The 57671-nt window shown below is 64.8% G+C and carries 48 protein-coding genes (1 of these 48 running past the window's edge); 38 read left to right on the forward strand and 10 right to left on the reverse strand.

Annotated features, from left to right (window positions below; all coding sequences use genetic code 11):
- Positions 1-18 precede the first annotated feature (18 nt).
- Entirely contained in the window at positions 19-345 is a 327-nt protein-coding gene (locus VGL01_RS13445; protein ID WP_173254990.1) for a DUF1840 domain-containing protein, read from the reverse strand.
- 273 nt (positions 346-618) lie between these two features.
- Between VGL01_RS13445 and argS the strand changes: the two genes are divergently transcribed.
- From argS to VGL01_RS13470, 5 genes are all read left to right on the forward strand, one after another.
- A complete protein-coding gene (gene argS / locus VGL01_RS13450) occupies positions 619-2397 on the forward strand; it encodes an arginine--tRNA ligase (protein ID WP_331570051.1) in 1779 nt (592 codons plus the stop codon).
- Between the two features lie 100 nt (positions 2398-2497).
- Complete coding sequence (locus VGL01_RS13455; protein ID WP_331570053.1) at positions 2498-3292, forward strand: SPOR domain-containing protein; 795 nt, start codon at positions 2498-2500, stop codon at positions 3290-3292.
- 24 nt (positions 3293-3316) lie between these two features.
- The gene (locus VGL01_RS13460; RefSeq protein WP_331570055.1) at positions 3317-3958 is read left to right on the forward strand and encodes a thiol:disulfide interchange protein DsbA/DsbL; all 642 of its coding nucleotides are present in this window, start codon (positions 3317-3319) and stop codon (positions 3956-3958) included.
- Positions 3959-3965: 7 nt separating this feature from the next.
- Complete coding sequence (locus VGL01_RS13465; protein WP_331570057.1) at positions 3966-4748, forward strand: SDR family oxidoreductase; 783 nt, start codon at positions 3966-3968, stop codon at positions 4746-4748.
- Positions 4749-4997: 249 nt separating this feature from the next.
- Positions 4998-6581: an ABC transporter substrate-binding protein gene (locus VGL01_RS13470; protein WP_331570059.1), complete on the forward strand. Its 1584-nt coding sequence runs from the start codon at positions 4998-5000 to the stop codon at positions 6579-6581.
- A gap of 75 nt (positions 6582-6656) precedes the next feature.
- On the opposite strand, the gene VGL01_RS13475 is transcribed toward VGL01_RS13470, so the two are convergent.
- Positions 6657-8231, reverse strand: a complete 1575-nt coding sequence (locus VGL01_RS13475) for a tetratricopeptide repeat-containing glycosyltransferase family protein (RefSeq protein ID WP_331570061.1) — start codon at positions 8229-8231, stop codon at positions 6657-6659.
- A 208-nt stretch (positions 8232-8439) separates the two neighbouring features.
- Between VGL01_RS13475 and VGL01_RS13480 the strand changes: the two genes are divergently transcribed.
- From VGL01_RS13480 to trpS, 4 genes are all read left to right on the forward strand, one after another.
- Complete coding sequence (locus tag VGL01_RS13480; RefSeq protein WP_331570063.1) at positions 8440-8793, forward strand: YciI family protein; 354 nt, start codon at positions 8440-8442, stop codon at positions 8791-8793.
- A gap of 105 nt (positions 8794-8898) precedes the next feature.
- A complete protein-coding gene (locus VGL01_RS13485; RefSeq protein ID WP_331570065.1) occupies positions 8899-9330 on the forward strand; it encodes a YciI family protein in 432 nt (143 codons plus the stop codon).
- Positions 9331-9345: 15 nt separating this feature from the next.
- A complete protein-coding gene (locus VGL01_RS13490; RefSeq protein ID WP_331570209.1) occupies positions 9346-10641 on the forward strand; it encodes an RNA polymerase sigma factor in 1296 nt (431 codons plus the stop codon).
- Between the two features lie 129 nt (positions 10642-10770).
- Complete coding sequence (gene trpS / locus VGL01_RS13495; protein WP_331570067.1) at positions 10771-11772, forward strand: tryptophan--tRNA ligase; 1002 nt, start codon at positions 10771-10773, stop codon at positions 11770-11772.
- Here the strand turns inward: trpS and VGL01_RS13500 are convergent.
- Complete coding sequence (locus VGL01_RS13500; protein ID WP_331570069.1) at positions 11760-12839, reverse strand: MBL fold metallo-hydrolase; 1080 nt, start codon at positions 12837-12839, stop codon at positions 11760-11762. The genes trpS and VGL01_RS13500 overlap by 13 nt on opposite strands.
- Positions 12840-13002: 163 nt before the next feature.
- On the opposite strand from VGL01_RS13500, the gene VGL01_RS13505 reads away from it, so the two are divergent.
- From VGL01_RS13505 to VGL01_RS13580, 16 genes are all read left to right on the forward strand, one after another.
- Entirely contained in the window at positions 13003-13419 is a 417-nt protein-coding gene (locus VGL01_RS13505) for a MerR family transcriptional regulator (protein WP_173254966.1), read from the forward strand.
- The gene (gene aceK / locus VGL01_RS13510) at positions 13416-15251 is read left to right on the forward strand and encodes a bifunctional isocitrate dehydrogenase kinase/phosphatase (RefSeq protein WP_331570071.1); all 1836 of its coding nucleotides are present in this window, start codon (positions 13416-13418) and stop codon (positions 15249-15251) included. Before VGL01_RS13505 ends, aceK begins: the two co-directional genes overlap by 4 nt.
- A 98-nt stretch (positions 15252-15349) precedes the next feature.
- Complete coding sequence (can, locus tag VGL01_RS13515) at positions 15350-16120, forward strand: carbonate dehydratase (RefSeq protein ID WP_331570073.1); 771 nt, start codon at positions 15350-15352, stop codon at positions 16118-16120.
- Positions 16113-17318 carry an acetyl-CoA C-acetyltransferase gene (locus tag VGL01_RS13520; RefSeq protein ID WP_331570075.1) on the forward strand — a complete coding sequence of 402 codons (1206 nt, stop codon included), beginning with the start codon at positions 16113-16115 and terminating at the stop codon, positions 17316-17318. Before can ends, VGL01_RS13520 begins: the two co-directional genes overlap by 8 nt.
- A gap of 78 nt (positions 17319-17396) precedes the next feature.
- Positions 17397-18077, forward strand: a complete 681-nt coding sequence (locus tag VGL01_RS13525) for an SDR family oxidoreductase (protein WP_331570077.1) — start codon at positions 17397-17399, stop codon at positions 18075-18077.
- Positions 18078-18158: 81 nt separating this feature from the next.
- A complete protein-coding gene (locus VGL01_RS13530) occupies positions 18159-19289 on the forward strand; it encodes an acyl-CoA dehydrogenase family protein (protein WP_331570079.1) in 1131 nt (376 codons plus the stop codon).
- 63 nt (positions 19290-19352) lie between these two features.
- Positions 19353-19802 carry a YchJ family protein gene (locus tag VGL01_RS13535; RefSeq protein ID WP_331570081.1) on the forward strand — a complete coding sequence of 150 codons (450 nt, stop codon included), beginning with the start codon at positions 19353-19355 and terminating at the stop codon, positions 19800-19802.
- Between the two features lie 120 nt (positions 19803-19922).
- Positions 19923-21017 (forward strand): patatin-like phospholipase family protein, encoded by a 1095-nt coding sequence (locus VGL01_RS13540; protein ID WP_331570083.1) that lies wholly within the window; start codon positions 19923-19925, stop codon positions 21015-21017.
- 512 nt (positions 21018-21529) lie between these two features.
- The gene (locus VGL01_RS13545) at positions 21530-22843 is read left to right on the forward strand and encodes a dienelactone hydrolase family protein (protein ID WP_331570085.1); all 1314 of its coding nucleotides are present in this window, start codon (positions 21530-21532) and stop codon (positions 22841-22843) included.
- Between the two features lie 369 nt (positions 22844-23212).
- Positions 23213-24595 (forward strand): adenosylmethionine--8-amino-7-oxononanoate transaminase, encoded by a 1383-nt coding sequence (bioA, locus tag VGL01_RS13550; RefSeq protein ID WP_331570087.1) that lies wholly within the window; start codon positions 23213-23215, stop codon positions 24593-24595.
- Complete coding sequence (gene bioF / locus VGL01_RS13555; protein ID WP_331570211.1) at positions 24595-25782, forward strand: 8-amino-7-oxononanoate synthase; 1188 nt, start codon at positions 24595-24597, stop codon at positions 25780-25782. Before bioA ends, bioF begins: the two co-directional genes overlap by 1 nt.
- Positions 25779-26546 carry a dethiobiotin synthase gene (gene bioD, locus VGL01_RS13560; protein ID WP_331570089.1) on the forward strand — a complete coding sequence of 256 codons (768 nt, stop codon included), beginning with the start codon at positions 25779-25781 and terminating at the stop codon, positions 26544-26546. The genes bioF and bioD overlap by 4 nt, the downstream gene beginning before the upstream one ends.
- A 4-nt stretch (positions 26547-26550) precedes the next feature.
- The gene (bioB, locus tag VGL01_RS13565; RefSeq protein WP_331570091.1) at positions 26551-27582 is read left to right on the forward strand and encodes a biotin synthase BioB; all 1032 of its coding nucleotides are present in this window, start codon (positions 26551-26553) and stop codon (positions 27580-27582) included.
- A gap of 200 nt (positions 27583-27782) precedes the next feature.
- Entirely contained in the window at positions 27783-28763 is a 981-nt protein-coding gene (locus VGL01_RS13570; protein ID WP_331570093.1) for a glyoxylate/hydroxypyruvate reductase A, read from the forward strand.
- Positions 28764-28821: 58 nt separating this feature from the next.
- Positions 28822-29745, forward strand: coding sequence for a hydroxymethylglutaryl-CoA lyase (locus tag VGL01_RS13575; protein ID WP_331570095.1), 924 nt, complete (start codon positions 28822-28824; stop codon positions 29743-29745).
- A gap of 46 nt (positions 29746-29791) precedes the next feature.
- Entirely contained in the window at positions 29792-30334 is a 543-nt protein-coding gene (locus VGL01_RS13580; protein ID WP_414720248.1) for a YbaK/EbsC family protein, read from the forward strand.
- A 248-nt stretch (positions 30335-30582) separates the two neighbouring features.
- On the opposite strand, the gene VGL01_RS13585 is transcribed toward VGL01_RS13580, so the two are convergent.
- On the reverse strand, positions 30583-31530 hold the full coding sequence (locus tag VGL01_RS13585; RefSeq protein ID WP_331570097.1) for a DMT family transporter: 948 nt from the start codon (positions 31528-31530) through the stop codon (positions 30583-30585).
- A gap of 127 nt (positions 31531-31657) precedes the next feature.
- Between VGL01_RS13585 and VGL01_RS13590 the strand changes: the two genes are divergently transcribed.
- Positions 31658-32179 (forward strand): Lrp/AsnC family transcriptional regulator, encoded by a 522-nt coding sequence (locus VGL01_RS13590; protein ID WP_331570099.1) that lies wholly within the window; start codon positions 31658-31660, stop codon positions 32177-32179.
- A gap of 78 nt (positions 32180-32257) precedes the next feature.
- On the opposite strand, the gene VGL01_RS13595 is transcribed toward VGL01_RS13590, so the two are convergent.
- Positions 32258-33169 (reverse strand): alpha/beta hydrolase, encoded by a 912-nt coding sequence (locus VGL01_RS13595; protein WP_331570101.1) that lies wholly within the window; start codon positions 33167-33169, stop codon positions 32258-32260.
- A gap of 193 nt (positions 33170-33362) precedes the next feature.
- On the opposite strand from VGL01_RS13595, the gene VGL01_RS13600 reads away from it, so the two are divergent.
- A complete protein-coding gene (locus VGL01_RS13600; RefSeq protein WP_331570103.1) occupies positions 33363-34322 on the forward strand; it encodes a nitronate monooxygenase family protein in 960 nt (319 codons plus the stop codon).
- 210 nt (positions 34323-34532) lie between these two features.
- Positions 34533-36143, forward strand: coding sequence for a transcriptional regulator (locus tag VGL01_RS13605; RefSeq protein ID WP_331570105.1), 1611 nt, complete (start codon positions 34533-34535; stop codon positions 36141-36143).
- A 115-nt stretch (positions 36144-36258) separates the two neighbouring features.
- Here the strand turns inward: VGL01_RS13605 and icmF are convergent, their stop codons facing one another.
- The 3 genes from icmF to VGL01_RS13620 all read right to left on the reverse strand — a co-directional run bounded on the left by icmF (position 36259) and on the right by VGL01_RS13620 (position 41690).
- Complete coding sequence (gene icmF, locus VGL01_RS13610; RefSeq protein ID WP_331570107.1) at positions 36259-39621, reverse strand: fused isobutyryl-CoA mutase/GTPase IcmF; 3363 nt, start codon at positions 39619-39621, stop codon at positions 36259-36261.
- Between the two features lie 112 nt (positions 39622-39733).
- Complete coding sequence (locus tag VGL01_RS13615) at positions 39734-40837, reverse strand: porin (RefSeq protein WP_331570109.1); 1104 nt, start codon at positions 40835-40837, stop codon at positions 39734-39736.
- Between the two features lie 370 nt (positions 40838-41207).
- Complete coding sequence (locus VGL01_RS13620; protein ID WP_331570111.1) at positions 41208-41690, reverse strand: hypothetical protein; 483 nt, start codon at positions 41688-41690, stop codon at positions 41208-41210.
- Positions 41691-41985: 295 nt separating this feature from the next.
- Between VGL01_RS13620 and VGL01_RS13625 the strand changes: the two genes are divergently transcribed.
- The 10 genes from VGL01_RS13625 to VGL01_RS13670 all read left to right on the forward strand — a co-directional run bounded on the left by VGL01_RS13625 (position 41986) and on the right by VGL01_RS13670 (position 55763).
- Positions 41986-42987 (forward strand): bile acid:sodium symporter family protein, encoded by a 1002-nt coding sequence (locus tag VGL01_RS13625; RefSeq protein ID WP_331570113.1) that lies wholly within the window; start codon positions 41986-41988, stop codon positions 42985-42987.
- 380 nt (positions 42988-43367) lie between these two features.
- Positions 43368-44642 carry a GGDEF domain-containing protein gene (locus VGL01_RS13630; RefSeq protein ID WP_331570115.1) on the forward strand — a complete coding sequence of 425 codons (1275 nt, stop codon included), beginning with the start codon at positions 43368-43370 and terminating at the stop codon, positions 44640-44642.
- A 195-nt stretch (positions 44643-44837) separates the two neighbouring features.
- Positions 44838-46706, forward strand: a complete 1869-nt coding sequence (locus tag VGL01_RS13635; RefSeq protein WP_331570117.1) for a phosphodiesterase — start codon at positions 44838-44840, stop codon at positions 46704-46706.
- A 191-nt stretch (positions 46707-46897) separates the two neighbouring features.
- On the forward strand, positions 46898-47944 hold the full coding sequence (locus VGL01_RS13640) for a LacI family DNA-binding transcriptional regulator (RefSeq protein ID WP_331570119.1): 1047 nt from the start codon (positions 46898-46900) through the stop codon (positions 47942-47944).
- On the forward strand, positions 47941-49248 hold the full coding sequence (locus VGL01_RS13645; protein WP_414720249.1) for an AGE family epimerase/isomerase: 1308 nt from the start codon (positions 47941-47943) through the stop codon (positions 49246-49248). Before VGL01_RS13640 ends, VGL01_RS13645 begins: the two co-directional genes overlap by 4 nt.
- Positions 49245-50165, forward strand: a complete 921-nt coding sequence (locus tag VGL01_RS13650) for a carbohydrate kinase (RefSeq protein WP_331570121.1) — start codon at positions 49245-49247, stop codon at positions 50163-50165. Before VGL01_RS13645 ends, VGL01_RS13650 begins: the two co-directional genes overlap by 4 nt.
- Positions 50166-50255: 90 nt before the next feature.
- On the forward strand, positions 50256-50477 hold the full coding sequence (locus VGL01_RS13655; RefSeq protein WP_331570123.1) for a hypothetical protein: 222 nt from the start codon (positions 50256-50258) through the stop codon (positions 50475-50477).
- 151 nt (positions 50478-50628) lie between these two features.
- Positions 50629-50874 (forward strand): DUF6566 family protein, encoded by a 246-nt coding sequence (locus tag VGL01_RS13660; protein ID WP_331570125.1) that lies wholly within the window; start codon positions 50629-50631, stop codon positions 50872-50874.
- 191 nt (positions 50875-51065) lie between these two features.
- Entirely contained in the window at positions 51066-51950 is an 885-nt protein-coding gene (locus tag VGL01_RS13665) for an ion channel (protein ID WP_331570127.1), read from the forward strand.
- Positions 51951-52133: 183 nt separating this feature from the next.
- Entirely contained in the window at positions 52134-55763 is a 3630-nt protein-coding gene (locus VGL01_RS13670; RefSeq protein ID WP_331570129.1) for an indolepyruvate ferredoxin oxidoreductase family protein, read from the forward strand.
- 10 nt (positions 55764-55773) lie between these two features.
- Here the strand turns inward: VGL01_RS13670 and VGL01_RS13675 are convergent, their stop codons facing one another.
- Positions 55774-57057, reverse strand: a complete 1284-nt coding sequence (locus VGL01_RS13675; RefSeq protein WP_331570131.1) for an EAL domain-containing protein — start codon at positions 57055-57057, stop codon at positions 55774-55776.
- Positions 57058-57273: 216 nt separating this feature from the next.
- Positions 57274-57671, reverse strand: partial view of a solute carrier family 23 protein gene (locus VGL01_RS13680; protein WP_331570133.1) — the final stretch only. It continues 910 nt past the right edge of the window; only the last 398 of its 1308 coding nucleotides appear in the window; the start codon falls outside the window, past its right edge; the stop codon is at positions 57274-57276.

Below are 57671 nucleotides of genomic sequence, written 5' to 3' on the forward strand. Positions count from 1 at the left end.
TACGCCCAATAAACGCGGTCAGACGCCCCAAAGCACGTCCGTGTTCTCCTTTTTTGCCGCGCGCAGCATATCGAGAAACGGATAGGCGCGCTGAGCGAGCCCGATCGGCAGCTCGTGCGGCTCGTGGCCTTCCTCGCCCTCGTGAAAATGGCCTTCGTGCTCGGCGGTTTCCTTCTTGTCGACGACGATCGCGGCCTCGAGCCGCGCGATGGCCGCATCGAGCTCATCATGGGTTATGACGCCGCGCTCGCCCAGTTTCTTGCCGACTATGCCGACGAGGTACTGGGCCAGATTTTCCAGCATGACGACGTCCGGCGCCGAGCGGCATTTGAAGGTGATCAACATGAGCATTCCTTACGTTTTTCTGTCGAATCTAAACGCCCCGGCGCACTCCGACTGGCGGCCCCGCGCGAGGGCTTCTGATTCGAGATATTAGCACCTGCTAAAATCCGGCTAGACCGAAAAACGCATCGTCGCATGGTATGGTGCGTCGCACCGTCATTCGACGTCCAGGGCTCGCGCCGGCTGCCTTCGGCGCGCCGCCCGCTCGCAAGCGAGCGCCTGCCTCCTGCCGGTCCGCACGCGCGGGACCGCCTCACTCGATTCGCACGAAACAGCATGCTGCCTGATCAGAAAGAAACGCTTGAATCCCTGCTCGCCGCGAGCATTCGCCAAGTCACCACCGAGCCGGACGGCGCCGCCGCGCCCGCGCTGCCCGCGATCGTGCTCGAGCGGCCCAAGGTGGCCGCGCACGGCGACATCGCCTGCAATGCCGCGATGCAGCTCGCCAAGCCGCTCAAGACGAATCCGCGCGAGCTCGCGCAACGCATCGTCGACGCGCTGATGGCCACGCCCGGCGCGCGCGATCTGATCGAAAGCGCGGAAATCGCGGGCCCGGGCTTCATCAACCTGCGCCTTGCGAGTGCCGCCAAACAGGCTGCGGTAGCGGCCGTGCTGAGCGCCGGCGAGGCATTCGGGCGCGCCAGGCGCGCGACGGGTCAGCGCGTGCTCGTCGAGTTCGTCTCGGCCAATCCGACCGGGCCGCTGCATGTCGGCCACGGACGGCAGGCCGCGCTCGGCGACGCGCTGGCCAATCTGCTCGCAAGCCAGGGCTTCGATGTGCATCGCGAGTTCTACTACAACGATGCAGGCGTGCAGATCCGCAATCTCGCCATCTCGACGCAAGCGCGCGCACGCGGGCTCAAGCCCGGCGATACGGGCTGGCCCGAATCGGCGTACAACGGCGAGTACATTGCCGACATCGCGCGCGATTATCTGAACGGCGAGACGGTAGCGGCCAAGGACGGAGAGCCCGTGAAGGGCGCGGGCGACCCCGAGGATCTCGACGCGATCCGCCGGTTTGCCGTCGCCTATCTGCGTCACGAACAGGACATGGACCTGCAGGCATTCGGCGTGAAGTTCGATCAGTACTATCTCGAGTCGTCGCTCTATACGCACGGGCGCGTCGACGAGACGGTGCGAGCGCTGATCGCGGCCGGCAAGACGTTCGAGCAGGAAGGCGCGCTCTGGCTGCGCACGACCGAGTATGGCGACGACAAGGATCGCGTCATGCGCAAATCCGACGGCAGCTATACCTACTTCGTGCCCGATGTCGCCTATCACGTGACGAAATGGGAGCGCGGCTTCGCCAAGGTCATCAACGTCCAGGGCTCGGACCATCACGGCACGATCGCACGCGTACGCGCGGGGCTGCAGGCCTTGAACGTGGGCATCCCGCAGGGCTACCCCGACTATGTGCTGCACAAGATGGTGACCGTCATGCGCGACGGCCAGGAGGTCAAGATCTCCAAACGCGCGGGCAGCTATGTCACCGTGCGCGATTTGATCGAATGGTCGGGCGGCGCGGCCCCGGGCTCGGAAGCGGCGCCCGATCTGCTCGACGAAGCGACGATCCGGCGCGGGCGCGACGCGGTGCGCTTTTTCCTGATCTCGCGCAAGGCCGATACCGAATTCGTCTTCGACGTCGACCTCGCGCTCAAGCAAAACGACGAAAACCCCGTCTATTACGTGCAATATGCGCACGCGCGGATTTCGTCGGTACTGGCCGAGTGGAAGGCGCGCTTCAACGGCGACGAAGCCGCGCTCGGCACCTGCGACGTTACGCCGCTCACGAGCGCGCGCGCGATGGCGCTGCTCGCGAAACTCGCCGAATACCCGGACATGCTCGCGCATGCGGCCACCGAACTGGCCCCGCACGCCATTGCCTTCTATCTGCGCGAACTCGCAGGCGAATTCCACTCGTTCTACAATGCCGAGCGCGTCCTCGTCGACGAACGCGCGGAGCGCGAAGCGCGCATCGCGCTCATCGCCGCGACGCGGCAGGTTCTCGCCAACGGTCTTGCCCTCATCGGCGTGTCGGCGCCGGCCAAAATGTAACGCCGAGGCGGCATGCGGCTCATCGCTATAATCGGGGGCCGCTCGCCGCGCGCTTTCAGTCGACGGGTTTTCCGGGTTTCTTTCGCAGGTGATTCAGACAATGGCCAAACCGAGCCGCACTTCGCCACGCAGCGCATCCAAGCAGTCCAGGCAAACGGGGAGCACGTTCCTCGGCATCGTGCTGGGACTCATCGTCGGACTCGCGATCGCTGTCGTGGTGGCGCTTTACATCACGCGCGCCCCCACGCCATTCGTCGATAAGGTCGCGCCGCCCGCCGCCTCGGGCGCAGGCGCCGATCAACAATACGATCCGAACCGCGCGCTGCAAGGCAAGTCGCCCGGCCAGCCCGTGCCGCAAGCAGCCCAGAATCCGCCGCCCAACACGGCGCCCGGCCAGTCCACGGCCCCAGCCGGCAAGCCAAACGCGCCGGGCCTGCTCGAAGAGCCGCAGATCGTCGAAGTCCCCCCCGCCGGGTCGGCAACCAACGCGACACCGGCGCAGCCCCCGCAGGCCGAGCAAAACGGCGGCGCGGCCGCTCCGGCGAAAAAGCCGCCGCAAACGGCCAACGCACCGGCGGGCGGCAGCGTGCCGGCACCGCCGCACGCGAACAACGCGTCGGTACCCGCCGCGGCAAGCGCCGCGAACGCACAGGCCAATACGGGATACTTCCTGCAAGTGGGCTCGTACCGTACCGCGGCCGATGCCGAGCAGCAGCGCGCGCGCCTGGCCTTCCAGGGCTTCGAATCGAAAGTGACGCAACGCGACGCGAGCGGTACGACCTACTACCGCGTGCGTATCGGACCGTTCTCGAAATTCGAGGACATGAACGCGACGCGCCAACGACTCTCGGAAGCCGGCGTCGATACGGCCGTCATTCGCTTCACGAAACAGTAAATAATCAGGATCAACGCGACCGCCATGAAAAAACTGATTCGTTCCTTCCTGTTCGCATTCGGCCTCGCCGTCGTCGGCGTCACGCAAGCCGCGCCCGCGGCGCTCGTCGCCGGCAAGGACTACACCGTCATGAAGACGCCTCAGCCGGCGGACGTGCCCGCCGGCAAGGTGGAAGTCGTCGAATTCTTCTGGTACGGCTGCCCGCATTGCAACGAGTTCGAGCCATATCTCGAATCGTGGATCAAGAAGCAGGGGCCGGACGTCGTCTTCAAACGGGTGCCGGTCGCTTTCCGTCCCGAGTTCGTCCCGCATACGAAGCTCTATTACGCGCTGAAGACGCTCGGCGTCGAAGAGAAGCTCACGCCGCTGGTCTTCAACGAAATCCATCAGAAGAAGGACTACCTGCTCACGCCTGAAGCGCAGGCGGATTTCCTCGCGAAGCAAGGCATCGACAAGCAGAAGTTCCTGAGCGCCTACAACTCGTTCTCGACTACGAGCGAAACCAACCGCGCAGCCCAGATGGTCAAGGACTACGATATCGACGGCGTGCCGACGCTCGTCGTTCAAGGCAAGTACGTGACCGGTCCCGCGCAGACGAACAGCCTGCCCGGGACGCTGACCGTGCTCGATGCGCTCGTCGCGCAGGTCCGCGCCAAGAAGATGTAAGCCGGCTGTGCGCCGACGGGACGTACCGCTCAAGGTATTCATCACGGGTGCATCGAGCGGCATCGGGCTCGCGCTCGCCACCGAATATGCGCGCCGCGGGGCCGTGCTCGGCCTCGTCGCGCGGCGCACCGAAGTACTCGATGCATTCGCCCGCCGCTTTCCCGCTACGGCTGTCGCCGCTTACCGCGCCGATGTGCGCGACGCGCACGCGCTCGCCGAAGCAGCCGAGCAGTTCATGGCGGCCCACGGGCTGCCCGATATCGTCATCGCCAACGCGGGCGTGAGCAAGGGCGTCGCAACGGGGCACGGCGATCTCGCCGCGTTTCGCGAAGTGATGGATGTCAATTGCTACGGCATGGCGGCCACGTTCGAGCCGTTTGCGGTCCGAATGAGCGAGGCGCGCCGCGGCACGCTCGTCGGCATCGCCAGTGTGGCCGGCGTACGCGGACTGCCGGGCTCCGGCGCCTATAGCGCATCGAAGGCTGCGGCCCTCACCTACCTCGAATCGCTGCGCGTCGAAATGCGTCCTTATGGGGTTGCCGTCGTGACCATCGCGCCCGGCTATGTCCGTACCGCCATGACCGCGCACAACCCCTATCCGATGCCCTTTCTCATGGACGCCGATCGCTTCGCCGCAAAGGCGGCCCGCGCGATCGAGCGCCAAGTCCGCTTCGCGGTTTTTCCGTGGCCGATGCGCGTCGTCGCTGCCGTGCTCAAGCTGCTGCCGCGCGGCCTGTACGACGCGATCTTCGAGAAGGCACCGCGCAAGCCACGTCAGCCGGCGGCCTGATGACGGCCGGCGCGAAGCGCTCTCGCGCCGCGCGCGCTCGTAGCCACCCACGTGTTTCGATATATCGATATAGTTTTCGTGCCGTTGTCGCGCTCGCGGCATTGGTCTAAGCTGACCGCGGCCGGGCGCCGCGCGAAAGTGGGTCGAAGATCGCGGATGCACCCGGGCGCACGAACGAACACGATAACGCACGAAACTGCGCCAAACCGCGCCAAGCCGCGGATCACGCATCGCTCAATCGGAGAACCCATGCGCGTCAAACCGCTCGCTGTCTTGCTCGCTCTCTTGCCGGCTCTCTCGCTTGCCAAGCCGCTTACCGTCTGTACCGAGTCGAGCCCGGATGGCTTCGACGTCGTTCAATACAATTCGCTCGTGACGACGAATGCGTCGGCCGATGTCATCTTCAACACGCTCGTGTCGTACGACGAGGCGCAAAAGAAGGTCGTGCCGTCACTCGCCGATAAATGGGACGTCAGCGGCGACGGTCTCACCTATACGTTCCATCTGCGGCCGAACGTTCAGTTCCAGCAGACCGACTACTTCAAGCCGACGCGCCCGCTCACGGCCGACGATGTCGTCTTTACGTTCTCGCGCATGCTCGATGCGAACAACCCTTGGCACAAGATCGCCGGCCCGAACGGCTTTCCGCATGCGCAATCGATGGGCCTCGTGAAGCTCGTGAAAGCCGTAACGAAAGTCGACGACTCGACGGTGAAGTTCGAGCTCAATGAACCGAATGCGACGTTCGTACCGGTCTTGACAATGGGATTCGCGTCGATCTATTCGGCCGAGTATGCCGATCAGTTGCTCAAGGCGGGCAAAGAGACCGAGCTCAACGGCAAGCCGGTCGGAACCGGCCCGTTCGTGCTCAAGAGCTACACGAAGGACGCGCTCATTCGCTACGACGCCAACCCGCGGTACTGGGGGGCCAAGCCGAAGGTCGACAAGCTCATTTATGCGATCACGCCCGACGCGACGGTGCGCGCGCAGAAGGTCCGGGCGCGCGAATGCGATATTGCGCTGTCTCCCAAACCGCAGGACGTGGCGGCCGCCAAGGCCGATAAAGCGCTGAAAGTGGTGGAGGCTCCGGCTTTCATGACGGCCTTCGTTGCACTGAATACCGAGCACAAGCCGCTGGACAACGAGAAAGTCAGGCAGGCGCTCAATCTCGCCTTCGATCGCACCACCTATCTGAAGACCGTCTTCGACAATACGGCCCAGCCGGCGACGAATCCGTATCCGCCCAATACCTGGAGCTATGACAAGTCGATCGTGCCGTACGGATACAACATCGAGCAGGCCAAGAAACTGTTGCGCGACGCCGGCTTCCCGGACGGCTTCAAAACCACGATCTGGACGCGCCCGACGGGCAGCGTGCTGAATCCGAATCCGAAGGCCAGCGCGGAACTCCTGCAGGCCGATCTTGCCAAGATAGGCGTGAAAGCCGACATCAAGGTCATCGAATGGGGCCAGCTCATCAAGGATGCCAAGCAAGGCCAGCATGACCTGCTCTTCATGGGATGGGCCGGCGACAACGGCGACCCCGATAACTATCTGACGCCGCTCTTCAGTTGCAATGCGGTGAAGTCCGGCATCAACTTCTCGCGCTATTGCGATCCGCAACTCGACAAGCTGATCGCCGATGGGCGCTCCACCGCCGACCAGGCCAAGCGGGCCAAGGACTACGAGGCTGCCCAGAAGATCATTCACGACGAGGCGCTGTGGATTCCGCTCGGTTATCCGACAGCGGCCGCCATTACGCGGGCCAACGTCAGCGGTTATCGTGTCAGCCCGTTCGGGCGGCAGAACTTCGATGGGGTGCAGGCGCAGTAGCCCGGCTCGAGCCGCGGCCCCTGCCGCTCGCGGCGGGGGCGCGCACTGTGTCGCTCCGACGTAGGTCGCCGGCGCTCAACCGGCGATTGCCGCCAACGCGTCCCGTACCGTATTCATGACGGAGGCCCAATCGCCGCGCGCAGGCTGTCGTATCAATCGCGCGCCCGGATACCACGGCGTGTCGGATCGCTCGAGACCCCAGCGCCAATCCGGCGTATAAGACAGCAGCACCCACACCGGCTTGCCGAGCGCGCCGGCCAGGTGCGCGACGGCGGTATCGACGCTGATCACGAGGTCGAGCTCGGCGATGAGCGCCGCGGTCTCGGCAAAGGTATGCAAATCTTCGGAGACGTCGAGCACCGACGCGTTTCGCAGCACCGCGAGATCCTCGGCCCGCACGTCCTTGACGAGCGATACGAAGCTCGCGCGCTCCGCGAACGCGTCGAACACGGCTTGCCATGCCTCGAGCGAAGTCGAACGATGGCGGCCGTTGAGGTTGCCGGTATTGCCGCTCCAGGCCACGCCGACGCGCAGCCGACCATTCGTAGACGTAAGCCGTTCCCGCCATCGCGCCCGCTTTGCCGCATCGACGTGCAGATAGGGAATATCGGCCGGGATCGGTGCGCGATGCGCGGCCAGAGCGAACGGCAGGCTCAGCAGCGGACAATGCAGATCGAAGGGGGGCAGCGGCTCGCTCTCCCCGATGACGGCGGCCGCGCCGCGGTAATCGGACAACAGCTCGAGCAGCGCGTCCTGCACGCGCAAGACGACGCGTGCGCCGCTCGCTGTCAGCCAATCGACGTAGCGCACGAACTGCAACGTATCGCCAAAGCCCTGCTCGTTGAAAACGAGGATCGTCTTGCCCGCGATCGGCAACTCGCCGCGCCAGGGGTTCGGCCAGGACGGCAGCACTTGCTCGCCGTCTTTCCAGCGCCATTCGTATTCGCGCCAGCCGTGCTCGAACTGGCCGAGCAGCAGGTTCGTCTGCGCGCGGTTCGTGCGCGCGCCCGGATGATCGGGATCGAGCTGAACGGCCTTCTTGAACATGCGCAACGCTTCGTCGAACCGATGCAGGTCGCGCAACGCAACGCCAAGATTGATGTAAGCGACCACGGCTTTCGGATCGAGCTCGATAGCGCGGCGGTAGGCGGCGATCTCCTCCTCGTAGCGGCCCGCGAGCCCGAGTGCGCGGCCGAGGTTGTAGTGGCTTTGCCAGGCTCGGGGCTCGAGATCGCGCACCGTGGTCAGCACGCGGGCGGCGCGCTCATGGTCCTCGATCTCGCTGGCCGAGCGTGCCGCCGCATGAAGCGTCGCGACGGCACGCGGCGACAACACGAGCGCTTCGTCGAAGCAGGCCAGCGCGCGCGCGTGCCGCCCCGCCGCCTGGTTGGCGAGGCCCGCGTCGTGCCAGCGAGCCGCGGTGGCCGGCAACGATGCGAGCGCGCGTTCGAAGTAGTCGGCCGCCGCATTGGCGTCGCCTTGCCGCCCCGCGATATAGGCCAGTCCTTCCAGCGCGTCGCCGCAGCGAGGATCGGCCTCGATCGCCTCGCGCAGCAGCGCGGCCGCTTCGTCGAGACGCGAATCGCGAAAATGCGCGTGGGCGGCTTGGAGTCGGGCATCGAGGTCGGACGAGCGAGCGCGGTCGGTCATAAGGCGGGCGGAAAGGGAACGTTGCACGGCGGGGTAAGCAGTTTAGCCGATGGGCCGCGGCAACCGGGCAGTGCGCGCCGCGCCGACTGTCCGCGCATCGGCAACGGGCCGCTTGCGCGGTTGATGGCACGCCGCGCGCCGGTGCTCTATGCTTGGGGCACTTTTCAGGTGCGACCACATGCGCCGCGCCTTTTTTCCGGAGTCCACCATGTCGTACCTGCTCCTTATCGTCGAGCCCACCGATCAGCGCGATGAACGCACGCCCGAAGAAGGGCGCGCCGCTTACGACGCCATGCTTCGCTTCGCCGACGACCTCAAATCCCGCGGCATCCTCGTCGCGTCGCAAGCGCTGGCGCATCAGCGCGAGTCCGTGCGCGTGCAGGTGCGCGACGGAGAACGGCGGCTCGTCGATGGCCCGTTCGCCGAAGCCAAGGAAATGGTGGGCGGCTTTTACCTGCTCAATTGCGATCGCGAGGAAGAAGCCATCGCCGTCGCCGCCGAATGCCCGGCGGCGCACTGGTGCACGGTCGAGGTACGGCGCCTCGCCCCCTGCTACGAGTAGGGGTTTCCCCTTAATCGAATCGGTTGGCGTCGATCCGGTCGCGTCCGAGTCGTCGTATCGAAGGAGGCCCGTCTCGAGGGTCGTCAACGATAAAGGAGCGATGCGATGCGATTCATGATCATGGTGAGAGCCACGGGGGCGAGCGAGGCGCAGACACGCCCCGGCGCGGGCGTCGAGGCGAAAGTGATGGCCGAGATGGCCGCCTATCACGAAGCCCTGGCGAAAGCCGGCGTGCTGCTGGACGCGAACGGTCTGAAGCCCAGCGCACACGGCTGGCGCGTGCGCTATTCCAACGGCAAGCGCACCGTGATCGACGGCCCGTTCGCCGAAACCAAGGAACTCATCGCGGGCTATACGATGATCCAGGTCCGCTCGCGCGAAGAAGCGATGGAATGGGCACGGCGCTTCCCTGCGCCGTTCGGCGAGACGGAAGAAGGAACGATCGAGGTGCGCGAGGTGTTCGAGCTGGAAGATTTCGAGCCGGGCACCGCCGGCGCCGCGACACACCAGCATGAGCGCCAGACGATACGGAGCTGAGCGACGGTGAAAACGATGGAAACGACGAACGCGACGCACCGCGCAATCGAGGCCGTTTGGCGCATCGAGGCCGCGCGCGTCGTGGCGCACGCGGCGCGGCTCGTGCGCGATATCGGCGTGGCGGAGGAACTGGCGCAGGATGCGCTCGTGGCCGCGCTCGAACATTGGCCGCGCGAGGGCGTGCCCGACAATCCCGGCGCCTGGCTGATGGCCACGGTCAAGCACCGCGCGCTCGACAAGCTGCGGCTCGATGCGCTGCATGCCCGCAAGCACGAAGCGATCGGCCGCGACCTCGACGCGCTCGAAGCACATATCACGCCCGATTTCGTCGACGGGCTCGATGCCGCGCGCGCGGACGACATCGGCGACGATCTCTTGCGCCTCGTGTTCACCGCCTGCCACCCGGTGCTGTCGACCGATGCCCGCGTGGCCTTGACCTTGCGGCTCCTGGGCGGGCTCACGACGCATGAGATCGCACGCGCGTTTCTCGTCTCCGAGCCGACGATCGCGCAGCGCATCGTCCGAGCGAAACGGACGCTTTCCGCCGCCAAAGTTCCGTTCGAAGTACCGCGGGCCGACGAACGCGCGACGCGACTGGCGTCGGTCCTCGAAGTGATCTATCTGATTTTCAACGAAGGCTATGCGGCGACGGCGGGCGACGACTGGATGCGCCCCGCCCTATGCGACGAAGCGCTGAGGCTCGGCCGCATTCTTGCCGAACTGGCAAAAGAAGAAAGCGAAGTACATGGGCTCGTGGCACTGATGGAACTGCAGGCGTCGCGCCTTCACGCGCGCACCGATGCGAACGGACGCCCTGTCCTGCTTGCCGATCAGGACCGCTCACGCTGGGACCCGCTGCTAATTCGGCGTGGGCTGGCCGCACTCGAGCGGGCCGAGTCGCTCGGCGGCACGCTGGGGCCCTACGCACTGCAAGCGGCACTTGCGGCCTGCCACGCGCGAGCGCATAGCGCCGCCGAAACCGATTGGGCCCAAATCGTCGCGCTTTACGATGCGCTGGTGCAAGTCGCGCCTTCGCCGGTCGTCGAACTCAATCGCGCTGTGGCGGTCGGCATGGCGTTCGGACCGGAAGCGGGGTTCGCCGTCGTCGAGCAGCTATCGGGCGAGCCGTTGCTTGCGCGCTATCACTGGCTGCCGAGCGTGCGCGGCGACCTGCTCGCGAAGCTCGGCCGGCACGAGGCGGCCCGCGCCGAATTCGAGCGCGCCGCCGCGATGACGCAAAACGGACGCGAGCGCGAATTGTTGCTCGAACGAGCCAGGCAAATGAGCGAGGCTGGCGCAGGCGGCGGCTAAGGGTGGGACCTGCGCGCCCCGGGCATGGCGGCCCTCGGCGTTGCGCCGCAAAGTCAGAAAGTTCTCCGGTCGCGGTCCGCTGCGAGCGACGACAATGTGGGGGCGACCTCAGAAGCGACATCATCGACCATGGACAAGCCCACGATATTGACCGGCGATCGCCCGACCGGCCCGCTGCACATCGGCCATTACCTCGGTTCGCTGCGTAATCGCGTCGCGCTGCAGGACAGCCATCGCCAATTCGTGCTCATCGCCGACGCTCAGGCGTTGACCGACAACATGAACGATCCCGCCCGCGTTACACGCAACGTCGACGAAGTGGCATTGGACTATCTCGCAGTCGGCCTGGACCCGGCCAAGGTCACCATCTGTTTGCAGTCGCAATTGCCGGCGCTGAGCGAATTGACGATGCTCTACCTCAACCTCGTCACCGTCGCGCGGCTCGAACGCAATCCGACGGTGAAGGACGAGATCCACGCCCGCGGTTTCGCCCGCGACATTCCGGCAGGCTTTCTCTGTTACCCCGTCGCCCAGGCTGCCGACATCACGGCATTCCGCGCCACCGTGGTACCGGTCGGCGAGGATCAATTGCCGATGATCGAGCAAACCAACGAGATCGTGCGGCGCCTGAACCGCCAGTCGGGACGAAACCTCCTGCCCGAGGCAACGGCGCTGCTTTCCGAGTTCGGCAGGCTGCCCGGCATCGACGGAAAAGCCAAGATGTCGAAGTCGCTGGGCAATGCCATCGCGCTGTCGGCCAGCGACGGCGAAATCCGCCAGGCAGTGAAGATGATGTACACCGATTCGAACCACCTGCGCGTCACGGACCCGGGCCGCGTGGAAGGCAACGTGGTTTTCACCTACCTCGATGCATTCGATCCCGAGACGGCCGAACTCGAAGCGTTGAAGGCCCACTATCGGCGCGGGGGCCTCGGCGATAGCGTGCTGAAGCAGCGGCTCGAAGCCATCCTGATCGGTGTCATCGCCCCGCTGCGCGAGCGTCGCGCGGCCTATGCCGCCGAAGCGGACACTGTGCGCGACATCGTTCGCAACGGTACGATGCTGGCCCGCGTCGTGACGCAGCAAACGCTCGAGTGGGTCAAATCGGCGCTCGGCCTTTACGCGTTCTGAAGACGGAACCGCACGACCCCGTCCGTTCCTTCGACCCGTTCGAGCTCGCCCGCGAGCCACAGCAAATTGAGGTGCGCGAGCGCTTCGCCCATCGCGAACGTCAACTGGTGAACGTCGAGCGCGCGCTTGAACATCATGGGCACGATCTCGGCTGCCGATTGCGGCGCACGCGCGCACGCCTCGCGCACTTCGGCGAGCCGCGCATCGTGATGCGCGCGCAATTGCGCGATGCGCGTGGCGAGCCCTCGAAACGGCCGCCCATGTGAAGGCAGCACTAGCGTGTCGGGCGGCATCGTCTCGTAGCGGCCCAGCGATTCGAGGTAAAGCGCGAGCGGATTGCCCTCGGGCTCGATGTCGAACACGGACACGTTCGTCGAAATGCGCGGCAACACCATGTCGCCCGAAATCAGCACGCCTGCGTCTTTGCTGAAAAGCGCGCAGTGTTCGGGCGAATGGCCGTAGCCTGCCACGACGCGCCATTCGTGCGCACCGATCCTCAACGTATCGCCGTCGCGCAGCCGGCGAAACTGCGACGGTATCGACGGTACGAGCCTGGCGTAGTAATCGCGGCGATTGCGCAGCTTCTCCAGTGCGTCCTCATCGGCGAGCCCGTGTCGCGCAAAATGACGCGCCGCACCGGCACCACCGGCGTTCGAGCCGTCTCCCGCAGCCATGACGCGCCCGAACATGTACTCGCCGAGCGAGATCCAGAGCCGCACGTCCCAGCGCTCGCGCGCACCACCCTTGCAAATCCAGTCGGCGAGCCCGAGGTGATCGGGATGGCAGTGCGTGACGAGCGTGCGCAGCACGGGCAGCCCATCGAGCTGCGTATCGAAGATCGCCTCCCAATGCGCCTTGATGGTTTCGTCGGCGATACCGCAATCGACGACCGTCCACCCTTCGCGCCCATCGATTTCATCGCGCAGCAGCCAAAGATTGATGTGGTCGAGCGCAAACGGCAGCGGCATGCGCAGCCAATACACGCCGGGCGCGACTTCACGCGTGTGCCCCGGCTCGACGAGCGTGTCGCCGAACGGATAGTCGAGTTGATGCTCGAGGATATTCATCAGTCGAAAACTCTCTTGGCCGTCCCGTCGCCGCGCCCCCGGCAAACGGTGCCAGTTGCGCTTTGCGGAAGTTGACGATAACGTAAACGTCGATCGATTCTACCCGATCTGCCCGAAACGTCATTCGCGGCCATTGCCGCGGGCGTTCGGTCGATCCCGACCTATGAGCCAGCACTACACGATCACCGAGCTTGCGCGAGAATTCGCCGTCACACCGCGCGCCATCCGCTTCTACGAAGATCAGGGATTGCTCGCGCCGCGCCGCGAAGGTTCGAGCGGGCTGCGCCGCGTCTATTCGAATCGGGACCGCACGCGGCTCAAGCTGACGCTGCGCGGCAAGCGCCTGGGGTTCACGCTCTCGGAGATTCGCAACTTGCTGGACCTCTACGAATCGCCGACCGACACCGTGCCGCAATTGCAGGCGTTTCTCGCCACCATCGCGCAGCATCGCGACGTGCTCGAAAAGCAGCTCGAAGATCTGAATGCAACGCTTCAGGACCTCGCGCAGTACGAGGCGCAGTGCCGCTCGATGCTGGCCGAGAGCGAGACGAACGAAGCCAGCGAGGCGGAGCGCTCATGAATCAGTTCCCGAAACTGCTGTCCTCGCAGATCGGCTTCGATGTCGCGCAGTCGATCCTCGAGGGATTCAACCGCCACTATGGCGCGTTTCGGGAAGCGGCCGTGCATGCGAAGACGCTTTTCGAAGCGGGAGACTGGCACGGCTTGCAAAAGCTGGCCCGGGATCGCATCGCCTCGTACGACAATCGCGTCGACGAATGCGTGATGCGGCTCGAAGACGAATACGACGCGGAAAATATCGACGACGAAATCTGGCAGCAGATCAAGCTGCATTACATCGGACTGCTCACGCATCATCTGCAGCCCGAGTGCGCGGAAACATTCTTCAATTCGGTCTGCTGCAAGATCTTGCACCGTTCGTATTTCAACAACGACTTCCTGTTCGTGCGCCCCGTCATCTCCACCGAATATCTGGAGAACGAGGAGCCCGCGGCCAAGCCGACCTATCGCGCTTATTACCCGGGCAAGGACGGTCTCGCGAAAACGCTCGAGCGCATCGTCACGAACTTCCAGCTCGACGTGCCGTTCGATGACCTCGAGCGCGACGTCGCTTGCATCATCGACATGATCCACGACACCTACGGTGCGTTTTCGGAAGCGTTCAACTTCCAGGTGCACGTGCTGTCGTCGCTTTTTTTCCGCAACAAGGCGGCCTACATCGTCGGACGGATCATCAACGGCGAGGTCCTGCTGCCGTTCGCGGTGCCGATCCGCCACGTACGTCCCGGCGTGCTCGCGCTCGATACGGTCCTGCTCAAGCGCGAGCAGTTGCAGATCATTTTCAGCTTCTCGCACTCCTATTTTCTCGTCGACATGGAAGTGCCGTCGGCGTATGTGGACTTTCTCGCCACACTGATGCCGGGCAAACCGAACGCCGAAATCTATACGTCGCTCGGCCTGCAAAAGCAGGGCAAAAATCTTTTTTATCGCGACCTGCTCAAGCACCTCTCGCATTCGAGCGACCAGTTCATCGTCGCGCCCGGCATCAAGGGGCTCGTGATGATCGTGTTCACGCTGCCGTCTTTTCCGTACGTCTTCAAGCTCATCAAGGACTACTTTCCGCCGCCCAAGGACACGACGCGCGAGCGGATCCAGGAAAAGTATCTGCTCGTCAAACGGCACGATCGTCTGGGACGCATGGCCGATACGCTCGAATATTCGAGCGTCGCACTGCCGTTGTCGAGGCTCGACGACGCCCTGATCCGCGAGCTCGAAAGGGAAGCGCCCTCGATGATCGAATACGAGGGCGACTGCCTCATCATCCGGCATCTGTACATCGAGCGCCGCATGGTGCCGCTGAATCTGTTCCTGCAAAACGGCACGGAGGCCGACATCGATCACGCGATCAAGGAGTACGGCGATGCGATCAAGGAGCTCATGCAGGCGAACATTTTCCCCGGCGACATGCTCTACAAGAACTTCGGCGTGACCCGGCACGGGCGCGTGGTCTTTTACGATTACGACGAAATCGAGTATCTGACCGATTGCAACGTGCGCCATGTGCCGCAAGCGCAAACCGAGGAAGACGAGCTTTCGGCGGAGCCCTGGTACACCGTCGGTCCGAACGACATCTTTCCGGAAACGTACGGCACGTTTTTGCTCGGCGACCCTACCGTGCGTCGCCATTTTCTACGCCACCATGCGGACTTCTTCGACCCCGCCTTGTGGCAAAAACACAAGGAGCTTCTTCTCAGGGGCGAATTGCCCGATTTTTTCCCCTATGACCAGAGCGTGCGCTTTTGCAACCGCTACCCCCACCGATTTCGCCCGGCCGGCGAAACCGAGGGCGACGCGGGCGGCAATGCGTCCGACGACGACAAGCAGGCAGCGTGAACGGCCGGGGCTTCTCTCCCGGGACGATGATTCGCCCGTCCAACGCCGCGCGCGGCAGGCACACGTCGCTACGCCGAGGTCCAACCACTGATCCGACTATGAACGAAATCGACCAAAACCATCCCCTCGCACAGCTTTTCGTCAACAACCAGGCGTGGGTCGAGCGCAAGCTCGCCGAGGACCCGCAGTACTTCTCGCGCCTGGCGGACCAGCAAACGCCCGAGTACCTGTGGATCGGCTGCTCCGATTCGCGCGTGCCGGCGAACCAGATCATCGGTTTGCCGCCGGGGGAGGTGTTCGTCCATCGCAATATCGCGAACGTGGTCGTCCATACGGACCTCAACTGCCTGTCGGTCATCCAGTTCGCCGTCGATCTGCTGAAGGTCAAGCACATCATGGTCGTGGGGCACTATGGCTGCTCGGGCGTGGGTGCGGCGCTCTTCGATCGGCGCGTGGGTCTGGCCGATAACTGGCTGCACCATATTCATGACGTGCGAGCCAAACATGCGGCGCTGCTCGACGAATGGCCGATGGGCGAAGTACGTCATCGGCGTCTCGTCGAGCTCAACACGATCGAGCAGGTCGTCAACGTATGCCGCACGACCATCGTCAACGATGCCTGGGCCCGCAGCCAGCCGCTGACGGTTCACGGCTGGACCTACGGCGTGCACGACGGACGCATGCGCAATCTCGGCATGACCATTTCGAACGCCGAGATGGTGGGCGCGACTTACGAACGTTGTATCGCCGCGCTGTCGGCCAAGGGGGCCGGCTCGAGCGTGAACGATATGGTCGCCGCCGACGCCGCCCAGCTGGAAAAGGTGAGCGCCATCGTCGAAGGTGTCATCCAGGAGATCAAACATGACTGACGCGAAAGCAAACGCGCGCGACGCGATCGTGATCGTGGGCGCGGCCCGCACCCCGATGGCGGGCTTCCAGGGCGAGCTGGCATCGCTCACGGCACCTCAGCTCGGCGCGGCCGCCATTGCCGCCGCGCTTGAACGCTCGGGCGTGAAGCCGGAGGCCATCGACGAAGTGCTGATGGGCTGCGTGCTGCCTGCAGGCCTCGGCCAGGCACCGGCGCGCCAAGCGGCGCTCGGCGCGGCACTGCCGCTTTCGACCGGCTGCACGACCGTCAACAAGATGTGCGGCTCCGGCATGCGCGCGGCCATGTTCGCGCACGACATGCTGGCGGCCGGGTCGGTCGACGTCGCGATCGCGGGCGGCATGGAAAGCATGACCAACGCGCCCTATCTGCTGCCGAAAGCGCGCGGCGGCATGCGCATGGGGCACGGGCAGGTCATCGATCACATGTTCTACGACGGCCTCGAAGACGCGTACGACAAAGGGCGGTTGATGGGTACGTTCGCCGAGGAATGCGCGGCCTCGTTCGGGTTTTCGCGCGAGGCGCAGGATGCGTTCGCCGTCGAATCGCTCGTGCGCGCGAAACGCGCCAACGAAGACGGCTCGTTCGCGTGGGAAATCGCGCCCGTGAAAGTGGCGGGCCGCAAGGGCGACGAGACCACCATCGCGCGCGACGAGCAGCCGTTCAAGGCCAATCTCGAGAAGATTCCAACGCTCAAGCCCGCTTTCAGCAAGACGGGCACGGTCACCGCAGCCAACTCGTCGTCGATCTCGGATGGCGCGGCGGCGCTCGTCATGATGCGGGCCTCGCACGCCGAGGCACTCGGGCTCGCTCCGCTCGCGCGCGTCGTCGGACATTCGACTTTCGCTCAGGAACCGTCGAAGTTCACGACCGCCCCTGTCGGCGCAATCCGCAAGCTGCTCGAGAAAAACGGCTGGCATGCGAATGACGTCGATCTGTACGAGATCAACGAAGCGTTCGCCGTCGTCACGATGGCCGCGATGCGCGAGCATGCGATTGCGCACGAGAAGGTCAACGTTCATGGCGGCGCCTGCGCGCTCGGCCATCCGATCGGCGCGTCGGGTGCCCGCATCCTCGTCACGCTGATCGGCGCGCTCAGGAAGTACGGCGGCAAGCGCGGCGTTGCCAGCTTGTGCATCGGCGGCGGCGAGGCAACCGCCATGGGTATCGAGATCGTCTGATCTTCGAGCGTTCATTGCGCGCGCCTGCTGGCCAGGGTCGTAACGGTCCGCGGCGGCGCTTTCCGAGGGACGAATGACATGAGAACAGCATTGATCGTAGGCGCATCGCGCGGCATCGGCCATGAGTTCGTCCGTCAATACCGCGAGGCAGGCTGGCGCGTCATCGCCACGGCGCGCGATAACGGGTCGCTCGAAGCGCTCGAAAGGACGCTCGGCGCGGAAGCGGTTTCGCTCGACACGACGGAGCCCGACGAAATCGCCGCCTTCGCGGACAGACTCGCGGGCGAGCGTTTGCATGTCGCCGTCATCGCAGCCGGCGTCTACGGACCGCAGACGGAAGGCGTCGAAGCGTTTTCGGTCGAAGACTTCGACTACGTCATGACGACGAACGTGCGCGGCCCCATGCTGCTGATACCCGTGCTATTGCCGCTCGTCGAATCCGTCGAAGGGGTCCTGGCCGTGCTGTCGAGCCGCATGGGCAGCATCGGCGAGGCAACGGGCACGACCGGCTGGCTTTATCGCACGAGCAAGGCGGCGCTCAATTGCGCGGTACGCATCGCCGCGCTGCAAACGCGTCACGCGAGCTGCATCGCACTCCATCCCGGCTGGGTGCGAACGGACATGGGCGGTGCGCAAGCCGCGCTCGATCCCGCATCGAGCGTGGCCGGCATGCGCAACGTGATCGCGCAAGCGGCTGGCGCGCGCACAGCATTCAACGGACACTTCGTGCAGTACGACGGCACGACGATCGACTGGTGAGACTCGCGCGGACAGATGCCGCGCACCGACATGCCCGACGACAGAGGCGAGTCGGACCTTATCGATGAGGAGACAGATTCAATGGTGCTCGATCAGGATCACACGATGATCCGCGATGCGGTGCGCACGTTCGTGCGCGATGCGATCCTGCCGCATGCGGCAGCCTGGGATCGCGACCGCACCTTTCCGAAAGACGTGCATCGCCAGCTCGCCGAACTCGGCGCGTACGGCGTCATGGTGCCCCCCGAACACGGCGGCGCGGGGCTCGACGCACTCGCGCTGGCCCTGATTCTGGAAGAGATCGCGGCAGGCGACGGCGGGACGTCGACCGCGATCTCCGTCAATAACTGCCCCGTGTGCAGCATCTTGCTGACCTATGGAAACGACGCGCAAAAGCGCGACTGGCTTGCCCCGCTCGCGCGTGGCGAGATGCTCGGCGCGTTTTGCCTGACGGAGCCGCAGGCGGGCTCGGATGCGTCGGCATTGCGCACGAGCGCGCGACGCGATGGCGACAGCTACGTCATCGATGGTGTGAAGCAGTTCATCACGAGCGGCAAGGAAGGCGACGTGGCCATCGTGCTGGCGGTGACCGACAAGGCAGCGGGCAAGCGAGGCATCAGCGCGTTCATCGTGCCGACGGCGACGCCCGGCTACATCGTTGCGCGGCTCGAGGACAAGCTCGGCCAGCACTCGTCGGACACGGCCCAGATCGTCTTCGAGAACTGCCGCATTCCCGCCGCCAACCTCATCGGCGCCGAAGGCGAAGGCTACCGGATCGCGCTATCGGGGCTCGAGGGCGGGCGCATCGGCATCGCGGCGCAAAGCGTGGGAATGGCGCGCGCGGCATTCGACGCAGCGTTGGCCTATGCCCGCGAGCGCGAAAGCTTCGGGCAACGAACCTTCGATCATCAGGCCGTGCAGTTCCGCTTCGCCGAAATGGCCACGCAACTCGAAGCCGCGCGTCAGCTCGTCTGGCATGCCGCCTCGCTGAAGGACGCGGGACTGCCGTGTCTGACCGAAGCGGCCATGGCGAAACTCTTTGCGTCGGAAGCGGCTGAACGGATCTGCTCGGCCGCGCTCCAGAGTTTCGGCGGCTACGGGTACGTCACCGATTTTCCGGTGGAGCGCATCTATCGCGATGTGCGGGTTTGCCAGATCTACGAAGGTACGAGCGACATTCAGAAAATCCTGATCGCGCGAGGGCTCGCTTGAGTACTCCGCTCGGCCGCGCGGCGCCTTCTGCGCGCCGCGCTTGGCCCGTAACTCGTCTATCCGATGAAGGCTGATCGAATCGAAGCTACGGCGACTGTCTGTCCGTGCGGCGGCGCCGCGCCGGGCCGCGCGTCGACAGCCAAAGCCCCGCTTTTCGCGCAGTGCTGCGGCCGCTATCTGAGCGGTGCCGCCCACGCGCCCAACGCGCTCGAACTGATGCGCTCGCGCTATACGGCCTATGTACTCGGCGATACGGCGTATCTGCGCGCAACGTGGGATCCGGCCACCTGCCCGCGCGATCTCGATGTCGATTCCGCGGCGCCCGACGCGCCCAACTGGCTGGGGCTGCAGATCAAACGCCACGAGGTGCTCGATTCGGCTCACGAATGCGTCGAATTCGTCGCGCGGTTCAAGCAGGGCGGGCGCGGCCATCGGCTGCACGAGCTCAGCCGTTTCACGCGCTCGGACGACGGCCGATGGCGCTATGTCGATGGGGATGTGAGCGAGCGCTGACTCTCGGTGCAAGCGCTGCCAGCTGCGGCCTCGCAAGGGCAAATCGGCGAATTTTCGCGCTCCGGCGCGTCGGCCGCTCGGGCACAGTGACAAGCCCAGAATCCGAAACGGTCACGCCTCATGCCCCGATCCGCTCAACGCTCCGATGCGCCCGCGCTCGCGCCCACTCAGATCGCGCTGCTGCTGCAAGGCGGCGGCGCACTGGCCAGCTTTCAGTGCGGCGCGTACGAAACGCTTCAAGCCGCTGGCATCGAACCGGCATGGGCCGTCGGCATTTCGAGCGGCGCCCTGAACGCCACCATTCTCGCCGGCAATCCCCCCGAGCGCCGGCTCGAGCGACTGCGCGCGTTCTGGGAGACGATCAGCCAGCCCGCGCTGCCCTACCCGCCCGCGCTGCGGGCATGGAGCACTTTCGTGCGGGGCCGCGCGGGCTTTTTTCGGCCCAAGCCTGTGCCGACCTTCATGCAGCGCTATTACGGCTCGGAATTCGAGAGCTGGTACGACGTCTCGCCGCTGCGCGACACGCTCGAACGGTTCGCCGATTTCGACCGCATCAACGATGCGCGCTCGATGCGCTTGTCGCTCGGGGTGGTGGAAGTGCGCAGCGGCCGATGCGTCTATTTCGATAACCGGCGTACGCGGCTCACGGCCGAGCACGTCCTGGCCAGTTGCGCATTACCGCCCGGATTTGCCCCCATCGAAATCGACGGCATGCACTATTGGGATGCCGGCCTGATCTCGAATACGCCGCTCGAGTGTTTGCTTCTGGATTGGCCGCAAGCTCCGACGCTCGCCATTGCGCTCGATCTCTGGCGGGCACCCGGCACCGTGCCCGTCGATTCGACCGGGATTGCGTCCGTCATGCAGGACCTCCAATACACGGCCCGGACGCAACCCACGCGGGCCATGCTGGACGCGATGGAGCAAACAAGGGCGTCGCTCGCCGCACTCCTCGACACCGTGCCCGACGCGTGCCGGCAAACGTCTGCCTACGACGACGCACGCGCGACGCTGCAAAAGCCATCGCTGAGCGTTCTCGATGTGGTCTACGACGACAAGCCGTGCCAGGACTATTACAAGACCTTCGACTTTTCGCATCGCCAGGTCGAAGCACACTGGAAAAACGGCAAGCGTGCGATGCGCGCGGCGCTCGCACGCGATGGCGACATCCTCGGCCTGATGGCGCGGCTGCCTGCGCAGCGGGCCGTTGCCTGAGCAGTTCACCCGTCCGTGTCTGCCGCTCGCAGACTATTCGGATTCCTAAATAGTGAGCATCGCTCGAAAATACCGCCAATTAAGCGTCCGCTGACTCCGCATCGCTGCGCCAATGCCCAAACGTTTGCGCGAGCAAACTGGGGTTGTCCTCCATTTGCGCGCGCATTTTGTCCAGCTAGGATGAGCATCGCGCATGTCGCGTATCACTCAGACGATTCTTCTTTTGCGGGTCGTCGCCGGCCGGGTTTGGCCGGTCGATGTCGTGTGCGGCGATGGATAGCAGACCTATCTAGCTCGCCGGCATGACGGATACGCGTCGTGCTCCCGTGTTCCTACGCCAACGATGCCCAGCTGCGCCGCGCACCGAATGGGCGAATTGCAGCCTTTGCCCGCCTCTTTTCCGGCAAAAGCTCAGCAACGCGAACACGGATACTGATCCGGGTCGGCAGTAAGCAGTCCTCGGGACGAAGACCCGTCGTCGGCATGCATTTGATTTCAGAGCGGGCACACGCATGAGTTGGAAAAAAGTATTGGTAGGTGGATTGTGCGTGTGCGCCTGGGCGAGCGCCCAAGCGGGTTCGGGCGCGACGGCGCAAAATGCCGTGCTCGCCTCGAACGAACCGGGCCCCCTTTCCGCACCGAGCGTCACGCGGCTCGAGTTCGGCGACACGGGCCTGCCTCACGTTGCTTCCGACTTGAACGAGCGTATCGTACGCATCCCCGTCGATACTGTGGGCTCGATCACACTCGAGGCGACAATCTTCAAGCCCGACGGCCCGGGCCCGTTCCCGACGGTCGTTTTCAATCACGGCAAGATGCCGGGCGATCCGCACGCGCAGGCGCGCAGCCGTCCGCTCGCCTTCGCCCGGGAGTTCGTACGCCGCGGCTACGTGGTCGTCGCCCCCAATCGTGAAGGCTTCGCCGGTTCGGGCGGCACTTATCGGCAAGAAGGCTGCGACGTCGAGAAAAACGGCATGGCGCAAGCCGACGACGTCGCTGCGACGATCGCCTATATGTCGAAGCAATCGTATGTCGACGCGGCCCACATCGTCGTGGCCGGCACCTCGCACGGCGGACTCGCGACGATTGCCTATGGCGCCACAGCTACCGCGCCAGGCGTGCGCGGCCTCATCAATTTCTCGGGCGGGCTGCGCCAAGACGCCTGCGAGGGCTGGAAGGACAATCTGACCCACGCGTTCGAGGCCTATGGCCAACATGAGCGGCTGCCGTCGCTGTGGCTTTACGGCGACAACGACTCGATCTGGCCCTCCGATCTCGTCTCCCGGATGTACGCAGCATATGTCGAACATGGCGCACATGCCCGCATGGTCGACTTCGGCTCGTACAAGAACGATGCGCACCGGCTCGTCGTCGATCGCGACGGCGTGCAGGTCTGGTGGCCGGCCGTCGATGCGTTTCTCGCGCGCATCGGCATGCCGACGCGCATGCAGTACCGCGTCGACAATCCGCCCCTGCCGCAGGCGACGGGTTATGCTGCCGTCGATTCGATCAACGCCGTGCCTTATGTCGACGCCGCCGGCCGCGCCGCCTACAGCAAGTTCCTCCGTCAGTTCCCGAGCCGGGCTTTCGCGATCTCGTCCTCCGGCGCGTGGTCGTGGGCCGAAGGCGGCGACGATCCCGTTGCCGTTGCGCTGAACAATTGTCGCCGCGAGAACCACGGCGCCGCCTGCAGCCTCTATGCGGTCAACAGCGAAGTCGTCTGGCAGGACGGCACGCGAACCGCATCGACGCGCAACGACGCAGGCGATCACGAGGCTTCGGCGGACACCGAGGCTATCGCCGCAGGTTCGCTCGCGAGCCGCTGATCCCATTCCGGGTTCGATCCGCAGCGGGGGACGTGCAAAGGCACGTCCCCCGCTGCGTTTTGGCGCTCGAATCCGGGTCTTTCGATAGGTTTTTTTTGGGGCGTGAGGTCACTTTGCCGTCGTCAACGGTGGGCAACGCACGGTTTCTGATGTGAAGCGTCCCGAGCTGTATCGAACAGGTGCGATCTTGCCCGTCTTCGCCATCCGATTTCACGCGTGCATCGGCTCCAGGAACGCGTTACTCTCACGTCCGTTTTTGCGATCCGCGATTGCTGCCTCGCCCACGAAGTGCGATACATGTGGCCGTTTTAATGCAGCCGCATCGCGCACGAAGAGCGCCAAGGCACGCCTGAACATTCGGAGTAGCGATTGGATAGAGACGCGAACATCGGGACGAATAACGACACGAAACGCATCGCGCGCGACGATTGGGTCACGCGCAGTGTGCAGGCCGTCTGGCATCCGTGTACGCAGATGAAGCACCACGAGCGCATGCCGCTCGTCGCCGTCTCGCGCGGCCAAGGCCCGTGGCTCTACGACCATGCGGGGCGGCGTTATCTCGATGCGATCAGTTCGTGGTGGGTGAATCTCTTCGGCCACGCGAATCCGCAGATCAATGCGGCGCTGAAAGCCCAGCTCGATACGCTCGAGCACGCGATGCTCGCCGGCTGTACGCATACGCCGGCCGTCGAGCTTGCCGAGCGGCTTCGCGCACTGACGCAAGGCACGCTCGGTCACGCGTTTTTTGCATCGGACGGCGCATCGGCCGTCGAGATCGCGTTGAAGATGAGTTTTCACTACTGGCGCAATCGGGGGCAGGACGGCAAGCGCGAATTCGTCTGCGTCGCCAACGGCTATCACGGCGAAACGATCGGCGCACTCGGCGTAACCGATGTGGCGCTGTTCAAGGACGCTTACGATCCGCTGATCCGGCGCGCGCACGTGGTCGCGTCGCCCGATGCGCGCGCTGCGAAAGCAGGCGAGCAGGCAGCCGATGTCGCGGCCCGCGCACTCGACGACGTCCGCCGACTCCTCGAATCGCGTGCGCAGCAGATCGCCGCGGTGATCGTGGAGCCGCTCGTGCAGTGCGCGGCGGGCATGGCCATGCACGATCCATCCTACGTAAGCGGCTTGCGCGAGCTGACCGAACGCTATGGCGTGCATCTGATCGCCGACGAGATCGCGGTCGGATGCGCACGCACCGGCACCTTCTTCGCGTGCGAGCAGGCGCATATCTGGCCCGACTTCCTCTGTCTGTCGAAGGGCATCACGGGCGGCTATTTGCCGCTGTCGATCGTGCTTTCCCGCGATACCGTCTTCGAGGCGTTTTACGACGACGATACCGCGCGGGGCTTTTTGCACTCGCATTCCTATACCGGCAACCCACTCGCCTGCCGTGCGGCGCTGGCAACGCTCGATCTTCTCGAGCACGCGAACGTGCTGGCCGAAAACGAGCGCAAATCGTCGCTTCTTTTCGAAGCACTGGCGCCGCTCGCCCGGCACCCCGCCGTGCGCAACATGCGCCGCTGCGGAACGATCGTCGCATTCGATGCCATGCTCGAGCCGGACGCAGCGCGCACGTTCTCGCGGCGCTTTTTCGAAGCCGCGCTCGAGCGCGAGCTGCTGCTGCGGCCGATCGGTACGACCGTCTATCTGATGCCGCCCTACGTTCTCGACGACGAAACGATTGCGTTGGCCGCGGCCCGCACGCGCGAGACGTTCGAGGCGACGATCGAATATCGGGGGCCATGATGTACTTGCTCGATACGCTGCGCGAGGGTCTCGCCGAACTCGATTCGCGCGGACTGAGACGGCATCGGCGCATTGCCGAGACGGCCTGTGCCGCACATATGCGCGTGGATGGTCGTGAGATCGTCGGCTTTGCCAGCAACGACTATCTCGGCCTGGCCGCTCATCCGGCCCTCGCCGCCGCCGTCGCGGAGGGCGCCGAACGATACGGCGCGGGCAGCGGCGGTTCACATTTGCTGGGCGGCCACTCGCGCGCTCACGCGCAACTCGAACAGACACTCGCGGCGTTCTGCGGCGGCTTTGTCGATGCGCCACGCGCGCTGAGCTTTTGCACCGGCTACATGGCGAACGTCGCGACCCTGACCGCGCTCGCGGGACGCGGTACGACGCTCTATTCGGATGCGCTCAATCATGCCTCGTTGATCGATGGCGCGCGCCTCTCACGTGCCGACGTCCAGATCTACCCGCACGCCGATACGGATGCGCTCGCGGCGATGCTCGACGCATCGGATGCGGGCGTCAAACTCATCGTGACCGACGGCGTATTCAGCATGGACGGCAACGTCGCGCCGCTGGCCACGCTGCTGGCGCTGGCCGAGCGTCACGGCGCGTGGCTCGTCGTCGACGATGCGCATGGCTTCGGCGTGCTCGGGCCGCAAGGGCGCGGCGTCGTCGCTGAGCTCGCGTTGCGCTCCCCGCATCTCGTCTACATCTGCACCTTCGGCAAAGCCGCGGGCGTCGCGGGGGCCGCGGTAATCGCACACGAGACCGTCATCGAGTGGCTCGTGCAACGCGCGCGCGCCTATATCTTCACGACGGCGTCACCGCCTGCCGTCGCGCACGCGGTATCGGCGAGCCTGGAGCTGATTCGCGGCGACGAAGGCGAGACCCGGCGCGCGCATCTGCGGGCATTGATCGAACGCACGCGCGCGATGTTGCGCGCCTCGCATTGGCAGCCCGTCGATTCGCACACGGCCATTCAGCCGCTCGTCATCGGCGATAACGAAACGACGCTCGCGCTCGCCGCCCGCTTCGATGCCGAAGGCTTGTGGGTACCCGCGATTCGGCCGCCGACGGTCCCCGTCGGCACGTCGCGGCTGCGCATATCGCTTTCGGCCGGGCATTCGTTCGACGACCTTGCGCGGCTCGAAAACGCACTGTCGCGCATAGAAGCGGGAGGCAACGCATGAGCGCATCGCTCTCGAGCGCGTTGTCCATTTTCGTGACGGGCACGGACACCGAAATCGGCAAAACATTCGCTTCATGCGCGTTGCTGCATGGGTTCGCTCGCGCGGGGCTGCGTGCGGCCGCGATGAAGCCGCTCGCCGCGGGCGCGTTCGAGCGCGACGGCGTGTGGCATAACGAAGATGCCGATGCACTCGACGCGGCTGCGAATGCACCGCTGCCGCCCGAACTGCGCACGCCGTTCCTGCTCAAGGCGCCGGCCGCCCCGCACATCGTCGCGGCGCATGAAGGTGTCGCACTCGATATCGAGCAGATCGTCGCCTGCCATCGCGAAGCGATACGGCGTGCCGATATCGTCGTCGTCGAAGGCGTCGGCGGTTTTCGCGTACCGCTCACCGATACGCGCGATACGGCAGACCTTGCCGTCGCGCTCGGCTTGCCCGTCGTGCTCGTCGTGGGCGTGCGGCTGGGCTGCATCAACCATGCGCTGCTCACGGCGCAAGCCATTGCGCAACGCGGCTTGACGCTCGTCGGATGGATCGCGAACGTCGTCGATCCCGACATGCGCTTCATCGACGAGAACATCGATACGCTGCGCGGCTGGCTCATGCGCGAGCATGGCGCGCCGCTCATCGGCACGGTGCCCTGGCTCACACCCGCCTCCCCCGAGCGCGCCGCCGAGCGGCTCGACGTTTCATCGTTGCTGCTCGCCCTGCGCACGGCGCGGGCGTCGACCTCCCAGCATTCATTGCATCCCGATCAGGACTGACGACATGACATCAGCACAGACTGCCGCCCCTGCCGCTCCGGCCTCGACATCCGCCACCGAACCCGGAAGTGCCGCCGCATCGCGCTGGCGCGTGGCCGATGTGGTCGCGCTTTATGCGCTGCCGTTCAACGATCTGCTCTACCGCGCGCAACAGGTGCATCGCGAGCATTTCGACGCCAACGAAGTGCAGCTTTCGACGCTGCTCTCGATCAAGACCGGGGGCTGCGAAGAGGATTGCAAATACTGCTCGCAGTCTGCCCATTACGAGACCGGCCTCAAGGCGGAAAAGCTCATGGATGTCGATGCCGTCCTCGCCGCCGCCCGGACTGCGAAGGAAAACGGTGCTACACGTTTTTGCATGGGGGCGGCGTGGCGCAATCCCAAAGAGCGCCATATGGAGCCGATCGAGCAGATGATCCGAGGCGTCAAGGCGATGGGGCTCGAGACCTGCATGACGCTCGGCATGCTCGAAGCGCATCAGGCGAAGGCATTGGGCGAAGCGGGCCTCGACTACTACAACCACAATCTCGACACGTCGCCCGAGTTCTACGGACAGATCATTTCGACACGCACCTACGAGGACCGGCTTCAGACGCTCGATCGGGTGCGCGACGCAGGCATCAACGTTTGCTGTGGCGGCATCATCGGCATGGGCGAGTCGCGCCGCGAACGTGCGGGGCTCATCGCGCAGCTCGCGAATCTGGACCCTTATCCGGAGTCGGTGCCGATCAATCATCTGGTCGCCGTTGAAGGCACGCCGCTCGAGGCAGTCGAACCGCTCGATCCGTTCGAATTCATCCGCACGATCGCCGTGGCCCGCATCACGATGCCGCGTGCGATGGTGCGCCTCTCGGCAGGCCGGCAGCAGATGAACGATGGGCTGCAAGCGCTCGCATTTCTGGCCGGGGCGAATTCGATCTTCTACGGCGATGTGCTGTTGACGACGGGCAATCCGCAAGCCGAGAGCGATCGCAAGCTGCTCGAGCGATTGGGGATGCGTGCCCAGGGCGCGGGCGCCATGCCGGGCACCGACTGATAGGAGCGGTTGTTAGGCCCCTTGTACCCTATCCTCCAGGCGGATCACCCTGAACTGGCTCGACGGACCAGCCTCGGTTGCTTCCGCCGCGAGGTAGTGCATCGGGCGGCCGATGTCGACACGCGACGCAAGCACGTAAAATACTCAGCTTCGAGCCATTCGGCGCGCAACACGCGCGCCAAGCCATCCGCCGAGTCCGCATGAAAGTTCTCTTTTTCGCGCCCGAAACGGGCGACGCCGATGCATGGCGCGCGTCGCTCGCGCGCGTCCTGCCCGACGCCGACATTCGCGTCTGGCGCCCCGGCGATACGGCCTACGCCGACTACGCGATCGTCTGGCGCCCACCGCGCGAGCTGTTCACCGCGCGCGAGGGGCTCAAAGCGGTCTTCAATCTCGGAGCGGGTGTCGATGCGATCCTGCGTTTCGAGCGGGAAGCGCCGGGCATGCTTTCTCCGGACGTGCCGCTGATTCGCCTCGAAGACACCGGCATGGCCGCGCAGATGAACGAATACGCGGCGTACGCCGTTTTGCGCTACCTGCGCCGCTTCGACGAATACGAACTCATGCAGCGCAGCGGCGAGCCGCACTGGCAAGTGCTCGATCCGCATCCGCGCGAGACGTTCGTCGTAGCCGTGCTCGGGCTGGGCGTGCTCGGCACGCAAGTCGCGCGCACGTTGGCGTCGTTCGGCCTGCCGGTGCGCGGCTATAGCCGCAGCCTGAAGACGCTCGACGGAATCGAAACGTTCGCGAGCGACGCTGCGCCGGGCGCCGTCGCGCCGGGCGCCGCCGCGCTCGACGCATGTCTCGAGGGCGCCCGGGTGGTCGTCAATCTCCTGCCGAGCACGCCCGAAACCGAAGGCGTTCTGAACCGGCGCACGTTCGGGCGTCTCGCGCGTGGCGCTTATCTCGTGAATCTCGCGCGTGGCGCACATGTCGTCGAGGAAGACCTGCTCGACGCCTTGCACGAGGGTCGGATCGCCGCCGCGACGCTCGACGTCTTCAGAGAAGAGCCGTTGCCGGCGGGCCACCGCTTCTGGCGCGAACCGCGCGTGACGATTACGCCGCATATTTCCGCGCAAACGCTTCGGGAGCCCGCCGCGCAGCAGATTGCCGCCAAGATCGCCGCGCTTTCCCGCGGCGCAGCCGTGAGCGGTATCGTCGATGTAGCGCGCGGTTATTAACGTTGCGTATCCTGTCGATTGTGAGCATTCCTGAACGAATTGAATCCGGAGACATCCCATGTCATTGCCGCGCGCAGTGAAGATTGTCGAAGTCGGCCCGCGTGACGGGCTGCAAAACGAGAAAGCGTTCGTGCCGACCGCGGTGAAGATCGATCTCATCGACCGGTTGTCGGAGGCGGGGTTTGCGAACATCGAGTCGGCCTCGTTCGTTTCGCCGAAGTGGGTGCCGCAAATGGCCGACGGCGCCGAGGTGATGGCAGGCATTGCGCGCCGCACCGGTACGCTCTATTCGGCGCTGACGCCGAATTTGCGGGGTTTCGAGAGTGCGCTTGCCGCACGGGCGGACGAGGTCGTCATCTTCGGCGCGGCGAGCGAGGCGTTCTCGCAGCGCAATATCAACTGCAGCATCGCGGAAAGCATCTCGCGCTTCGAGCCCGTTGCACGTGCCGCACAAAATAACGGGCTGCGGCTGCGCGGCAGCATCTCGTGCGCGCTCGGCTGTCCCTATCAGGGCGAAGTGCCGGTGCCGGCCGTGGTGGACGTCGTACAGCGCATGGCCGATCTCGGCTGCGACGAAATAGACATCGCCGATACGATAGGCGTGGGTACGCCGAAGCTGACCCGCGAAGTGTTGTCGGCCGTGACGAAGGTTTTCGCGCGCGAGAAGCTCTCGGGCCACTTCCACGATACCTATGGGCAAGCGCTCGCCAACATTTACGCGGCGCTGCTCGAAGGCATCGAGATCTTCCACGCGTCGGTGGCGGGTCTGGGTGGATGCCCCTACGCCAAGGGCGCGACCGGCAATGTTGCAACGGAAGACGTGCTTTACCTGATGAACGGTCTCGGCATCGAAACCGGGATCGATCTCGATCGCGTAGTGGCCGCCGGTGAGTTCATCTCGAGTTCGATCGGCAGAGCCAATGTGTCGCGTGCGGGCCGCGCGCTGCTAGCGAAAAGGGAAAGCCAACAGGAATCGGAGTAAGGCGCCCGCGCGCCGGCTCATTCATCCAGATAACCAGCGTTTTACCATGAGCGACGAACACTATTTGCCGAGCAATATGCCGGAGACTCCCGATGCCTCGGAGCCTTTGGATGCGCTGCCCGAATCGGCCCGGCGCGTGGCACTGTTGCTGCGCGAATGCGGCCATGAAAAACCCGTGGTGATGCTGCCGCAAACGGGCAAGACGTCGGCCGAGGCCGCTTCGGGGCTGGGCTGCTCCGTCGCCCAGATCGCGAAATCGATCCTCTTCAGACGTCGCGACGACGATGCGCCGGTGCTCGTCATCGCAAGCGGCGCGAATCGCGTCGATGAAGAGAAAGTGGCACAGCGCGTGGGCCCCGTCGCACGCGCCGATGCGAAATTCGTACGGGAAAAGACCGGTTACGCGATCGGCGGCGTCTGTCCGATCGGCCATGTCACGGCACCCGTGACGCTGATCGACGAGGACTTGCTGCAGCTCGATAGCTTGTGGGCGGCTGCCGGCCATCCGCATGCCGTGTTCAATCTCTCGCCCGAGGAATTGATCGCGCTGACGGGCGCACCGGTGGCCGATGTGGCGCTGCGGGCGTGAGGCCGTGCGGCGCCGCTGGGCGAGCCCTGGTTCGCGCTCGAGCGCGAACCCGCGTCCCGCAAAAAGAAAAGCCGCTCGCCATAACGGACGAACGGCACAATTTTTTCGACGTGATCAGCGTCATATGGATGATACCGACGCGCGCTGCATCGCCGCATCGGTGAAATCCCTGCACAGCCCGGCGCAGTTCGGGGCAAAGTAGCAGCGCTGGCGACGGCGCGTCTCCGCGCAAGCTGGCCAGTCGCGAATTACTCCACTCCCCTGGCCAAACGGCGCCGCAGCTTGCCCTGCTTCATCGCCTGAGCCAACTTCGATTTCCTCAAAGCCGGCCCCAAGTTGACGCCGGCCGCCGCCATCAGAATCATCGCCGCGCCGATCCATTGGATCCATTGCAGCGTCTGCCCAAACGCAATTCGATCGACGATGATCGCAACGACGGGGTAAATGAACGACAGCGCCCCCGTCATGGCTGTCGGCAACTTCTGGATCGCCCCGTAGAGCAGGACGTACATCAACCCAGTGTTGACGATGCCAAGCGTCGCGAGATTCGCCCAAGGCCCGGCCGTCCGAGGCAGCGCATGAAAATCGACGAACGGCATCAGCATCGCCGCACCGAGTGCGACCTGAATCAACGCGATCAAATGCGGTGGCGTGCCGGCCAGCCGCTTCGTGATGATCGACGAAACCGCGTAGCACAGCGCGGCGCCGAGTGCGAGACCGATGCCTTCGAGGTATTCGCCGGGCAGGGCCAGCACACTCGGTTCCACCTTCACGACGAAGACGAGCCCGACGAACGCGACGACGAGCCAAACTACCGTGGACACAGTGATGCGTTCGCGGAAAACGATCGCTCCCAGCGCCACGAGCATGAACGGCTGCGTGTTGTAGGCAGCGGTCGCCATCGAGATCGAAGCCCGCGAATAGGCGGCGAAGAGCAGGACCCAGTTCGCCACGATAGCCGCGCCGCCGACCGAGGCCCAGCCGACGACGCGCCACGACAGCGCGTCTCGCCGGATCAATCCCAGCCGCGCGCAGACGATCGCGAGCGTGGCCGCGCCGAGAACGCAGCGCACGAATACGATATTCAGCGGCGATTGCCCGGATGTCACGACGAGCCAGCCGATCGTGCCCGACATCAGCATCGCCGCACTCATTTCAAGCGCGCCGCGCCGGATTCCCTGGTTTTGATTCGTCATCGCTTGACTCCCTTCGGCATCGGTTTCGGTGCAGGTTCGACGCACTCCAGTCTAGCGATGACACACGCTCGAACACAGCGCTAAACTAAGGCCGTTTAGCGAACCGGGCTTCGAAACGAAGGAAAAAATGGGAAAACGCCTTTCAGACCCGCCGGAGACGGCGGGCGGCGCGCTCGACGCGATCGATCGCACCTTGCTGCGGCTACTCGCCGAAGACGGGCGTGCGGCCATCGCCGATCTGGCCCGTGAGGTCGGCCTGTCGGCGCCGAGCACGGCCGAGCGGCTGAGACGACTCGAAACGCAAGGGGTCATCGGCCGTTTCACGATCGAAATCGACCCGCGCGCGCTCGGTTACACGATGCAGGCCATCGTGCGCGTGCGGCCGCTGCCCGGGCAGCTTCATCTCGTGGAAGAAGCGATCCGGCGCATCCCGGAGTTCGTGGAATGCGACAAGGTCACCGGCGAAGACTGCTTCGTCTGCCGGCTGTATCTACGCTCGATCGAAGACCTGGACGGCATTCTGTCGAAAGTCGCGGATCGCGCGGAAACGAACTCGTCGATCGTGAAGTCGACGCCGATTGCCCGCCGGCTTCCACCGCTCGACAAAGCTCCGGAGCCGGCATCGCGCGTCGCCAAACGGCCGCGGTGAGGAAAAAGCGCAAGGAAGCCGTCGAATGAGATCCGCGCGGATCCTTCGCCCGCCCGCGTTGATTCTTTTGCGCCGGGCTCAATGCATACGGGGGCTGGCTTCCGGCTCGAGCGCCTCGAAAAACCCGAGCATCTCGGCGACCAGCGCATCGGGCGCCTCCTCCGGCACGTAGTGGCCGCATTCGAGCGCGCGCCCGCTCACATCGCGTGCAACGCGCCGCCACTCGGCCAGCGGGTCGAAGCATTTCGCGACGGTGCCGTCGGCGCCCCAAAGCACGCGCAGCGGACACGCGATACGATGACCGCGCTCGATGTCGGCACGGTCGTGTTCGAGATCGATCGTCGCCGAGGCCCGGTAGTCCTCGCACATGGCATGGACGGCACCCGGTTGACGCAGTGCGTCGATATAGGCGCTCAATGCCTGCGGCGCGAACGGCGCGAGCCCCGCATGGCGAGACCCCATGACACGCTCGATATAGACCTTCGGATCCGCGCCGATCAGCGTTTCGGGCAGCGGCTCCGGCTGAATCAGAAAGAACCAGTGAAAATACGCGGTCGCGAACGCCCGCGTCGTCCCCTCGTACATCGCGAGCGTGGGCGCGATGTCGAGCAGCATGAGCCGCTCCACGGCATCGGGGTGATCGAGCGCCATGCGATGCGCCACGCGTGCACCTCGGTCATGGGCACACACCAGGAACCGCTCGAAGCCGAAGTGACGCATGACGGCAACCTGATCGGCCGCCATCGCCCGTTTTGAATAGGGCAGGTGCGTTTCGTCGCTCGCCGGCTTGCCCGATGCGCCGTAACCGCGCAAATCCGTCGCGATCACGGTGAAATGCTCGGCGAGCCGTTCCGCGCACCGGTGCCAGATCATATGCGTCTGCGGATGCCCGTGCATCAGTAACAGCGGTGCGCCCGAGCCGCCCTTGAGACCATGGATCTCGGCTCCTTCGGTCGCGACGCGAAACGGGGTAAAGTCGGCGAATGTCATCGGTTCGCTCCTGCCTCTTCTCATTGTTGGCGTAGCTTCACATTCTACGGATGTGGCCGCGCCCGGTTCGTTCTACGGCACACCAATCCTAGAACCTGAACACTCCCTCCAAACCTCTGCGCCGTATCGCGAACCGGCGCTCGTATAATCGAACGATCGTTCTCTTACCGATCGTTGCCGAAGGAGGCTGCACATGGCCTTGCCCGCCGTCCTCAAGAATCTGGCGCTGCCCGTCATCGCATCGCCGATGTTCATCGTCAGCTACCCCGAATTGGTACTTGCCCAATGCAAGGCGGGCATCGTCGGATCGTTTCCGGCGCTCAATGCGCGGCCGGCCGAGTTGCTCGACGAGTGGCTCACGCAAATCGGCGAAGGGCTTGCCGAGCATAAGGCGGCCCATCCCGACGCAATCGTCGGACCGATTGCCGTCAATCAGATCGTTCACCAGTCGAACGCGCGGCTCGAACAGGATGTCCGTGTGTGCGTCGAGCACAAGGTGCCGGTTTTCATTACGAGTCTGCGCGCGCCGGTCAAGGAAATGATCGACGCCGTGCACAGCTACGGTGGAATCGTGCTGCACGACGTCATCAATCTGCGTCATGCGCAAAAGGCGCTGGAAGCGGGCGTCGACGGGCTCATCCTCGTCGCGGCCGGCGCGGGCGGCCATGCGGGCACGCTGTCGCCGTTCGCGCTGGTGGGCGAAGTGCGGCGGATGTTCGACGGGCCGATCGTGCTATCGGGCGCGATCGCGAATGGCGGCTCGATCCTCGCCGCGCAGGCGATGGGTGCGGATCTCGCCTATATCGGCACGCGCTTCATCGCGACACGGGAAGCGCATGCGCTGGATAGCTACAAGCATGCGATCGTCAATGCCACGGCGGCCGACATCATTTATACGAACCTGTTCACCGGCGTGCATGGCAATTACATTCGCGAGAGCATCGTCAATGCGGGGCTCGACCCGGACGACCTGCCCGCGTCGGACAAGACGAAGATGAACTTCGCGGGCGATAAGGCGAAGGCGTGGAAGGACATCTGGGGCGCGGGGCAAGGAGTGGGCCTGATGGACGACGTGCCGACCGTGGGTGAACTCGTGGCACGGCTTACGCGGGAATACGAGGAGACGCGGGCGCGTCTCGCGGGCGGCAAGTAATCGTTCGAGGCATGCCGTTTGATTCTCCGACGAAATCGGGGGCGGAGGAACGAGCTTGACCCTCGTGCACCGACAGCACTCCCAGGCCGATACGCGATATTGATCGTGCGGGAAACGACTTGTACGCGGTCTTTACATGATTCCCGATAAATTAGAGCACTCCCTTGGCTTTCCTTTGTCGGGATATTCATGAAAGTGCTCGCGCCTCAGATGCTACGCTCGACCGAAACTTCGGGTCTCGCGCTTGCTGCCGCCGAATCCCAAACGATCGAGCCGTCGCGCCCGCGGTCGGTGCGGGACAGCAGCCTCGGCAAGCTGCTCACCTCGCGCAAGAACGCAGTGACTCGTCGTGTTGCCACACCTTCCTGGCTCCCCTCGAGGGTTGCTGTCGCTGCGCCGCGCGATAGGAGTGCTTGCCGCAAACTGGCGGACTGGCTGGGCTGCAACAAAGCCGGAGTCACCCCGCTGGCACTCAACCGGATGCCAGACGCCTATGCGATCGAAGCAGCCGGCAACGCTAGCGCCGGCTCGACCTATACGTACGACGGATTGCTCGCGCACGACCTGTTGAATCTGGCTGGTGCCGGTTTTTCGGCTGCAGCGGGCAGAGCCCTTGCGGCGCGCTACCGCGCAAGGCTGGAGACCATGTTGCAAGCCGAAGTCGATGCCGTCAGAAAAGCATCGGCACAAGAGCAGCAGGATCGCCGATGCGGCCGGCCATCGCTCAAACCGGCCAACGACGACGAACGCGCACGCTATCCGGCGCTCGAAGCGCACTACCGAGAGGCCGATCCAGCCTTCGTCGGCAACCTGATCCTGACGCGCGACCGCAACGGGCAATGGCAATACGATAAACAGAAGCTGATCAGGATCGCCCATGACGATCGCCATCCTCGGGTGCGCCATGCGCGCGACGTGTTGACGCTGATGTATATCGGCACGCACCAGGGCGCTCACCGGCGCAACGACGGGGTGTATCACGCGATCATCGCGGGACTTGGTTCGGCGGCAAGTGCACTGATGATCGCCGGTACCCACGGTGCGGCGCTGCCGGTGGTGGCTGCAGGTTATGCGGTCGCCAGCGCACGCGAATTGCTTTTTCTCAAGAAGCCGTTCATCGAAGAACGACAGAAGCTGCGCGATGCGAAGGCAGAGCTGATGACGCGTATCGTGAAGCACAGCCTAAGCGGTTTCGACAAGAACGGTGCGGGACATATCGGAGCTGCGAACCGGCGCACCCCTGAGTGCGAAGTGCCAGACGACTTGCCGCTCGAAGCCACAGCCGGCATCGTCGCCGCGGCATTCGCCAATGCGGAAAAGAAAGTGGCAAACCGAAGCGTCGGTAGGTGGATCCCCGGCGCCCTGATCGACCATCGCAAATCCACCGCGGCCAAAGACGAGGAGCGAAGCATAGTGGTCAATCACGCGCTCGACATCATGCGCGACGAACTGGTGCGAGCGGAACGCAAGTCGGCCAGTGCACTTAGCGAACTGCTCGATATTGCCTACGACCCCGATCTGTCGCTATCCAGCCGCGTCCGGAAGTTGATGGCGCATGTGAAAGAGCAGCCCCGCCTGCACGCGGTCCATGCACTCCTCACCGATATGGGCATGCGCAAAGGCGAAGCGCTCGAAGTCGTGGCACGGCTCGTCGAATTCCAGTTCGCCGTGTCGGGCCGGCTCGACAACGGCAATCCATTGCGGGCCGATGCTGCCCGGCTCGCGAACCTGACCGGTCAGCCGCAGTTGAAACAGGTACCGCGGGCCGCGCTCGAAACAGCGATCAAGGAGGCATTCCAGCGGCGGCTGGTGCTCGGTTAGGCGCAGTGCTTTCGCCCATCCGTGGGCGCGTAGCGGAATAAACTCCGTACGGCCGCGGAGCCAGGACCGCCGCTGAATCTCCTCGGTTTTAATCGATAGGCGCCGCCATCCACACTCACATCGTCCGCCGATACTGCCCCCCTACCTCGAACAGCGCGTGCGTGATCTGCCCGAGCGAGCAGACGCGCACCGCATCCATCAATACCGCGAACACATTCTCGTCGTCGATCACGGCCTGCTGCAAGCGAGCGAGCATGGCCGGCGCCTCGTCGCGATGGCGCGCCTGAAACGCGGCGAGGCGTGTCAGCTGACTTTCCTTTTCCGATTGCGTCGAACGCGCGAGCTCGAGCGGCGGAGGAGCTTCATGCCCATGCGCTCCGACGAACGTATTGACGCCCACGATCGGATAAGAACCGTCGTGCTTGCGATGTTCGTACTGCATCGATTCGTCCTGAATCCGGCCACGCTGGTAGCCCGTCTCCATCGCCCCGAGCACGCCGCCGCGCTCGGTCAGGCGATCGAACTCGGCCAGTACCGCCGCCTCGACAAGATCGGTCAGCTCCTCGATGATGAAGCTGCCCTGATTCGGGTTCTGACTCTTCGCGAGTCCCCACTCGCGATTGATGATGAGCTGGATCGCAAGCGCGCGCCGCACCGACTCGTCGGTCGGCGTGGTGATGGCTTCGTCGTATGCGTTGGTGTGCAGCGAATTGCAGTTGTCGTAGACCGCGATCAGCGCCTGCAACGTCGTACGGATATCGTTGAAGTCGATCTCCTGTGCGTGCAGGCTTCGTCCCGAAGTCTGCACGTGGTACTTCAGTTTCTGGCTTCGCTCGCCGGCGCCGTACCGCTCGCGCAGCGCAACGGCCCAGATGCGCCTCGCCACTCGGCCTAGGACCGTATATTCGGGCTCCATGCCGTTCGAAAAGAAAAACGAGAGGTTCGGCGCGAATGCGTCGATCGGCATGCCGCGCGCCAAGTAAGCCTCCACGTAGGTGAAGCCGTTTGCCAGTGTGTAAGCGAGCTGCGTGATCGGATTCGCACCGGCCTCGGCGATGTGATAGCCGGAGATCGATACCGAGTAGAAGTTGCGCACCTCGTGCTCGATGAAGTACGCCTGAATGTCGCCCATCACCTTGAGGCTGAACTCGGTCGAAAAGATGCAGGTGTTTTGTCCCTGGTCTTCCTTCAGAATGTCCGCCTGCACGGTACCGCGCACGTTGCGCAACGCCTCGGCGCGCGCAGCGGCACGTTCGTCGGCGCTCGGCTCGGTGCCTGCCTCGGCCGCGCGCGCGGCAAGGCGTTCGAGCGCCTGATCGATCGCGACATTGAAGAACATCGCGAGAATCGTCGGCGCCGGACCGTTGATCGTCATCGACACCGATGTGTTCGGCGCGCACAGATCGAAGCCATCGTAGAGCGCCTTCATGTCGTCGAGCGTCGCCACCGATACGCCGGAATTACCGACCTTGCCGAAAATGTCGGGACGTTCGTCCGGGTCCTCGCCGTAGAGCGTCACGGAATCGAACGCAGTCGAGAGCCGCACCGCCGGCATGCCCTTCGAAAGGAGCTTGAAGCGGCGGTTCGTGCGCATCGGATCGCCCTCGCCCGCGAACATCCGCGTCGGATCCTCGTTCTCGCGCTTGAACGGAAAGACGCCGGCCGTGAACGGAAAATGGCCGGGCAGATTTTCGAGCGAGAGCCAGCGCAACGTCTGCCCGGGATCGACGAACTTCGGCAGCGATACCTTGCGCATCGTCGTACCGGAAAGCGTCGTCACCGTCAGTGCATTACGCATTTCGCGACCGCGCACGGTCACCGTATGCTCGTCGCCCGAGTAGGCCGCCTGCGTGCGCGGCCATGCTTCGAGCAACGCTTTCTCGCGCGCGCCCAACTGCGTTTCGCGCGCCTCGATCAGCGCGTCGAGCCGTGAAAGATCGGCGGCCAGCGGAGCCCACGCGGGCGGCTGCGCGCCGCGCGCCGAGACATCCGCCTCGGCGAGCATGCGCCGCGCTTCGAGCAGCTGCCAACGCTCGCGCGCGAGCGTCGACTGCGCCTCGACCTGATCGCGGTAGCGGCGGACGGCCTCCGCGACGTCGGACAGATAGCGCACGCGCGCAGTCGGTACGATCGCGCCGCGCGCGCTCGAATGGCGAACACTCACGCGCGGCAGCCGCCCGCCGTCCTGGGGCTGCGGCAGTCCGAGTTCGTGCAGCGATGCGGCGATGCGCTGATAGAGCGCGGTCACGCCGTCGTCGTTGAAATGGGCCGCTATGGTGCCGAAGACGGGCATCGCATCGGGCGGCTCGCTCCACGCCTCGCGGTTGCGCTGAACCTGCTTGGCAACGTCGCGCAATGCATCGGCCCCGCCGCTGCGGTCGAACTTGTTGATGGCAACGAAGTCCGCAAAATCGAGCATGTCGATTTTTTCGAGCTGACTCGCCGCGCCGAACTCGGGCGTCATCACATACAGCGAGCGAGCGGCGTGCCGCACGATGGCCGCATCGCCCTGTCCGATTCCCGACGTCTCGACGACGATCAACTGAAAGCCCGCGACCTTGCATGCGGCGATCGCATCGGGCAGCACGTCCGGGACTTCAGTCGCGGCCTCGCGCGTGGCGAGCGAGCGCATGAAGACGCGCGGCCCGTGACCCCAGTCGCCGATCGCATTCATTCTTATGCGGTCGCCGAGCAGCGCACCCCCCGACTTGCGGCGCGACGGGTCGACGGCGAGCACCGCGATCGGCAGCGCATCCCCGTAGTCGAGGCGAAACCGCCGCACGAGCTCGTCGGTCAGCGATGACTTGCCGGCGCCGCCCGTGCCCGTGACACCAAGCACCGGCACCTGTGCCGCGGCGGCGCGCGCGGCGAGCGCGGCACGCGTTGCGGCATCCACATAGCCGCTTTCCAGCGCCGTAACGAAGCGGGCAAGCGTTCTCCAGGCGCGCTCGCCCTCGGCACATGGGAGATCGTCGAGATTGACCGGCACGCCATGCTCCTGCGCCGGCGCGGGCGAGTGCTCGCGGCAGCGGGCGATCATATCGTCGATCATCCCTTGCAAGCCGAGCCGCTGGCCTTCCTGTGGCGAATAGATGCGCGCGACGCCGTAGCGTTCGAGCGCCTCGATTTCGTCGGCGACGATCACGCCCCCACCGCCCCCGAATACCCGGATACGCTCGCCTCCGCGTGCGCGCAGGCAATCGATCAGGTAGCGGAAATACTCGATATGTCCGCCCTGATAGCTCGATACCGCGATGGCATCGGCGTCCTCGTCGAGTGCGGCGCGCGCCACTTCGTCGACACCGCGGTTATGGCCCAGGTGAATCACCTCCACACCGCCGGTCTGCAGGACGCGGCGCACGATATTGATCGCGGCGTCGTGGCCATCGAAAAGCGCGGCCGCAGTCACGAAACGCAGGCGGGCAGGCGCTTTCGGCGCCAAATCGCCGACGGGCTGCGGCGTCGATAAATCGGTCATGTCTCCCCCATTCTCACGGGTGCTTTTCGCAGTATAGGCAACTGCCGCGAGGGGGCTCGGTGCTCCCCGCGCCGTTATGCGAAACGGAGCACCGGGGGAGCGCAGCAGGGCATCAGAACTTCGCGCGGATGCCGGCGCCCACGGTTTGCCCCGTCGACAATCCGCTCAACTTGTCGTAGAGGTAGGCCGCGTAGACGTCGGTTCGCTTCGAGAGCGGGTAATCGTAGCCGAGCGCCCATGAGCGGCGCGTTTGATCGAGGCCGCCGCCATCACGCGAATAGGCGAACGAAGCCATGATGGAACCGGGCCCGGCCGGCACCGTCACGCCGCCTTGGCCCGTATTGACGTGCCAGCTGCCGCCGCCGAGCTGGTCGTTCTTCGTATACATGTATTGCGCATAGAACTTGGCGAACTTCAGATCGTAGCTGGCGCCGAGCTGGCCTACGCTCTGGCTCTTGAACGGCACGACGCTGCCGAACGCCGGCGGCACCGCGAGATCGCCGGGGCTGTTATTGAAATTGACGTACTGGAATACGCCCGTCGCGGCAAACGGGCCATGGAAGTAAAGAAATTGCGCGCTCCACTTTTTCGCGCCGTTCTGGCCGGCCTGATTCCCGAGCCCGTACATCACGCTACCCGATAACCCGTTGAAATCGGGCGTCGAGTACTGCACCGCATTGTTCCATCCCGAGTCGCCGACCACGCCGATATCGGTTGCGTAGGTCGCGCCGGTCGGCACCGCGGTGTTGCCGAGGAACACGTGGTAGACCATCGGCGAGAACGTATACGAATCGATGAACGGGTTGAACAGGATCGTCGAGACGAACAGATGCGTCGTCAGACGGCCGGCCGTGACGGTCCCGTAAGGCGACTGAATGCCGACGTAAGCATTGCGCGAGAAAAACGAATCGCCCGTGAAGCGGCCGAAGTTGCCGTTTTGAGCCCGGAAGAAATCTTCGAGCGTGAAGACCGCCTTGTAACCGCCGCCGAGATCCTCCGCACCCTTCAAACCCCAGTAGGACGTGGACATTCCGCCACCGCCGACGGTCCACGCCTTCTGGATGCCAGGAAATTGTTGCATGCCAACCCAGGTATCGACCTGGCCGTAGAGTTGCACACTCGATTGGGCGTAGGCGGCCGTGCCTGCCGCGGCCACGCTCGCGGCGGCGGCCAGTCGCAAACTGATTTTCAGCGCACGGCTGACGGTGCTTTTCATGAATTCTCCTATCGACGGACTCGGCGCTCGCGCACTGTCCCGGTCAATGCTGTGGTTGATTGGCATACGTCCGCGCGAACCGCTATGCCCGGTTCGCTCCCGGTTGGGGCGATGTCATCGTCGCGGACCATTTTTCCGGACAAAAATAAGTTTGCTTATTGCGGGTATAGCGGTTCGCATAACCGCGCGTTTGGCGCGCCGATTTCGGGCTTGGGGATTATGTTGACGCAGGCCGATGCGAGGTCAAAATTGTTTTGTCTTACCAGTGCGATACGGCGGCGCGCAGCGCTGCTCGCATGCAAAAAGTGTGGCGTGTTTGCATCACCCGTGAACGCGACGCGGGCGCACGCGGGCAATACCTCTTACCGGCCTAGTTGCGGTAGATGGAGGGGTCGGGCGGTCGCGAGCCGGGCGCGGGGGGACGGGGAACAGGGCGCGAGGTATCGCGCTCTTCGTTGTAGCGCGTCACCGCGTCGCGGATCGAACCGGCGCGCAAATAGGTGGCATTGCCTTGCGCCCGCGGCACGTTGCGTGCGTCCTGACTGATGGGCCGATAGGGGAAGCCGGAGGGCGGCGCGCTCGGCGCACCGACGAGACGCCCGCCGCGGCGAGCGCCGCGAGCGAGGGGGCCCTTGGGGCCGCGCCGCTGACCGTCCTCGGTATGGGCCGTCTGATAGAAGCCGGGCTCGGATCGCCCGGCGGAACGCGGCGCCTGATCGAGCCCGAACGGGCTCGCATGCGGCCTGAAACTGATGTTGTCCGCGTGCGGCTGCGCCCGCGCGAGCGGAATCGCGGCCGCGCAAAGCGCAACTGCCGTCCAACGTAAGAGGGTGTTGAAACTCCAATCCGCCATGATCGATTCAATCGCCCCCAAGCCCGGCACCGGGCGGTGCCGCACGCCATCCTTACCTGAAGGTCGTCGGAAGATTGGCTTTCGGGGGCCGCGTCCTGGTGTAATTTATGGGGCCCCCGGAAACGTGTCGAGGCAAAAAGTGTTAGGTGGGCGACGCCGTTGTAACGCGTTGTTACCGGTGGTGGTACTGTGGCGTCTTTTTCCTCAAACGTGGCGCGGCGGGCTGCCTCGATGAGCGCAGCATGCGTTCGTCGCCTGCCGTACGTCTCGTGGCCGCCCCATTCGAAAGGTCGTCATGCCCCGCCTGCCCTTCGTGATTCCCGATAACTTCACCCTCTCACTCATCGGCACGGTCGCGCTGGCGAGCGTCTTGCCCTGCCGCGGCGAAATCGCCGTCGCCGTGAACGTCGTCACGAATGTGGCGGTCGCGTTGCTCTTCTTTCTGCACGGTGCCAAGCTCTCGCGCGAAGCCGTGATCGCGGGCGCCACACATTGGCAATTGCATCTACTCGTGCTGGCGAGCACCTTCGTGCTCTTCCCGCTGCTCGGCCTGGCGCTGAAGCCGCTCATGGCGAGCTTCGTCACGCCGACGCTCTATATGGGCGTGTTGTTCCTCTGCACGTTGCCCTCCACCGTCCAATCGTCGATTGCGTTCACGTCGATCGCAAAGGGCAATGTGCCGGCTGCCGTTTGCGCGGCATCGGCCTCGAGCCTGATCGGCATTTTCGTCACACCGGCACTCGTCAGCCTCGTGCTCACGCATCAGACGAGCGCCTCCCGCTCAGCCTGGCATACCGTCGGCGATATCGTGCTGCAACTGCTCGTGCCATTCGTTGCGGGGCAACTGTTGCGCCCGGTTATCGGCCGATGGCTCGATCGCAATCGGCGCGTACTGCGATTCGTCGATCAGGGATCGATTCTGCTGGTCGTCTATATGGCGTTCAGCGAGGCGGTAATCGAGGGACTCTGGCATCACCTGTCCGCAGGCACGCTGGCCGCGCTATTACTCGTCAATGGCGCACTGCTCGGCGCCGCACTCGTCATTACGGCCTGGACCGGCAAGGCCTTACGATTCGACCGCGCCGATCGCATCACCCTCATCTTTTGCGGTTCGAAAAAAAGCCTGGCCTCGGGCATTCCAATGGCGAAGGTCATCTTTTCGGCTCAAGCGGTCGGCGCGATCGTGCTTCCGCTGATGCTCTTCCATCAGATGCAGCTCATGGTGTGTGCCGCGCTGGCTCAACGCTGGGGCCATCGCCATGCTCAAACCGCGGAGCGGCCGGCCGACGCGCCTTGAACGCGCCAGCGCCATAGCGGCGCTATTCGTCATATCAAATAAAAAATATAATCGAATGGAATAGGTCGATGCCGTCGTGCGGCATAACCCGGCCGAATGCAAACGGCAAACGTTTGCAATTGTTTGCAATTCGGCTGCGATTATTACGGCCCGAAAACGGCGGATTCCGGCAAACTCTTTTGCCGACATGGATATCCCGCCGCGGGTACCGCGCAGGCGCCCCTGTCATACCGCACACGATGCGGCGCAGCATTTTCCCGTCGGGTTACGGAATATCGTAAAAATCATCGCGCGGCATATTGGACGATATTAGAATGGCGTCTGCGAGCGGGGGGCGCTTTCCAAAAACGCCGCAGTTGCACTTTCAAGAGAGAAAATAAATGAGCAGCGAGGACCAGACTGACGAGGACCGTCAGGGCACGGCTCATTGGCCTCGTCGCAAGAGACGCTGGCGGGGATGGCGCGCCACGACGATCGACACGTCCGATGACACTCCGTCGTTCGACGATTACGCCGCGGAACGCCTGTGGTCATTCCTGTGCGCGCAGTTGGGAACGGCGCTGTTCGGTTATGTGGCGTTCGTTGCCGGCGACATCTGGCTGCGCCATCACAGCGGCCACGCCGCGGCTGGGTGGCCCGGCGTTCTGAGCGAGCTGGGCGCGCTGCCCGCGATGCCGATTGCCGCCGCGCTCGTGGTTGCATGGAGCCGGCGCGGCGCGTTGCGCGCGAGCATCGCCGCGCTCGTCGCCATTGCCGCGCTCGAAGCCGGACTCGCCTGGCATGTCCTGCAATGGGGCCCGCACGCCCAGTTGCTCCTGCCCGCGTTCGTACTGATTCCGCTGACGTTCAGTCCGGTATTGCTGCGCCGCTGGGATTTCGCGGCCGCCACCGTGCTCTCCATGGCCGGCCCGCTGGTACTCGTGCAGTGGGGCGCGCCCTCGGCGGGAGAGCGGTTCGGGCTGATCCTTTCGATGTTCGTCGCCGTTTGCACGAGCCTCGTCGCGAATCTCTTCGCGCTGCGCTCGCAAAAAAAGAGCTTCCGGCTCGAACAGCAGTTGCGAGCGTTCGCCGACATGGATGAACTGACTCAACTGCCGCGCAGGCGTCGTGTCTTCGAATTGGGTCGGCGCATACTGCAGCGCGCGGAACGCCATCGTCAGCCGTTCTCGGTCCTCTATATCGATGCCGACCACTTCAAATCGGTCAACGACCGGTTCGGCCACGAAGCGGGCGATCGGGCGCTGCGCCTGGTCTCGCGCGCGATCCAGGACGGTCTGCGGCCGAACGACGTCTGCGGCCGCTTCGGCGGCGAGGAATTCGTCGCGCTGTTGCCGAACACCGACCGGGACGATGCGGCGCGCGTCGCCGAACGGCTGCGCAAACGCGTCGAGGAGATGCGGCAGTTCGAGGTTGCGCTGACGATCAGCGTTGGCGTGGCGCAACACCTGCCGGGCGAACAGATCGACCGCGTGATCCGGCGCGCGGATGCGGCGCTGCTCGATGCGAAAGGCAGCGGACGCAATCGTGTGGTGATCGCGCCGCATCCGTCCGATACAGACCCAACCGCCGGCATCGCGAAAGACGCCAGCCGCGTATCGGGCGCGCCACGCGAAGCTCAGACGGCGATACAGCGGCAGGAACTCGCCGCTGAGTGACGCCGAATTCGGCGAAGGGCGCATCCAGGCGCAAATGGATGCCGATGCGAGGCGAACACGCAGCGGACAGGCGATATCACCGCCTCCCGCAAGCGTCGCACCAGCGCAGTGCATCGCTTCATAAAAAATTCACTTAACTATCAAGTGGCTGCGTCGTTAAGTCGATGGTCCCTCTACTACGGCCGTCGCCCTGCCATGTCATCCCGTCTTCCGTCGTTCTCGAGCGCTCCGAAAGTCGCTGAACTCATCGAGGCGCGCGCCCTTGCCGCCGTATTTCAGCCCATCGTCGATTTCGACGGCGGCACTATCCTCGGCTACGAAGGCCTCATCCGCGGTCCTGCCGGCACGCCGCTCGAGTCGCCGGGCGCGCTGTTCGCGCAAGCCGCGCGCGAGGGACTCTCGGTCAGGCTCGAGCACGCGGCGGCCGAAACCTGCGTGGCCGCGTTCGCCGCGCTCGGTTGCGAGGGCAAGCTCTTCTTGAACTTCAGCGCCGAAGCCATCGTCTCGCTCGGCCAGACGCGCGAGCGCACGGCTGAACTGCTCGGCCGATACGGGATGCCGATCGAGCGGCTCGTGCTCGAGTTGACCGAGCAATGCGCGATCGAAAACGTCGCGGGATTCGAGCCCATCGTGGCAGCCTTGCGCGAGACCGGAGCGCAATTCGCGCTCGACGATTACGGCACGGCCAATGCCAGCATGAATCTCTGGGTGCGGCTACAGCCCGATGTCGTCAAGATCGATCGCTTTTTCATCGACGACATCGCCAACGATCCGCTCAAGTTCGAAGCGGTCCGTGCCATGCAGCATTTCGCGGGCGCGAGCGGCGCGCGCCTCGTGGCCGAGGGAATCGAAAACGAGGCCGATCTCATCGTGGTACGTGATATGGGTATCGCGTTCGGACAGGGCTACTTCTTCGGCCGGCCCGCGGCGCGGGCGCAAAGGCGCCTCGCCGAACCGGCGCGCGAAGCGCTCGCGGCCGGGCATATCGCGGTCTTTCCCCGCGCGACGCGCAGTCAGTTGCCCGGTTCGCCCTCCGGCGGCGTCGCGGCAGCGAAGATGCTGGTGCCGGCGCCCGCGGTGCCGCGCAGTGCGACCAACAACGATGTACTCGAACTGTTCAACCGGCTGCCTGCGCTGCATGCGCTCGCCGTCGTCGAAAACGACGAGCCGATCGCGCTCGTCAACCGCCGCGGCTTCATGGACCGCTATGCGCTGCCCTACCACCGCGAGCTCTTCGGCAAACGGCCGTGCCTGCTGTTTGCGAACGCCGCGCCCGTCGTCATCGAAAAATCGATGACCGTCGAGCAGATGGCCAAGCTGCTGGCGAGCGACGATCAGCGCTACCTGGCCGATGGCTTCGTCATTACGGACCAGGGCAAATATCTGGGCCTCGGCACCGGCGAAAGCCTCGTGCGTGCCGTGACGGAAGTCCGCATCGAAGCGGCGCGCTACGCGAATCCGCTCACCTTCTTGCCGGGCAATATTCCGATCAGCTCGCACATTGCCCGCCTCGTCGAGCATCGAGTCGAATTCCACGCGTGCTACGTCGATCTGAACCACTTCAAGCCGTTCAACGACCGGTACGGCTATTGGCATGGCGACGAAGTACTCAAGTTCGCCGCGGCCGTGCTCGCCAAGGCCTGCGATCCGACGCGCGATTTTCTCGGACACGTTGGCGGAGACGATTTCCTGATTCTGTTTCAGAGCGAGGATTGGCGCGAGCGTGCCCACGCGGCGATCGCCGCGTTCAACGAGGGCGCGCTCGGTTTTTATGCGGACGAGGACCGCGCGGCCGGCGGCATTCAAGGCGAGGACCGGCGCGGCAATCCAACGTTTTTCGGCTTCGTGACGATGGCGATCGGCTGTGTGCGCGTGTGGCCCGCGGCGCCCGATCTCGCACGTTACGGCAGCGAAGAGATCGCCTCCGTCGCCGCTCTCGCCAAACATCGGGCGAAACAGGAGCCGAGCGGCTTTTTCCTGATCGATGTCGACGAAGGCGCGGCAACGTTGCACTTGCATGAGCACGCCCTCGGCACGGCGCGCACGGCCGCAACGATGAACTGAGCGCCGCGCGGCGGCGCCGCTCGCTCACCGAACCGCCCTGTTTAGTTGTTTTTACTAAACTACAGAATGTTCTGATCTGCCCTACCCGACTGGCTTTCGAGGGACTTCCACGACATCCGTGGCCGCATTTTCGCGATTTTTACTATACAATCGCCGGAACTCGGGATCGCAGGAATCGAAAGCGCAGCACCATGAGCACGACCATTCGCGATATCGCCCGCGCGGCAAACGTGTCGATCGGCACTGTCTCGCGGGCCCTCAAGAACCAGCCTGGTTTGTCGGAAGCCACGCGGGCGCGCGTCGTCGAGACGGCACAGCGCCTCGGCTATGACGCTGCGCAGTTGCGCCCGAAAATCCGGCGCCTGACCTTCCTGCTGCACCGGCAGCACAACAATTTCGCCGCAAGCCCGTTTTTCTCGCATGTCTTGCACGGCGTGGAGAACGCCTGCCGTGCGCGCGGTATCGTGCCTTCCCTGCTGACGGCGGGGCCGACGGAAGACATCGGCGAGCAGTTGCGCCTGCACGCACCGGATGCGATCGCGGTAGCCGGCTTCGTCGAACCGGAAACGCTTGCGGCGCTCGTCGCGATGGACCGGCCGCTCGTGCTGATCGACCTGTGGGCGCCGAATCTGCGCTCAGTCAATCTCGATAACGGCGCGGGCGCCGCGCTGGCAATGCGACATCTGTTCGCCATGAACCGCACGCGCGTAGCATTCATCGGCGGCTCGCTCGCCCATTACAGCATTGCCCAGCGCGCGCTCGGCTATCGCCGGGCCTTCTTCGAGGCGGGGCTGCTCTTCGATCCATCCCTCGAAGCGACGATCGACGCGAGCCTCGCGCCGGATATGGCGGCGGCCCAGGCGATGCAGCGTCTGCTCGACACGCACACCGGGGCCGAACGGCCGAACGCGGTTTTCGCCTACAACGACGTGGCGGCGCTGGCCGCGATGCGCGTGTGCCTGGCTCGCGGCTTGCGCGTGCCGGACGATATTGCGATCGTCGGGTTCGACGATATTCCCGCGTCGGCCCACGCCGCCCCGCCGCTCACGACTGTCGCCGCCGACAAGGAGGCGCTTGGCGTGCGCGGAGTCGAACTGCTGCTCGACGATGCCCCCGGGGAAACCGACGTCCGCCTGCCCGTCGAACTCGTCGTGCGTGCAAGCAGCGCGGGCGCGGCAGCCTCCCATGACCCGCACGTGGCGCGAACCGCCGTGGCTCCAACGGAAACGACACCATGACGAAGCTACCCAACGCCGGTAAAACGACAAAGCCCGCGAACATGCTGTTCGGCCCCATCCATACGAACTCGACGGTCCCGCCCGTCGATGATTTTCGCGATCGTGAATTCCTGCTCGGACATGTTGCCGATACGCTCGCGTTCTATGCGCCTTCGGCACACGATCCTTCCGGCGGCTTTTATCACTACTTCAAGGACGACGGCACCGTCTACGACCGCACGACGCGCCACCTCGTCAGCAGTTGCCGCTTCGTCTACAACTATGCGATGGCCTATCGCCACTTCGGCGATCCGCAATACCTCGACTATGCGCGTCATGCACTCGCTTTCCTGCGCGATGCGCACTGGGACGCCGAGCATGCGGGGTACGACTGGGAAATCGAATGGCGCCATCGAGAGAAGCGCACACTCGACGGCACGCGGCACTGCTATGGGCTCGCGTTCGTGCTGCTCGCGCAGTCGCACGCCGCCGCGGCCGGCATCGAGGAGGCTCGCCGCCAGGTCGCGGAAACGTTCGAGCTGATGGAGCGGCGTTTCTGGGACCCGGCCGCCGGCCTCTACGCCGACGAAGCCACCCCCGACTGGCATGTCTCCACCTACCGCGGCCAGAACGCGAACATGCACGCAACCGAGGCGCTGCTCGCGGCCTACGAGGCGACGGGCCATCTCGTCTATCTCGATCGGGCCGAGCGCATTGCGACGAATATCACCCAGCGCCAGGCGAAGCTTTCGCATAGCCTCGTCTGGGAGCATTTCCACGCCGACTGGTCCGTCGACTGGCACTACAACGAAGACGACAGCTCGAACATTTTCCGTCCCTGGGGCTTCCAACCGGGGCATCAGACCGAATGGGCGAAGCTGCTGCTGATACTCGAGCGGCACCGCCCGCTGCCGTGGCTGCTGCCGCGCGCGGTGGAGCTTTTCGACGCCGCGCTGACGCACGCCTGGGACGACGAGCACGGCGGCCTGTGCTACGGCTTCGCACCCGACGGCACCGTTTGCGATCACGACAAGTACTTCTGGGTGCAGGCTGAGACGCTCGCCTCGGCGGCGCTCTTGGGCCAGCGTACGGGCAGCGAGCGCTTCTGGGACTGGTACGACGAGATCTGGCGCTACAGCTGGACGCATTTCGTCGATCATCGCCACGGCGCGTGGTACCGCATCCTGACGTGCGACAACCGCAAGTACAGCGACGAGAAGAGTCCGGCCGGGAAGACCGACTATCACACGATGGGTGCCTGCTACGAAGTGCTGAACGCACTCGATGACGGACAGACGCCCCCTCAACCGGACGAACGTTCATGAGCACACCCCACGCCGCCGGTCTCCCGCTTTTCGTCAGCGCGGGCGATATCCTCACCGATCTCGTACGCGAACGGGATTCGCGTTGGCTCTCGCATCCGGGCGGGGCGGGCTGGAACGTCGCACGCGCGGTGGCGCGGCTCGGCGTGCCGAGCGCGTTCGCCGGTGCGATCGGCTCCGATTGTTTTTCGGACGAGCTCTGGCAGGCGAGCCTCGACGCCGGACTCGACATGCGCTTCATCCAGCGCTCCCAACGCCCGCCTCTGTTGGCCATCGTCCATCAGGCACACCCGCCCGCGTACTTTTTCATCGGCGAGGCCAGCGCCGATCTGGCATTCGATCCCGCACGCCTGCCCGAGGGCTGGAGCGCGGCCGCACAGTGGGCGCACTTCGGCGGAATCAGCCTCGCACGCCAGCCGCTCGCGGCCACGCTTGTCGCGCTCGCGGCGGATTTGCGCGCTCGCGGCGTGAAAATCAGCTTCGATCCGAACTATCGCAACCTGATGGAGCACGGCTATCGTCCCACGCTCGAAACGATGGTCGGACTGGCCGATCTCGTCAAAGTGTCGGACGAGGATCTGCGGTGCCTGTTCGGCACCGACGAAGACTCGGCGCTCGCCAGCCTGCGCGCGATGAACCCGCAAGCCGCGATTCTCGTCACGCGCGGGCCGCATACCGCCACGTTCCTCGCCGGGGGCGAAACGATCGAGGCAGCGCCGCCGCGCGTCGAAGTCGTGGACACGGTCGGCGCCGGCGACGCCTCGATCGGCGGTTTTCTGTTCAGCACGATGCGCTGGCCTCAGCGCAGCGGGCGCGAGCATCTGTCGTTCGCGCTGGCCGCCGGGGCGGCGGCGTGCGGGCATGCGGGAGCGCATTCGCCGACGCTCGACGAGGTGGTCGCGCTCATGCCCGCGCAGTAGCGGCCCAAAAGGCCCGCTGGCCATCGAAACGGGTCGTCCAACGCGTGCTAGGATGCAACAGCATCCACTCCAAATGAAAGGAGCGGCATCATGGACGACGTGACCTACACCAAGGGCATCTATACGGCGACGGCTGCCGTGCGACCGCTCGACAACGGGCAATTCCAAGGCGTCGTATCACTGGCCCGCGACGACGCTACGGCTCCCGAGACGACGGCTTACGAGGTGGAAGCGCCAAGTCCGAGTGCTGTCGAAGCCCTCGAGGAGGCCAAGGCGCTCGCGCATCGCATCCTCGGCGAGCTCGAGTTCTAGCGAGTCGCTCTGGAGGGCGTGGCAGGTCGCCTCGCTTTGTAGGCCTGCTTATTTATAGGCCATGCTTCATGGACCGCTTCGCGAACACCCTTTTTCGTTCGCAGACCCCTTTTCCGGAACTCGCGCCTGGCCAGCGCGGCAGGAGGCGAACATGGTCGAACAACTCTATCTTTATGGCGTCTATTCGATTCACGTCCGTGCGATCGAGCTCGAGGGCGCCCGCTGGGACGCGGAGTACGAAATCCGCCACCAGGACAAACCGGTGCAGAAGTGGACGACGGTCGGCGGCGACAGCGGCTATGCGACCGAAGACGAAGCGATCGACGCCGCCCACAAGCGCGCCGTGACCGACATCGAGCATGGCGCCGGCGTGCCGAAGCCCAAAGCGTTCCCCTGATCGGCAATCGCGCGGCACCGTGTTACGCTCGGGCCGCATCCACTCCGAGGCCCGCGCGAATGCCAGCCAATACGTCAGCACGCAACGGAACGACCGCTTCGCAAGAGGCGCCGGCGGGCCGCGCGCGCCAAGCGTCGGCAGGCGCCCCGGAGAGCGCCGGCGTGCGCGCGCGCCGCGGCCGCATCTTACGCATGCAAACCGGAAACACGGTGGTATCGCACGGTCTGCCCGATCACGATCTGCACGATATCTATCACCGCGCATTGACGGCGAGCTGGCCCATGTTTTTCATGTCCCTCGCCGCTTTCTTCGTACTCCTGAATACGGTTTTCGCGAGCCTTTATCTGCTCGGTCACGAGCCCATCGCCAATCAGTCTCCAACCGGGTTTCTCGGCGCGTTCTTTTTCAGCGTGGAGACGCTCGCGACGGTCGGCTATGGCGATATGCACCCGCAGACGACCTATGCGCACCTGATCGCGACGCTCGAAATATTCACCGGCATGTCGAGCATCGCGTTGGCGACGGGCCTGATCTTCGTGCGCTTCTCGCGCCCTCGCGCGCGCATCATGTTCGCGCGCTACGCAGTCGTGCGCCAGCTCGACGGCCGGCTCACGCTGATGGTCCGCGCCGCCAATGCGAGGCAAAACGTCATAGTCGAAGCGGGTGCCAAACTGCGCCTCATGCGCTACGAGACCACCCCGGAGGGCTACTCGCTCTGGCGCATTTCGGATCTCGCGCTCCTGCGCGATCGCCATCCGATCTTCCTGCTCGGCTGGGTGTTGATGCATGTGATCGACGAGTCGAGCCCGCTTTACGGCGCAACGGCCGAGAGCCTCGCCGCGTCCCGCGCCTCGCTGCTGATTCACATCGAAGGGTCGGACGAAACCACGACGCAATCGATGCAAGCGCGCTATACGTGGCCGAACGAACAGATTCTCTGGGACCATCGATTCGTCGATCTGCTCCAGGACGACGAACGCGGCGTCCGCCATATCGATTACACGCACTTTCACGAGGTCGTCCCCATCGAAGACGGCGACGACGCGCCCGCGGGCTCGGCACAAGTCAGAAGTTGAATTCACTCCTATCCCGATCTATTCGGGCAGAAATTCGCACGATAAGCGCCACCGGCGCGCGATAAAGCAAAAACTCTCCACTATTGCCGCGAAAGAATGGAGGCTTGGCCCTGGCGCGACGCCGCGTCGCGGGCCTGCCGCCTGCGCACGTACCGCGCGGCGCAATAACTGGAGACACCCGTCATGACCGCGCGCCTGGCCCTCGAGGGCACCCCCGCCCTATCCGAATATCGGCTCACCGATAACCTGAGCGCCACGCAGGGCCGCATCTTTCTGACCGGAACGCAGGCTCTCGTGCGGCTGATGTTGATGCAGCGGCGCCTCGACCGGGCACGCTCGCTCGAGACGGCCGGCTTCGTGAGCGGCTATCGCGGCTCGCCGCTGGGCATGGTCGATCAGCAGATGTGGAAAGCGAAGAAGCTGCTCGACGCGGACGACATCCGCTTCCTGCCCGCGATCAACGAGGAACTCGGCGGCACAGCGGTGCTCGGCACGCAGCGTGTGGAAGCCGACGAAGCGCGCACCGTCGACGGCGTCTTCGCGATGTGGTACGGCAAGGGGCCCGGCGTCGACCGCGCCGGCGACGCCCTCAAGCACGGCAACGCGTACGGCTCGTCGCCGCATGGCGGCGTGCTGGTCGTGGCCGGTGACGACCATGGCTGTGTGTCGTCGTCGATGCCCCATCAAAGCGACTTCACGATGATGTCGTGGCAAATGCCGATCGTGAATCCGGCGAACGTTTCGGACATGCTCGAATTCGGCCTCTACGGCTTCGCGCTGTCGCGCTTCTCGGGCGCCTGGGTCGGTTTCAAGGCGATTTCGGAGACCGTCGAATCGGGGTCGACCGTCGATCTCGATGCACTCACGACGCAGTGGAACGCGCCGGTCGACTTCACGCCGCCCGCCGATGGCCTGTACAACCGGTGGCCCGATCTGCCGAGTCTCGCCATCGAGGCACGGCTCGCGGCGAAGCTCGACGCGGTGCGAGCCTTCGCGCGCGTCAACAGCATCGACCGATGGATCGCGCCGAGCCCGCATGCCACCGTCGGCATCGTCACGTGCGGCAAAGCGCATCTCGATCTCATGGAAGCACTGAGAAGGCTCGACCTCACCGTCGAGGAGCTCGAGGCCGCCGGCGTGCGGATCTATCAAGTCGGTCTCTCGTTTCCGCTCGAAACGACGCGGCTCGATACGTTTGTCCAGGGCCTCGGCGAAGTCTTCGTCATCGAGGAAAAAGGCCCCGTGGTCGAACAGCAGATCAAGGAACACCTTTTCAACCGCGAGGCGGATACGCGCCCCCTCGTGATCGGCAAACGCGATGCGGGCGGCGCCCCGCTGCTACCGGCGACAGGCGAATTGCGGCCCTCGCGCGTGCTGCCGCATTTCGCTCAATGGCTCGCTCGCGTCAAGCCGGCGCTCGACAGGCGCGAGCGCGTGGTCGATCTCGTCGCGCCGCAGATTCTCTCGAATGCCGCCGATGCCGTGAAGCGCACGCCCTACTTTTGCTCGGGTTGCCCGCACAATACGTCGACGCGCGTGCCCGAGGGCTCGGTCGCGCAAGCCGGCATCGGCTGCCACTTCATGGCTTCCTGGATGGAGCGCGATACGACGGGGCTCATTCAAATGGGCGGCGAAGGGGTGGACTGGGCCTCGCACTCGATGTTCACGAAGACGCGCCACGTCTTCCAAAATCTCGGCGACGGCACCTATTTCCACTCCGGCATCCTCGCCATCCGGCAGGCGGTTGCCGCGAATACGAACATCACCTACAAGATTCTCTACAACGATGCGGTCGCGATGACGGGCGGTCAGCCCGTGGACGGCAGTATCTCGGTACCGCAGATTGCGCGGCAGGTCGAAGCGGAAGGCGTGTCGCGTTTCGTCGTCGTCTCGGACGAGCCGCACAAGTACGACGGGCACCATGCGCTCTTTCCCAAGGGGACGACGTTTCACGATCGCAGCGAGCTCGATGCCGTGCAGCGGATGTTGCGCGAGATCGAAGGCGTGACCGTGCTCATCTACGATCAGACCTGTGCGGCCGAGAAGCGGCGGCGGCGCAAGAAGGGCGAGTATCCCGATCCCGACCGGCGCCTGTTCATCAACGAGGCCGTCTGCGAAGGCTGCGGCGACTGCGGGGTGCAGTCCAACTGCCTGTCCGTCGAACCTGTCGAGACGCCGCTCGGCCGCAAGCGCCGCATCGACCAGTCCTCTTGCAACAAGGACTTCTCGTGCGTCAACGGCTTTTGCCCGAGCTTCGTCACCGTGCTCGGCGGCAGACTCAAAAAGGCCGCGGGCATCGCGTTCGACGAAGCTTCGCTGGCCCGGCGCGTCGATGCGTTGCCGCAGCCGGGCGCGGCGCTCGGCGACGCGCCTTACGATATTCTCGTCACGGGCGTGGGCGGGACCGGCGTCGTGACAGTGGGCGCCCTCATCAGCATGGCCGCGCATCTCGAGGGCAAGAGCGCATCCGTGCTCGATTTCATGGGCTTCGCGCAAAAAGGCGGCGCCGTGCTCTCGTATGTGCGCTTTGCCGCGCGCGATGCGTTCCTCAATCAGGTGCGCATCGATACGCAGCAAGCCGACGTACTGCTGGCCTGCGACATGGTCGTGGGCGCGAGCCCGGATGCGCTGCAAACGGTGCGGCACTCGCGCACGCGGATCGTCGTCAACACGCATGCCATTCCGAATGCCGCGTTCGTGCGCAACCCCGATGCGAGTCTCGAGAGCGAGGCACTGCTGGCCAAGATGCGACACGCCGCGGGCAGCGAATTCATGTCCACGTGCGATGCACAAAGCGTCGCGGCCAGGTTCCTGGGCGACACCATCGGCGCGAATATCCTGATGCTCGGCTTTGCCTGGCAACTCGGACTCGTACCGGTCTCGCTCGCGGCACTCATGCGCGCGATCGAACTCAACAACGTCGCGGTGCCGATGAACCGGCTCGCGTTTTCGATCGGGCGCCTCGCGGCTGGCGACCCGGCCGGACTCGACGCGTTATGGGACGAGCGGCACGCGCCACGCGGTGCTCGCTCGCATGGCTTCTCGACCGATGAGGCCGCCGATGGGGCTGCCGACTCCACCGCCGCACTCGATGCGCTCGTTGCCGATCGCGAAGCGCGGCTCGCGGCGTACGGCGGTGCCCGCTATGTCGAACGCTACCGCGCCCTCGTCGGGCTCGCGCGCGAAGCCGACGCCCGCGCCCCGGGCGCACGCATCGCGCAGGCGGTAGCCACGGCGTTTTATCGCCTGCTCGCAGTCAAGGACGAATACGAAGTCGCGCGGCTTTATCGCGATGCCGAATTTCGCGGCGCGCTCGAAGCGCAATTCGAAGGCAGCGCAGGCAAGGACTTCAAGATTCGCTTCAACCTTGCGCCGCCCGCACTTTCGAAGGCCAAGGCGGGCGGTGTGCCGCGCAAGATCGCATTCGGACAATGGTTGTGGCCGGTGTTCGGAGCGTTGGCTCGTTGCCGCGGGCTGCGCGGCACCGCGTTCGATCCGTTCGGCAGGACGCTCGAACGGCGCATGGAGCGTGCACTTGCTTACGACTACGAGCAAACCATGAAACGCGCATTTGCGATCGTCGGCACTGCGACGGCCGCCGACGTTGCGACGCTTGCCGGCCTTTACGCGCGGGTGCGCGGCTATGGCCACGTCAAGCTCGCGAATCTCGCGGCAATGAAACGCAGCGAGCGCGAGATCGCGGCCCGGCTGGCGATCGAGCCGGCAACGAGCCCCGACGTGCAGCGCGCGCTCGACGAAGCGCGCGGCGCTCGAGCGCTGCGGGGGATACCGGTGGTCGTCGCGGGGAAGTAGAGAGCGGCTTTCATTCCATCGAGGCTTCGTCCTCTACCCAGTCGATATCGCCGCACAGCACGCACAGCCGTTCGCCGATCCGGACGGCGAGCGAGATCGTGACGCAGGGCAACGCCTCGTTGATCGAAAGATAGGGCTTCGTCGCGTGGACGCGATCGGGCATTTCCATCGCCGCCCGAAAATACGGCCGGCGCATCCAGTTCGCGCCCTCGGCATCGGCAACCGGCATGAAACGCGCCTCTTGGCCCGGGCGATCCGCGCGCAGCACGATGTTGCGGCCCGCCTGGCGCCCTTCGGAATCGAGCAGAAAGCAGCGCGCGGCATGGTCGAGCGCCAGAAAATTCCAGCAAACCTCCTCCAACGGCTCGCCGGCCGCAATCCGTTCGCCGGCTCGCGCGAACGCGCGCAAATAAGGCGCGAGCCGCGCGGCACGGCGTCGCTCGCGCGATTCCGTCTCCGAGCGGTGATGCGCGGCGAGTTCCCCGACGCGCGCGGCAGCGTAGCCGCTATCGGCCGGGCCCGCAGCCGGCCTGCCGAAGTAAAAGCCCTGAACGAAATCGGCGTCGCTGGCGAAGGCGAGTTGCGCCTCGTGTTCGGTCTCGACACCCTCGATCAGCACGAGCTTGCCGGCTTCGTGCAACAACGCGACGAAGCCCGGCAGAATCGCGGCCGCCGGCGTGCGATGCGCCGCATGCGAAAGCATCATCCGGTCGATTTTGACGATGTCGGGATCGAGCTGCCACACGCGCTCGAGATTCGAATCGCCGGCGCCAAAGTCATCGAGCGCGATGAGGAACCCGAGTTCGCGAAAACGCCGCGCCTCCTCGGCGATGCGCTCGAAATCGTGTATCCGGTCCTCGTGGATCTCGAGCACGATGCGCCGCGGCGGCAAAGCGAGCCTCGATAGACTCGCGGCAAACGCGGCCGCATGGTAGGACTCGGTCAGCGCACCCGCATGCACATTCAGGAACAGCCACTCGCGCTCGGCACCGAGCATCTTGAAGTTCTCGAGGTGCAGCGCCATCGCGAGCCGGTCCACATGATGGAGCTCGCCTTGCCGCGACGCCTCGCCGAATACGTCGAGCGGCGGCACCGGACAATCGAAGGAGTCGTGCGCGCGCAGCAAACCCTCGTAACCCACCGCGCGCAAGTGAGCCAGGCTGAAGATAGGTTGAAATACGCTCGTGAAGGTCAGCTCGCGGTGCCGCAGCGCGTAACGCTGCAATCCGGAGACCATATCGAGTTCGAAACCGGCCGGCGGCGTCACCGGCGCGTCTTGCAACGCGCTCATCATGCGCGCCTCCGGCCGGCGTTTTCGATCGAAGTGAATGGGTTCATTGGGGGAGCTCCTCGGAATGATCTTATTGACGGCTACCGCCACCAAGCAAGCTCCGTGCGCAACCGCGCGGCATCCCGCAAACCGCGCCGCTCGCGCATCACGTCGGGGCACTGCGCGCACGACGCACCGCGAAGGTGCGCATTTCGCGCCATGCGCGTGCCTCGCGCGCGCTCAAAGCACCGGACCGGACGCGGCTTCGCGCCGCAACAGTGCATAGAGGATGATGGCCCCGAATGTCGCGGTCCCGATCCCGCCCAGCGCGAAACCGCCGAACTTCAGTGAGAAGTCGCCCGCGCCGAGTACCAGCGTGACGGCTGCGACGATGAGGTTGCGGTTGTCCGAGAAGTCGACCCGGTTCGCCACCCAGATCCGCGCACCCGTGACGGCGATGAGCCCGAAGACCACGATCGAGACGCCGCCGAGCACGGGCCCGGGTATCGTTTCGATCAACGCCCCGAACTTCGGCGAGAAGCCGAGCCCGATCGCAATGATCGCGGCGACGACGAACACGATCGTCGAATAGATCTTGGTGACCGCCATGACGCCTATGTTCTCGGCATAGGTGGTGA

Source organism: Trinickia sp. (genome assembly GCF_036503415.1).
Lineage (GTDB): Bacteria > Pseudomonadota > Gammaproteobacteria > Burkholderiales > Burkholderiaceae > Trinickia.

What these genes read in the sequence shown, in the direction of transcription:
- VGL01_RS13445 (WP_173254990.1), bottom strand. Translation starts at nt 345, where the DNA reads ATGTTGATCACCTTCAAATGCCGCTCGGCGCCGGACGTCGTCATGCTG.
- argS (WP_331570051.1), top strand. Translation starts at nt 619, where the DNA reads ATGCTGCCTGATCAGAAAGAAACGCTTGAATCCCTGCTCGCCGCGAGC.
- VGL01_RS13455 (WP_331570053.1), top strand. Translation starts at nt 2,498, where the DNA reads ATGGCCAAACCGAGCCGCACTTCGCCACGCAGCGCATCCAAGCAGTCC.
- VGL01_RS13460 (WP_331570055.1), top strand. Translation starts at nt 3,317, where the DNA reads ATGAAAAAACTGATTCGTTCCTTCCTGTTCGCATTCGGCCTCGCCGTC.
- VGL01_RS13470 (WP_331570059.1), top strand. Translation starts at nt 4,998, where the DNA reads ATGCGCGTCAAACCGCTCGCTGTCTTGCTCGCTCTCTTGCCGGCTCTC.
- VGL01_RS13475 (WP_331570061.1), bottom strand. Translation starts at nt 8,231, where the DNA reads ATGACCGACCGCGCTCGCTCGTCCGACCTCGATGCCCGACTCCAAGCC.
- VGL01_RS13480 (WP_331570063.1), top strand. Translation starts at nt 8,440, where the DNA reads ATGTCGTACCTGCTCCTTATCGTCGAGCCCACCGATCAGCGCGATGAA.
- VGL01_RS13485 (WP_331570065.1), top strand. Translation starts at nt 8,899, where the DNA reads ATGCGATTCATGATCATGGTGAGAGCCACGGGGGCGAGCGAGGCGCAG.
- VGL01_RS13490 (WP_331570209.1), top strand. Translation starts at nt 9,346, where the DNA reads ATGGAAACGACGAACGCGACGCACCGCGCAATCGAGGCCGTTTGGCGC.
- trpS (WP_331570067.1), top strand. Translation starts at nt 10,771, where the DNA reads ATGGACAAGCCCACGATATTGACCGGCGATCGCCCGACCGGCCCGCTG.
- VGL01_RS13500 (WP_331570069.1), bottom strand. Translation starts at nt 12,839, where the DNA reads ATGAATATCCTCGAGCATCAACTCGACTATCCGTTCGGCGACACGCTC.
- VGL01_RS13505 (WP_173254966.1), top strand. Translation starts at nt 13,003, where the DNA reads ATGAGCCAGCACTACACGATCACCGAGCTTGCGCGAGAATTCGCCGTC.
- aceK (WP_331570071.1), top strand. Translation starts at nt 13,416, where the DNA reads ATGAATCAGTTCCCGAAACTGCTGTCCTCGCAGATCGGCTTCGATGTC.
- can (WP_331570073.1), top strand. Translation starts at nt 15,350, where the DNA reads ATGAACGAAATCGACCAAAACCATCCCCTCGCACAGCTTTTCGTCAAC.
- VGL01_RS13520 (WP_331570075.1), top strand. Translation starts at nt 16,113, where the DNA reads ATGACTGACGCGAAAGCAAACGCGCGCGACGCGATCGTGATCGTGGGC.
- VGL01_RS13525 (WP_331570077.1), top strand. Translation starts at nt 17,397, where the DNA reads ATGAGAACAGCATTGATCGTAGGCGCATCGCGCGGCATCGGCCATGAG.
- VGL01_RS13530 (WP_331570079.1), top strand. Translation starts at nt 18,159, where the DNA reads ATGGTGCTCGATCAGGATCACACGATGATCCGCGATGCGGTGCGCACG.
- VGL01_RS13535 (WP_331570081.1), top strand. Translation starts at nt 19,353, where the DNA reads ATGAAGGCTGATCGAATCGAAGCTACGGCGACTGTCTGTCCGTGCGGC.
- VGL01_RS13540 (WP_331570083.1), top strand. Translation starts at nt 19,923, where the DNA reads ATGCCCCGATCCGCTCAACGCTCCGATGCGCCCGCGCTCGCGCCCACT.
- VGL01_RS13545 (WP_331570085.1), top strand. Translation starts at nt 21,530, where the DNA reads ATGAGTTGGAAAAAAGTATTGGTAGGTGGATTGTGCGTGTGCGCCTGG.
- bioF (WP_331570211.1), top strand. Translation starts at nt 24,595, where the DNA reads ATGTACTTGCTCGATACGCTGCGCGAGGGTCTCGCCGAACTCGATTCG.
- bioD (WP_331570089.1), top strand. Translation starts at nt 25,779, where the DNA reads ATGAGCGCATCGCTCTCGAGCGCGTTGTCCATTTTCGTGACGGGCACG.
- bioB (WP_331570091.1), top strand. Translation starts at nt 26,551, where the DNA reads ATGACATCAGCACAGACTGCCGCCCCTGCCGCTCCGGCCTCGACATCC.
- VGL01_RS13570 (WP_331570093.1), top strand. Translation starts at nt 27,783, where the DNA reads ATGAAAGTTCTCTTTTTCGCGCCCGAAACGGGCGACGCCGATGCATGG.
- VGL01_RS13575 (WP_331570095.1), top strand. Translation starts at nt 28,822, where the DNA reads ATGTCATTGCCGCGCGCAGTGAAGATTGTCGAAGTCGGCCCGCGTGAC.
- VGL01_RS13580 (WP_414720248.1), top strand. Translation starts at nt 29,792, where the DNA reads ATGAGCGACGAACACTATTTGCCGAGCAATATGCCGGAGACTCCCGAT.
- VGL01_RS13585 (WP_331570097.1), bottom strand. Translation starts at nt 31,530, where the DNA reads ATGACGAATCAAAACCAGGGAATCCGGCGCGGCGCGCTTGAAATGAGT.
- VGL01_RS13590 (WP_331570099.1), top strand. Translation starts at nt 31,658, where the DNA reads ATGGGAAAACGCCTTTCAGACCCGCCGGAGACGGCGGGCGGCGCGCTC.
- VGL01_RS13595 (WP_331570101.1), bottom strand. Translation starts at nt 33,169, where the DNA reads ATGACATTCGCCGACTTTACCCCGTTTCGCGTCGCGACCGAAGGAGCC.
- VGL01_RS13600 (WP_331570103.1), top strand. Translation starts at nt 33,363, where the DNA reads ATGGCCTTGCCCGCCGTCCTCAAGAATCTGGCGCTGCCCGTCATCGCA.
- VGL01_RS13605 (WP_331570105.1), top strand. Translation starts at nt 34,533, where the DNA reads ATGCTACGCTCGACCGAAACTTCGGGTCTCGCGCTTGCTGCCGCCGAA.
- icmF (WP_331570107.1), bottom strand. Translation starts at nt 39,621, where the DNA reads ATGACCGATTTATCGACGCCGCAGCCCGTCGGCGATTTGGCGCCGAAA.
- VGL01_RS13615 (WP_331570109.1), bottom strand. Translation starts at nt 40,837, where the DNA reads ATGAAAAGCACCGTCAGCCGTGCGCTGAAAATCAGTTTGCGACTGGCC.
- VGL01_RS13620 (WP_331570111.1), bottom strand. Translation starts at nt 41,690, where the DNA reads ATGGCGGATTGGAGTTTCAACACCCTCTTACGTTGGACGGCAGTTGCG.
- VGL01_RS13625 (WP_331570113.1), top strand. Translation starts at nt 41,986, where the DNA reads ATGCCCCGCCTGCCCTTCGTGATTCCCGATAACTTCACCCTCTCACTC.
- VGL01_RS13630 (WP_331570115.1), top strand. Translation starts at nt 43,368, where the DNA reads ATGAGCAGCGAGGACCAGACTGACGAGGACCGTCAGGGCACGGCTCAT.
- VGL01_RS13635 (WP_331570117.1), top strand. Translation starts at nt 44,838, where the DNA reads ATGTCATCCCGTCTTCCGTCGTTCTCGAGCGCTCCGAAAGTCGCTGAA.
- VGL01_RS13640 (WP_331570119.1), top strand. Translation starts at nt 46,898, where the DNA reads ATGAGCACGACCATTCGCGATATCGCCCGCGCGGCAAACGTGTCGATC.
- VGL01_RS13645 (WP_414720249.1), top strand. Translation starts at nt 47,941, where the DNA reads ATGACGAAGCTACCCAACGCCGGTAAAACGACAAAGCCCGCGAACATG.
- VGL01_RS13650 (WP_331570121.1), top strand. Translation starts at nt 49,245, where the DNA reads ATGAGCACACCCCACGCCGCCGGTCTCCCGCTTTTCGTCAGCGCGGGC.
- VGL01_RS13655 (WP_331570123.1), top strand. Translation starts at nt 50,256, where the DNA reads ATGGACGACGTGACCTACACCAAGGGCATCTATACGGCGACGGCTGCC.
- VGL01_RS13660 (WP_331570125.1), top strand. Translation starts at nt 50,629, where the DNA reads ATGGTCGAACAACTCTATCTTTATGGCGTCTATTCGATTCACGTCCGT.
- VGL01_RS13665 (WP_331570127.1), top strand. Translation starts at nt 51,066, where the DNA reads ATGCAAACCGGAAACACGGTGGTATCGCACGGTCTGCCCGATCACGAT.
- VGL01_RS13670 (WP_331570129.1), top strand. Translation starts at nt 52,134, where the DNA reads ATGACCGCGCGCCTGGCCCTCGAGGGCACCCCCGCCCTATCCGAATAT.
- VGL01_RS13675 (WP_331570131.1), bottom strand. Translation starts at nt 57,057, where the DNA reads ATGATGAGCGCGTTGCAAGACGCGCCGGTGACGCCGCCGGCCGGTTTC.